Below are 57,671 nucleotides of genomic sequence, written 5' to 3'. Positions count from 1 at the left end.
TTTTCGGTCGCTTCACCACGCATATAGCTGCCTTGAAGTCCGACGTACAGCAGTCGGCCACCGAAAGCGCTTTTACACTCCTCAATCACATTTCGCAAATAATCATCAATGTTAAACATGAGAATCAGTTTCCTCCGCAATTACTTCAACGTACACGGTACATCACCTCCGCAAATCCCGATTTTGCCACTTGAACACTCCTGCGACAGTCTTTTTTCTATTCCGCTCTCACAGGCTATCCGGATAGCAAGAGCCCCGAAATCAAATCGGAGCTCTTGGTAAAAATGTGCGATTTTCGGTCATCTGCAGCGGTTTATAGCCGCTTTGGTGTACTTATGGTGTATTTGCGTACATTTCAGCTAAAATCCGACAATGAAGTACGTCACGGTTTTTTGGCAAAAGAGTACATGCCATGGTGTACTTTATCAGTACAGCTTCGCGCCTGCCGGGATGTGCGGGTCTACCATAAGAAGATTGAGCTTCTCTTCCTCGCCTTCCTTGTGTACGGCGGATATCAGCATGCCGCAGGACTCAAGGCCCATCATCTTTCTGGGCGGAAGGTTCACTATAGCGATGCACGTCTTGCCCACGAGCGTCTCGGGCTCGTAGTACGCGCGTATGCCGGAAAGTATGGTGCGCGGTTCGCCGCTTCCGTCGTCGAGCGTGAACTTTAATAGCTTCTTCGACTTCGGCACGGCTTCGCACTCAAGCACCTTTACGGCGCGGAAATCGCTCTTTGAGAATGTCTCAAAATCTACCGTATCGGCAAAGAGCGGCTCTATAACTACGTTTGAAAAGTCTATCTTTTCTTCTGTAACGGGAGCTTCCTCTGCGGCTTCTTCGGACTGCGCGGGCGCTTCTTCGGCTTCAAAAGCGGGCTGCGCCTCGGCTGCGGTCTGTCCCACAGGCTTCATTGTCGGGAATAAAAGCACGTCGCGTATAGACGCGCTGTCGGTAAGAAGCATAACGAGCCTGTCTATGCCCATGCCCATGCCGCCCGTCGGAGGCATACCGTATTCGAGCGCGTTTAGAAAGTCCTCGTCCATCATATTTGCCTCAAGGTCGCCCGACGCTCTCATAGCGGCCTGGCGAACGAGACGCTCGCGCTGGTCAATGGGGTCGTTAAGTTCGGAATATGCGTTTGCAAGCTCGCGCCCCGTTACGAACAGCTCGAAACGCTCCGTTATGCGGCCGTTCGTGCCCGGCTTCTTTTTCGTGAGCGGCGAGACCTCTATCGGATAATCCATTATGAACGTAGGCTGCACGAGCTTGTCCTCTACGCGCTCCTCGAACGCAAGGTTCATAAGATCGCCCCACGAGGGATCGCCCTCGACTTCGACGCCCAAAGACTGCACTGCGGCCTTTGCCTCCGCGTCGGTCGTTATTGAGTAAAAGTCAACGCCCGTGTACTTCTTTATCGCGTCGTTCATGGTGATGCGCTCAAAGCCTCCGCTCAGCTCGACCGTTTCGCCCTGATAATTTATCGTCGTTGTGCCGAGCACCGTTTTCGCGCAGTGTACTATCATGGCTTCGGTAAGGTCCATCATATCGTGATAATCGCTGTACGCCTCGTAAAGCTCTATAGTCGTAAATTCGGGATTATGCTTTATATCCATGCCTTCGTTTCTAAAGATGCGGCCTATTTCGTACACCTTTTCAAGACCGCCAACGATGAGGCGCTTTAAGTGGAGCTCCGTCGCGATGCGAAGATACATCGTTATGCCGAGCGTATTATGATACGTGATGAACGGACGCGCCGCCGCGCCGCCTGCTATCGGCGAAAGCACGGGCGTTTCTACTTCGATATAGCCGCGCTCCTCCAAAAACGAGCGTATCGCGGTGATTATGCGGCTGCGCTTTTCAAATGCTTCCTTTACTTCGGGATTTACAATAAGATCGACGTAGCGCTGACGGTAGCGAAGGTCGGTGTCTCTTAAGCCGTGGAACTTTTCGGGAAGCGGCAGAAGCGACTTCGTAAGCAGCGTAAACGACGAAAGCTTTACCGATATCTCGCCGCGTCTCGTGCGGAACACTTCTCCCTCAATGCCGATGATATCGCCTATATCAAGCTTTTTGAATTCGGAGTAAACGTCCTCTCCCAGCTCGTTTACACGCACGTAAAGCTGAATTTTTCCGAATCTGTCGGACAGATCGGCAAACGACGCCTTGCCCATATCGCGCTTTGACATTATACGGCCCGCTATCCTTACGGTGCTGCCCTCCATCGCGTCAAAATTCTTTAAAATTGCGTCCGTGTACGTAGTTCTTTCAAATTTTACTTCTTCAAACGGGTCCTTTCCCTTGGAAACGAGCTCCTTTAATTTTTCTCTGCGCACTCTCACGAGGTCGCTGTACTGCTGCTCGCCGTCCGCTGCCGGCTCGATTGAGTTCTTTATTACGTCAGCCATGATTTATAAACTCCTCTCAATAATCTGCATTTGTATAAAAAGAAGGGACGCGCCCGCCCGCGCGCCCGAATATCCCGCCTTGGCGGGACGCTTATTTCGTTCTTCTTATGTCGGTTATTTCATAGTATAATACGCCGACGGGCGCGTGTACTTCGCATATATCGCCAACGTGACGTCCCATAAGTGCGTGACCGAGCGGCGATTCGTCGGAGATCTTATACTCCAGCGGGTCGGCTTCGGTAGAGCCGACTATGGAATACTCTATTTCTTCGTTAAATTCCTTGTCTATAACCTTTACGGTGCAGCCGATGTTCACTTTATTCGAGTCTATTTCATCCTCGTCAAGAACCTCGGCGTTCTTTAACATCGCCGTAAGCTCTACGATGCGGCTCTCGTTCATGGCCTGCTCGTTTTTTGCTTCGTCGTACTCGGAATTCTCGGAAAGGTCGCCGAAGGAAAGCGCAACTTTAAGCTTTTCGGCGATTTCGGCGCGCTTTACGGATACTCTTTCGTTAAGCTCCTCTTCAAGCTTTGCAAGTCCCTCCGAGGTAAGGACTATCTTCTTATGACTGCTCATCTTCTACTCCTTAAATCTAAAAATCTGATACCGAACGTGTATGCGTTCGGTATCAAAAATTCTATTACTCCATTTGAACATATGTAGTATTATATATGCCGCCGCGCGCGTTGTCAATAGAAAAAAGTCGGCGCGGGTGTATTATTTTGAAAGCATGCCCTCTCGATCGCCCAAAGGAGCAAAGCAATGCGGCGATCCGTATTCTCCAAAGCAGGATGCGTATCTCTATGTCGGCAGTCGCCATCCTCAATGGCGACCGCGGTTTGTTATACAAAAACCGCTATGAAAAAAGCAGCCGCTCCACCTCGAAATCCGCTATATTCTCCATGGCGAAAAGCTTCATTAAGTCCTCGCCCTTTATCCCCGCGTCAGCGCATTCGCTTGCGGGAACGAAGCCGTATGCCGCGCGGCATGAAAGGCGCGGCGGTCTTTCGCCTGTTAGGTCTATACTAAGCGCGCGGCGCGGCACGTCTTTGAGCGAAAGACGCGAAATGCCGTCGAAAGATATGATGAGCGCGCTATTTTTAAGTATTTCTCCCCCGCCGGATATTACAGGTATCCCGGTGCGCTCAAAATGATCGCGGCAGAAAGCTTCCGCCGTCTTCTCGTCTTTACTTACGACGCAAATATTGCGGCACACGGCGGAGATCATATCGACGAGCCCATGCGAAATACGACGCCCCGAATCGTCGCATATCACTGCGGCGTCCTCTTTCGCGAATTGTGTCTGCATTAACGCGAAGCGTATTATTTTTTCGGCGTGCGAAAAAATATATGCGGCCATATCTGCCTGCGTATCGATCCCCAAATCACAAAGAAGCTTTGTAAATCGCTCATCGGACGAAAGCGCCGCGTCCATGCCCATTTCGAAAGCATCGTCGGCCGCCTTTTTTATTCGCTGCCCGACGGTGCGCGCAGATTCGTTCTTATACGTTAAAATGCGCGTATAAAGCAGCTCTCTTTCGCGCGTCAGCCTAAGCACCTCGATCTCGGGCTTTTTTCTTAAAAACGAAAGCCTTTTGTAAAAAGACGGCGCGCTTACAACTTCAATATTAAAGTAACACGTCAACTTATCCACCTCCGAGCATATCAGTTTACGCTTCATATTCCCCTTTTTATGCAATATTTTTATTAAGTTTGCCTTTAATACTTTACTTTACCGTGATAGTGCGCTATAATAACAGCGCGTCAAAATATAATTTGATGCAATAACTAATTTTAGGAAGGTATGAGAAAATGAAAGGTAAAAAATTACTGGCACTTCTTTTGGCGATCCTTATGATGGCTACAGTATTCGTATTTGCCGGCTGCTCGAACACCAATAAGGAAGATACTTCCGATGCACAGCAGACGGAGGAAGAAGCAGGCGACGCTCAGGGCGAAGAGGCTCAGGACACGGCGGACGACACTTCCCTTGCAGACGTTCAGGCTAAGGGCGAGATCATCTTAGGTCTTGACGACAGTTTCCCGCCGATGGGCTTCAGAAACGACGATAACGAGATCGTAGGCTTTGATATCGACCTTGCAAAGGCAGTTGCCGACAAGCTCGGCGTTACGCTTGCAGTTCAGCCCATCTCCTGGGACGCAAAGGAAATGGAGCTTAACAGCGGCAACATCGACATGATCTGGAACGGTATGTCTTACAGCGAAGAGCGCGACGAGGCTATGAATCTTTCCGATCCCTATCTTAACAACGACATGGTATTCGTTGTTGCTAACGGTTCTCCCATCGCAAGCATCGAAGATGTTAAGGGCAAGACCGTTGCAGTACAGAACGGCTCCACCGCTCAGGATATCTTAGAGGCTTCCGATCTGGCGGCTGACATCACCATAGTCGGCTTCAAGGACAACATGACCGCGCTTCTTGACATGGAAGCACAGGGATGCGACGCCGTATTCATGGACAAGGTAGTTGCAAATTACACAATTTCCGCAAACGCCAAGGATTATCAGGTGCTTGAAGAAGGTCTTTCCCCCGAAGTTTACGTTATAGGCTTCAGAAAGGGCGACCAGGCTCTCCGCGACGCCGTACAGCAGGCTCTCCACGAGCTCAAGGAAGACGGCACAGTTGCCGAGATCTCCACGAAGTGGTTCGGCTCCGACGTTACTATAATCGAGTAATAAACTGCGTTGACATACGGTAAGTAAAAGGCACGCTTAGCGCGTGCCTTTTACGGGTATTTTTGAAGGACCAAAGGGGGTGCTCTCATGGAATCGCTTTTTGCAACGATAGACGCCGAGTATATGGGCAAGCTGCTCATTATTTTGCTTCAGGGCGTTCTTACTTCGCTTAAGATTTTCGGCATAACTTTAGTTATAGCGGTGCCGCTCGGCTTTCTCGTTTCGTTTGCAAAAAAATCAAAGTATAAGATCGTTTCCGTTCCGATAAATATTTACATACTTATCATGAGAGGAACGCCTTTGCTTCTGCAGATTTTGATCGTGTATTTCGGCCCTTATTACGTGTTCAAGCTCTCTTACGACAGATTTGCGGCTATAATCATAGCGTTTGTTCTGAATTACGCGGCTTACTTTGCGGAGATATTCCGCGGCGGCATAGAATCAATGCCGGTGGGACAGTACGAAGCGGCGGGCGCGTTGGGATTTACCAAAGCGCAGACCTTCTTTAGGATCATACTGCCGCAGGTCGTAAAGCGCATACTTCCTGCCAGCGCCAACGAAGTTATCACGCTCGTAAAGGATACGGCTCTCGCCCAAACGATAGGCGTGGCGGAGCTGTTTGCACTGTCGTCGAAGCAGGCAAGCTTTAAAACGTCGGTCATACCGCTTTTCGTAGCCGGTATATTCTATTTCGTTCTGAACTGGATAGTTACCGCGGCGTTCGCTTACTTTGAGAAGAAGCTCGACTATTACAAATAAGGGGTGAGGAAAGTGGCTGTATTAAGCGTAAAAAACATAAAAAAAGCGTTCGGTGACAACGTAGTGCTTTCCGACATCTCGTTTGACGTTGACGAGGGCGAGGTAGTTGCGATAATAGGCCCGTCCGGCTCAGGCAAATCTACGATACTCCGCTGTATAAACCAGCTTGAAACCATAGACGACGGTCAGATAACGCTGCTTAACGACAATATGATAGCAGGCATGTCTCCTGACGGAAAGCTCATATATTCCCCGCCTCAGGTGCTTAGAAAAATGCGGCTGAATATCGGTCTCGTCTTTCAGAATTTCAACCTGTTCCCCCACTTTTCAGTTATGCGAAACGTTACGGAGGCGCCTATACACGTTTTGAAAATGCCGAAGGAAAAGGCCGTGGAGGAAGCGAAGGATCTGCTTGCAAAGATGGGACTTTCCGATAAGCACGACTCGTATCCTTATCAGCTTTCGGGCGGACAGCAGCAGCGCGTATCGATAGCGCGCGCGCTCGCGCTTCATCCCGAGGTGCTCTTTTTCGACGAGCCTACGAGCGCGCTCGACCCTGAACTTACGGGAGAGATACTTAAGGTAATACGCGCGCTGGCGCAGGAAAAGCGCACGATGGTCATAGTAACGCACGAGATGGCCTTCGCGCGCGACGTGGCCGACCGCGTCATATTCATGGATCAGGGCGTTATCGTTGAGCAGGGCGACCCGCGTCAGGTAATAAACCACCCGCGCGAGGAAAGAACGAAGCTGTTCTTAAAGAGATACTCGGAGGACAATTGAATAAAAAATTGCCGGTCTTTGCGCCGGAAACGTAAAAAAGATGCAGGCTGTTTCGTCTGCATCTTTTTTAGTCTTTTAATTCAGCGCCGCTTTTTTGATACGTCCGTCGGCTCGCAGAGAAGATATTTCTCTCTCCCACCCTTTACGGCCTCGCCGAAAACGACGGCAAAACCGCTGCCTAGAATAAGTACGGCGTCAAAGCAGACGGCCGCCCGCGTTACGGCGTCAGCCAAAGGCAGGAACTGTTCGTCTAAATAAGGATCGGGAGACAAAACGTAGCATGATTCGTCATGAGTATTAACAAAATGCCAAAAGTCAGACGACCAATCCATATTCCCGCCCGATATTGCGATCTTCGCAGGCTCGATAAGCTCGCCTGCATGGTGACAGAACCTGCTTACGCCGTCGTATCGCTTTTCGGGCGTCGTAAGCTCATATAAAAGGCGCTCGCGGCGTTTTTTTCGTATAAACGAACGCACGAAGCGTTCTTCTGCCGAATGATCCATGGCTTTCACTCTGCTTTGCGTTAGATCAGAGGCGTTTACAGCGCCTTTTAAACCTCGCTCGTTATAAGAGCGACTGCGTGTGCGCTTATCCCCTCGCCTTTACCTTCAAAGCCCATTCCCTCGGTAGTCTTACCCTTTATGTTCACATCGTCGGGAGGGCATTCTAAAACGCGCGCCAGGTTTTCGCACATAGCCGATATATGCGGCGCGAGACGCGGCTTTTGAGCGACTACGGTTGCGTCTACGTTTCCGATTTTATAGCCGCGCTCACGCATTATTTCAAATGTTCTTCTAAGCAGTACCAGGCTGTCGGCATCTTTATATGCCATATCGCTGTCCGGAAAATGCTTGCCTATATCCCCGGCGCCAAGAGCGCCGATTATCGCGTCGATAACTGCATGGGTAAGCACATCAGCGTCAGAGTGACCCAATAGTCCCTTCTCATACGGTATATCCACACCGCCTATAATAAGCTTTCTTCCCTCAACGAGCCTGTGCGCGTCATATCCGTATCCTATTTTAACCATAAATCCACTCTTTCTTATCTGTTTTAGCTTTAAGTATATGCTCCGCCGCTGCGATATCTCCGGCAGATGTTACCTTTATGTTGTCGCGGTCGCCATCTGTAATATATACCTTGTGCCCAAGCGCCTCTACTGCCGACGCATCGTCGGTGATCTTCAAATTCTTCTCTTTTACGTTAAGCAAAGCCTTTTTTAAAAGCTCGTATTCAAATACCTGCGGCGTCTGTATCAGACGAAGCTTGTCGCGGTCAAGCGTTTTTATTACAGCTCCGTCGGCGCCAATTTCTTTGACAGTATCGAACGGCGCAAAACCGGGAACTGCCGCACCGTAAGTTTTTGCGGCACTGCATGTTTCGTGTATTATTTTTTGAGTTACAAACGGACGCGCGCCGTCATGAACGGCAATATATTCGCATCTGCCGGAGAGCTCAAGCACACCGTGCAGAGACGAATCGGAGCGCGTAGAACCGCCCGCCACAATATTTTTAAGCTTTGATATAGATAATTCCTTTGCAATATGCCGTATTACGGAAAAGTCTTCGCTTCTTGCAACTACAACTATTTCGGAAATGTCAGGCGAGCGCTCAAATGCCAGAAGAGTAATCCCGAGCATCGGCTTGTCGCCTATCATAAGGAACTGCTTGCTCTGACCTGCGGCAAGTCCCATCCGCGAACTTGCTCCCGCCGCCAGAATAAGCGCGGCGCATCTTTTCGCTTTATTTGAAGATATATCCTTTTTAAAAATCATATCTTTGAAACTCATAGGAAAAACCACCCTATTCAAAATAAACGCGGCATGAGCGCCGCGTTTGTTAAATTGCCTTTTAAATCTATTTTTTCACTTTCTGCCAACAATGGTATATATAATATCCTCAAGCTCTCCCTGGGAAAGCCCTAAGGAAATTATCAACTCTGAAAACATTATCTGCTTTGCAAGACTAAGTATCTTCTTTTCTCCTGTAGAAAGCGGCTTAATACATTCGCGCATAAGGAGCCCCTTTACAACGCTTATTATCTCATAAAGATCGCCCGAACGTATTTTGTCCATATTGTCACGTGAGCGTTTTGTCCAGTTAGGTTCGTCGTCTACGGAGACGCTTGAAAAGATTTCTTTAAAATCATCAACACTGATATTATCCGTTACATATCTAAGCCCGCTGAGACAATCCGCATTGGTGGGGATCATTATTTTCAGATCGCCTATAGGCATTTTAAGAATATAGTAAGATTGTGTTTTACCGAAAGCTTCGCGTTCTTCTATCGTTTCGACAATACCTGCTCCGTGCATTGGATATACTATTTTGTCACCAACATTATACATGGTATTCTCCTTAATATATTATAGCAGGACGCTGTTGTCAACACTTTTATTATATAACATGAAAAAAGCTTTGTCAAATGCGCTGCATATAACAAAATCAAAGAGAATTTTTGTATAAAATATAAAACGGGGCTCTTTTAAAAGCCCCGTTTTAATGTTTGATCAAAATATATCAGATACCAAGCTTTGCTTTCATAGCGGCAAGCTCATCGTCAACGGAAGTATCTACCGACGAGTCGGTATATTTTGCCGCAAGCGCGTCAACATCGCTTACTGCGTCAAGCTCTGCCTTTGCGTTAGCCGTATCGAGCATCTGCTCAGCCTTGCGCTCCATGCGCTCAAAGTCGCTCAGCGCGCCCTTTACGCCTTCTGCGGAAGAACCGATCTTGTTGATGGTCTCCTGCGTCTTTGCAACGGCAACGTTTGCCTTAACGGTATCGCGGCGAGCCTGTAAAGCTGCAATATCGGAATTGAGCTTGTTATAAAGCTGGCGCATTTTGTCTGCGTTCTCTTTTGCAACGGCATAAGACTTCTGAAGCGAAGTAGCGTTGCTTTCAAGCTGCTGCTTCTTGGAAATGAAAGCCTTTGCGTCAGCCTCGTTGCCCGACTTTAACGCCTTCTCTGCCAGATCGAGATACTTTGCGATATTCTTGTCGTTTTCATCGATAAGTCTTCTCGTGCGCGTTTCTTCCGCAATAACGGTAGCAGTCTCGTTCTTTACCTGCTCTAAGTTCTCAGTAGCTTCTCTTAAGTACTGATCTATCATCTTTGCAGGGTCTTCCGCCTTGTCCAAAAGCGCGTTAACGTTTGCCGAAAGAATGTCGCCGAATCTTGATAAGATGCCCATAATTAGTCCTCCTTATGTTTTTGTTGATCATATTATACCACGTATTTAAAAAAGCTTCAACAGCTTTAAAAAAATGACGGCATAACCCTGCCGTCATTTTTTATTTAACACATCTCGTATATGCCTGCAGCACCCATACCGCCGCCTATGCACATCGTTACAAGCGCATATTTGCCGTTGGTTCTTTTCAGCTCGGAAAGAGCCTTGCAGGTAAGGATCGCGCCGGTCGCGCCCAGAGGATGACCCATAGCCATAGCGCCGCCGTTCGGGTTTACCTTTTCGCGGGGCATCGAGAGTTCGTCCATAACGGGGATAGCCTGTGCCGCGAACGCCTCGTTGAGCTCTATAACGTCAATGTCCTTCATGGAAAGACCTGTGATCTTGAATACCTTCGGTACGGCTGCTATAGGACCAAGACCCATAACATGAGGCTCAACGCCGCCCGTTGCAAAGCCCAAAAACTTAGCTATGGGCGAAAGCCCAAGTTCGTCTGCCTTCTCTTTTGACATAAGCACAACGAAGCCTGCGCCGTCGGACGTCTGCGAAGAGGTGCCTGCCGTTACTTTACCGTCTGCTTTGAACGGCGAAGTTAGCGCCGCGAGCTTTTCAACGGTGGAATTGGGGCGTATGCCTTCATCCTTCGTAACGGTTATCGGTTTGCCCTCATCGTCTATTGCTTCTATCGGGATTATCTGCTCATCAAATTTTCCAGATTCCTGTGCTGCCGCTGCCTTTTTGTGGCTTGCTACGGCAAGCTCGTCCATAGCTTCGCGCGATACGTTGTACTGTGCAGCAACATTCTCTGCAGTTATGCCCATCGGCATATATACGCCGGGGATATTCTCCGCAAGCCACTCGTTAAAAACGGTCTTGCTTGTGGAGCCCGCCTTCATGGAAGGCATATACGACATCATCTCAACGCCGCCTGCAACGACAACGTCGGCCTGACCTGCGGCGATCGCGTTCGCTGCAGTAGCTATCGCCTGAAGACCCGACGAACAGAAGCGGTTTATAGTCTGCGCCGAAACGGATACGGGTAAGCCTGCGCGCAGCGTAACAAGACGCGCGATATTATTGCCCTGGAAATCCTGCGGACGAGCGCATCCTACGATGATATCGTCAATATCTTTAGGATCGAGCTTAGGCACTTTTGCCAAAACGCCCTTTAAGACCTGAGCGCCTAAATCTACCGGATGAAGATTTTTTAACGATCCCTTATACGCCCTTCCGACAGGGGAACGCCCGTATGCAACAACAACAACGTTGCCCAATGCTTTACTCATTTAATATACCTCCCAAATTATTTATGCTTTATGATTTTATTATAAGTCAAACTTTTTTATTTTGCAATATTAACAAACATATCAAACATATTTTTGAAAATAATTCTTATTAAAAAAGACATCTTTCCGCGTCAAATACGGCGCGGAAAGACGTCTCGATCTAAAAAACACAATATTTATGAGAGAAATAAATGCATTTGGAGTGGTTAGATCAGATCTCGCGGGTCCACAGCGATGCGAGAGCCGGACCGCCGCCTACGCAGAGGGATGCGCAGCCGATCTTATAATCCTGTCTCTTCATCTCGTAAAGCATGGTAACGATTATACGAAGAGCGGAGCAGCCTACCGGGTGACCTAAAGAGATACCGGAGCCGTTTGCGTTTACCTTCGCACGATCGAGCTTGTAGCCATAGTCAGCTTCGAGCTTTCTTTCAACGCCTATGAACTGTGCTGCGAAAGCTTCGTTGATCTCCCAGTAATCAACATCGTCAAACTTAAGACCTGCCTTTTCGAGGCACTTCGGGATAGCAACTGCGGGACCGAGGCCCATAACGTCTGCCGGAACGCCCTCTGCTGCGATGTAGATCATCTTTGCCATGGGAGTTATGCCGAGCTCCTTAGCCTTATCGAGCGACATAACGATAACTGCCGCTGCTGCGTCGTTTATACCGGATGCGTTTGCCGCAGTTGTAACGCCGTCCTTTATGAAAACGGGCTTTAACTTCGAGATGGACTCCATGGTGCAGCCCTTTATCATATGCTCGTCGTCCTTTAATATCTTATCGCCTTTTCTGGACGTCTTTATGATCGGTATCATCTCTTCGTCAAATTTACCCTCTTCGGTAGCTTTGCATGCGCGCGAATGGCTCAGTACTGCAAGCTCGTCGCACTCTTCGCGGGTAATGTTGTACATCTTTGCAACATTCTCTGCCGTAACGCCCATATGGCCGCCGGAAAGCTCATCGTAAAGACCGTCGTGAAGCATTGCGTCATAAAGCTCTGCGCCGCCGCCCGTAGGAATGCCGCCCATGCGGTAGCCCAAACGCGCCTTCGGAAGAAGGAACGGAGTGCGGGTCATGTTTTCAACGCCTACTACTAGACCTATATCGGTCTTGCCGAGTTGTATATCATTGCAGGCAATTTCCAGAGCGCGCATACCCGAAGCGCAGTTCTGGTTTACGCTCAATGCGTTGCTTTTGGGGGTCATGCCTATGCGCTGTGAAACCTGACGTGCGGGAAGCGAGCCCTGCATAGAGGTATATACCTGACCCATTACGATCTCGTCTACATCTTCCGGCTTTATTCCTGCGCGGTTTATTGCCTCTTTACCTACTGCTATTGCAAGATCTCTTGCCGGAATGTCGGAAAACTCGCCGCAGAATTTACCTATTGCCGTACGGCATGCGCTTACTATTACAACTTCTTTCGTCTGCATAATGATCCTCCTCAATAGTATTTTAATAATATTTGTCTGAAAATTTAGTTTGTTATTTTAACTACAATCTTATTATAGCGGATACTTTTCAATATTGCAATAGTGATATTGCATAAATTTAATAAATAATCTTGAATAATTTCATGCTTCTGTGTACATTTTATATAATTTAATGCAAATTAAAAGAGATTTGCGGTCTTAACCGCGCATCTCTTTTAAAGCTGTATCCGAAATGATAAAAATTACTTTATCATTTCCCGTTAAACTGCGGCTTTCTCTTTTCCCTGAAGGCTGCAGTGCCCTCCTTCGTGTCCTCCGTAGTCATAAGAAGCGAAAATCCCATTGCCTCAAGATACAGGCCTGCGTCAAGATTTGCCGACATCGAATGAAGTATCAGCTTCTTCGCAACTGCAAGCGCAAGCGGCGCGCGCGTCATAAGCTTTCTTGCCACAGCCATAGCCTCATCCATAAGATCGTCCAAGGGTACGCACTTCATTACGAGTCCTATCTCTGCCGCTTCTTTTCCCGTATATTCGCGCCCTGCCAAAACTACCTCTTTTGTTCTTCCTACGCCTATTATCTTTGCAAGTCTCTGAGTGCCGCCAAGTCCGGGTATAAGACCGAGCTTGGGCTCGGGCAGACCGAAGCGCGCATTTTCCGACGCTATGCGTATATCGCATGCAAGAGACAGTTCAAATCCTCCGCCGAAAGCGTATCCGTTTACTGCGGCGATAACGGGCTTTGCGCACGTTTCCAGCTTATTTGCCGCGCGGTCGGCCCATCTCGTTTTAAGCGCCGTCGGCGTGCCTGCGGATGAAAAGCCGGAAATATCGGCTCCGGAGATAAACGACTTGCGCCCCGCGCCTGTGAATATTATTACTTTTATTTCGGGGTCCTCCTCGGCTTCGCATAAGAATTCATAAAGCTCTCTGAAGCAAGATTCGCTCACCGCGTTCAGTACCTTTTCCCTGTTGATAGTAAATATCGCTACATTTTCCTTTACTTCAAGAAGGTAATTCTCGTATTTTTTATTTGTCACAGTATGTCCATCTCCGTTCTTTTAAAAAATTATATATAATATTATAAATATATGTACGCCTTTTTTCAATATAAAACATTTCGTTACAGGAAAAAATATCTAAAAATGCTGTTTTAAAAGGCTTATTTTTATCAAAGATGTTGATAAATCCTTATGAATATGTTAGTATCAGAATATATAGAGGCAAATATTTATTGAAATTACTAAAATTTACGGAGGTATTTTTTATGGCTTGGAAAAGATTTATCATTGAATTCGGTACCGGCGTAGACGTACACGGCATCGATGTAACCAAAGCGGCTCAGAAAGCCGTTAAGGACGCCGTATCGCATTGCTGTCTCACAGGATTGGGCGAAACCCTTGAGATAGAAAACTTTTTGGAGAATGTAAAGGTGGAAGTAAAGATCTGTTCCCCGTTTGCGGACAAGGTGGATCGCGACAAGGTACTGGCGCAGCTTCCTCCCTATAAATACGTTGACCTTGAGATCGTAGAAGGCGGACTTACGGTAAGGGGCACCAACGCTCCCCAGTTCGGAGTTGGCGAAACGATAGTTATGGTAAATGCAGCCATAACCGTATATGTCAACAGATAAAACATTTTCCGTTAAACAGACTTGTCGCCAATGCGGCAGGTCTGTTTTTACATTTTATCATCTTCGTGCATATGATACCACGGAGGTGGCTTCTTTGAAAGTAACAGAATATGACCGTGCTGCCGCCGCAGAGTATGCCATGACATGGGCATATCTTAGGAATCCCCGATACTTTGCATTTGACGATCTCGGCGGCGACTGCACTAATTTTGCATCACAAAGCGTATATGCCGGATGCAAAACAATGAATTTTACTCCCGTATACGGCTGGTATTATATATCATCAGACGACCGCACGGCTTCCTGGAGCGGAGTAGAATATTTTTATAATTTTATAACGACAAACAACGGACCGGGCCCCTTCGCAATCACGACTGAGGCGCATCGGGCGATGACAGGCGATATAGTTCAGCTGGGCGATGAATACGGCCGGTTTTATCACAGCCTTGTTATAGCCCATATCACAGGCGTTTCGAAATTTGATACTATACGTGTCTGCGCGCACAGCAGCGATGTAAATCTTAGGCGCCTGTCCTCATACTCGTTCGCTGCTGCACGTTTTATTCATATATTAGGAGTAAGATCCTGACAAGAAACATCTTCCTGCTCTCCAAGATACAGAATAAGCAGCGCAAGCGCGCCAAGCGCCTTTATAAAGTCTGCATCCTCGTCATTGTCTTTCGCTTCAGACGAAGGCAGCGGCTTTTTTGAGGTGTTCACCGCCGCGTCGCCGTTTTCTTCTGACGCTATATGAAAAGTTATTGAGCTGCTGTCGCTGTAGCTTTTTGCCGCCTTTTGGGCAGATATGTCGGCCTCTTCATTATCACTTAATAACTCATCACGACTTTCCTGCGTTCTTTTGGCAAATTGATTTACGACATAATTCTGTTCATACGCATCATTTAAAAATGCCGATGCGCATATCCGCTCTTGTCCGTTATTTTTCTCGGTTATGCATATCCCGTCAAAAACCAACTTTGTTTCATAGATAAGCTCCCCGTTTTCTGACAGAACGCCCGCATATTCATGTGCTCCGCCGATTTTTGTAAGATAAGCCCTCAGAACATTTTCCACTTCCGATGTAATTCTTATATGAATATTCGTGCCTTTGTTGTCGGCTTCATATTTCACCGTTCCCGTTTTCTCTCCCAAAAGCTGCAGATACTTTTTTATATACATAAACATCGTCCTTCCGCAAAAAAAATAAAAGCCTCATAAATACTTATGAGACTTTTGATACACTTATTCGCAAATGCGTCAGTTTACGACTTTATAACTGCCCTTTATCATTATATATCCGTCCGAAGTCATTCTTATGCCGCGTCCGTCCTCTCTTGGGATTATGTAAACATGATTGGGAGAAATGCTTATATTGCCGGGCAGGTCTATTCCTCCCGTTGTATCTGCGAGACCGTTTTCTCCGGGACATACGGAGACGGCGGTGCCGCTTCTTAAGATCACCTGTGATCCCTCACCTCCCAAGATCGTCTGTCCGCGCGAAACCTTTATTGCTTTGTATGCGTCGGAGGCAGAAGCGCCTTGAGACGATCCCGATGCAGCAACGGCATCTGCCACTTTTGCGTCAATGCGTTTATCTACGTCGGACAGCACATCCTGCTTAAATACGCCTGTAAGATAGCTTAGGCTCACAAGCGGGTCATCGCTGCTTCCGGCGTCGGCCAGAACTATGTATCCGGCTGCCAGCGATGCAAAGATCACGGCTGCGATGACAAGTGCGGCTATTCTTTTTCTTTTTTTCATGGGCTTATACCTCCTGACATTTATACTACGGCTCGTCGTTTAAACCGAAGCTTATACTTATCGCCGTATTTATTTTCTTCATAAGCTCCAAGTCCAGCTTACCTATCCTTTCCTTGAGCCTGCGTTTGTCTATTGTCCTTATCTGTTCAAGCAATATGACAGAATCCTTTTGAAGCCCGAACTCTTCCTTTGATATCTCTATATGAGTGGGCAGCTTTGCTTTGTTTATCTGTGAAGTTATTGCCGCGGCAATGACAGTAGGACTGTATTTATTGCCGATATTGTTCTGCACGATGACGACAGGTCTTACGCCGCCCTGTTCACTTCCTACAACGGGACTTAGGTCCGCGTAATATATTTCTCCTCTTCTGACTATCACAATATTCACACTCCGGATAAATACTCCTCCGATGCGCTCAACGCTTCATTGTCGAAGGCGATGGCCTCGTCTGCCATCTGTGTATTTATTGTACCCATATATATATACCCTTTAATCATGTTTTTCTCATTTGCGGATAATTTTTTTTCGAAGAGCGAGCGCTCTATAAGAAGCTCCATAACTTCCTCCGTTGTAAGCCCCAGCTCAAAAGCGAGTTCTTTTGCAGCCGACGCTGTTTTCTTGGATAAACCCAGATAAATCCTTACTTTTTCATCCATCAGGGAGCGCCTCCGATATATTATATTACGGCACCGTAATATATGTGCCTTCGAGATCAAGTATACATAATATCTATACGCGCGTCAATGTCAGTTAATTCCGCTCACACATGTCTTTATATATCTTTTTCTATCTTTACGGTGTTTTGTCGTAAATATGTCGTAAAAATCGTCGTAAATCAAATGGCTTCTGCTTTAACAAAATCATTGTATTTTTCAAGTGTTTTTTGCTTCGTATCGTCTTGAGCCTCGGCATAAATCGTCATCGTAAGTCGTAGATCGCTGTGCCCCATAAGCTCTTGTATGGAAATGTCAGTTGATCCCGCCCTCTATGTAATTCAAATATCCGGCTTCGCGGCCGTTTAAGATATATACGCGCGGAACTCGCTTCCCTATCTGGCATATCACCTCGTATCCTATCGTGCCGAGGTATTCCGCTATCTTGCAGGCGGAAATGAAATGTTCGCCGTCGTGACCGAATATCGTTACTATGCTCGATGTGCTCACGTCTTCGATATTCGAAACATCTACCATACATTGATCCATGCATACGCGCCCTACAACGCTTGCCGCTCGTCCGTTTATAAGCACGTCGGCTCCGTTTGAAAATATTCGTGAAAATCCGTCGGCATAGCCTATGGGCAGAGTAGCAAGGCGCACTTTTTTAGGCGCGGTATATATGCGTCCGTAGCTTACGGGCGTGTTTTCTTCAATATACTTTATATACGATATCGCCGTTTTAAGCTCCATAGCCGGACGAAAGCCGTACTCTTCTATCGACTCGAGCTTATTGTCGGGCGGAAGGCCGTAAAGGATTATTCCAGGACGCACGATATCGAGGTGCATATCGGGATAGCTCAAAACTCCCGCGCTGTTGCAGCAGTGGCGAAGCCCCACGTTTATGCCTCGGCTCTCAAGTGTGTCGCAGAAATACATGAACAGCTCGAACTGACGGCGCGTGAACGCAGGGTCGTAATCGGCTCCGGAAAAATGCGTAAATATCCCGTTGAACAAAAGCCCCGGCAGTGAGTATATCTTTTCGGCCTCGTCTATCGCGCCGGCATCTCTCGATTTGTTCTGATACATCATTCCGAGCCTGCTCATGCCAGTATCTATCTTCAGGTGTACCGTAAGCTTCTTCCCCAGCCATTCGGCAGCGTCTGAAAACTTCTTTGCCGCATCATATGTATAGACCGTCTGCATTATGTCATATTCGATAAGCTCCGCGGCACATTCGTAAGGCGTATAGCCCAAAATAAGTATCGGCGCAGTAATTCCGCCGTGGCGAAGCTGGCGCGCCTCGTCAAGATTTGATACGCCGAACATATCGGCCCCCATGTCCGAAAGCACGCGCGAGGTCTGTACCGCGCCGTGTCCGTATCCGTCAGCCTTGACTATCGCCATTATCTTCGTCTTAGGCGACGTTATTTTTCGTATAACGCCGTAATTATGCTTAATATCGTCAAGACTTACATCCGCCCAGACGCGCTTTAAAAATGAATTTTTATGCTTCATAAAAAAATGTACCTTCTAAAACTTAAATTATCGATCGCAAGAACGTTTATTTGTCATACCTTATAAGCGCTCTCGGCAGATTGTTTATAATATCGGAAGCCGTCAGCGCATACTCGCCCAAAAACGACGACGCGATATCGCCGGCGCGTCCGTGGATAAACACGCCCGCAACCGCCGCTGCGAGCGGCCTTATCCCCTGCGCGCAGAACGACGCGATAATTCCCGCAAGAACGTCGCCGCTTCCCGCAGTCGCCATACCGGGGTTGCCCGTTGAATTTATATATATCATTCCGTCGGGCGAAGCCGTCACGCTTCTTGCACCTTTTAATACGACTGTGACGTTATGTTCAACCGCAAACCTAAGAGCATTTCCGGCTCTGTCGGCCTCCACCTGTTCGACCGTCATGCCCGAAAGGCGGGCAAACTCCTTCGGATGAGGCGTGAGGATAACGTCAGATGATTTGTTCTGAAGTATGGATATCTCATCGGCAAGCGCATTTAGGCCGTCGGCATCGATAATTACGGGTTTTCCCGAATTTCTTACAGCGATCCTTACAAGCTCGCGCGTGTCCTCACAGTTGCCCATTCCGCATCCTATAAGCACGGCAGACTGCGTTTTAAATTTTTCAACGAGTCTGTCTGTGTTGTTTTTTGAAATATGACCGTCTGCATTTTCAGTCATAGGCATTGCTATCGCTTCAATTATATTCGAGGCCGCGATGGGATATACCGATTCCGGTATAGCCGCAGTGACAAGTCCCACGCCGCTTCTTAAAGAAGCGCGCAAAGCAAGTATCGCCGCACCTGTCATGCCTTTTGAGCCTGAGATGACCAAAAGCCTGCCGTAATCGCCCTTATTTGTATTTTTACTTCGCGGGCGAATGATCTTATCTATCAGATTATCGTCCGTTTCGTATATTTTCATCGAAGCGGCGTCAACGTCGGAGCGCTTTATGCCTATATCGCATATCACAAGCTTTCCCATATTGTCAATGCAAGGATACGTAACGTGGCAGACCTTTTTAAAAGCGAACGTAACGGTAAGGTCGGCGCGCACGCAGCCGCCCATTATCTGTCCCGTATCTGCGTTTATGCCGCTTGGCAGATCAACGGCCACAGTGTATGCGTCCGAGGAGTTTATCAATTCAACAGCCGCAAGATGATCTCCCGTAAGCGGCTTATTAAGTCCCGTGCCGAATATCGCGTCAACGATGCATACGCAGTTTTTGGGCAGCTTCCCCTTCATTTCGGAAACGGTGTAGGTCCCCATTCCGGTAAGGCAGTAAAGCTCATATGCGCGCTTTGCATCGCCCGAAAGACGCGCAGGATCGGACACGCTTACTACGGTTATTTTTGCGCCGCGTTCCCAAAGCATATGGGCGATAACGTATCCGTCTCCCGCATTGTTGCCGCTGCCGCAAAAGACCGCTATCTGCTTTGTGCGCACATCCGAGTTAAAATGCTCCATTATTTGATTTAAAACTCCCGTGGCAGCGTTCTGCATAAGATCGAACCCGGACAGTCTGCCGCCGAGTATCACGTCGCCCTCGATCTTTCTCATTTGCGTCCGACTTACAATATACATATAAACGCCTCCCTTTGACCATCAGTCTTTCTTTTCTGCAATTACTACGGCCCCGGCCGTAGTATCGGTATGAGTTATGCTTAAAAAAAATTTTGCTCCAAGCATCTTTGCCGCTTCGGCGGCCTTGCCGGAAAGCACGAGATACGGCGCGCCGCGCTCGTTATGCTCAACCGACACAGAGTCAAGGCTCATTCCTAAAAAGCCCGTGCCCAAAGCCTTTGAAAAGGCCTCCTTTGCCGCGAACATTCCTGCCGCGCTCTGAGCTGCCGCCTTTCCCTGCGATTTTATATAATCGCGTTCCGTTTCGGAATACACCTTAGATAGAAAGCGCGGATCTGCGATGAGCCTTTCTATCCTTGCTATTTCAACGAGATCGATGCCTACGCCGATAATCATACGTTTCCTCCGGCTTGCAGACCGCAAAAGGCGGCGCGTGTATTTCAAAATATTCTATCATAATTATTCATGTTCGTCAAATTTACGCGGCGCAGTAAAAATCAGATGCTTTTTTGTTGACAAGCAAAAGAAAGAATAGTATTATATTGTAGATAAATATATCGACTGTGACGGCACATATAAGCAAAAGCATTTCGCGATAAAGAGATGAAACGCCGCGGCTGAAAGCGTTTTTTCGCCGCTTTTGTGAAATTTCATGCCCGAGTCGCCCTTCTGAACGCTGCTTTGCAAGTAGGTCGGGCCGTATGCGCTGCGTTAAAGCGGAGTCGTTTTATGACGTCAAAAGTTTCGACCGAAGCGAAAAATCAGGGTGGTACCGCGCATTTTATGCGCCCCTATGTGCAAAGCGCATAGGGATTTTTTATTTTTATATAAAGCAAATAAATATTTAAGTATTTTTGAGGTGAAAGCAATATGAAAGAAAAGCTTCTTAGCATGCATGAGAAGGTAAAAAGCGATCTTGAAAAAGTCAAGACCGCGTCCGAGCTTGAGAACATACGTATAAACTATCTCGGAAAAAAAGGAGAGCTTACGGCAATACTTCGCCAGATGGGACAGCTTTCCGCAGAGGAGCGCCCCGTTATGGGCAAGATAGCGAACGAAGTAAGAGCAAAGATCGAGGCCGATATCGAAGAAAAGAAGGCAAAGCTTTCGGCTTTTCTTATAGAGCAGCGCCTTAAGTCGGAGACCATAGACGTTACGATGCCGGGCCGCGTTCACGCTATAGGCAAAAAGAACCCGCTTACGCAGGTACTTGACGAGCTCTACGACATATTCCTCGGCATGGGCTTCTCGATAGCTACGGGGCCGGAAGTGGAATACACCTACTACAATTTTGACGCGCTCAATATTCCGTCCGACCACCCGTCGCGCGACGTGGCCGACACCTTCTATATTACGGATAAAATAGTACTTCGCACTCAGACTTCTCCCGTGCAGATACGCACGATGGAGAATATGAAGCCTCCTATAAAGATAATCGCTCCCGGACGCGTTTACCGCTCCGACGCGGTCGACGCCACGCATTCCCCCGTTTTCCATCAGATAGAAGGTCTCGTAGTTGACAAGGGAGTTACGATGGCCGACTTAAAGGGTACGCTCGAAGTTTTTGCAAAGTCGCTTTACGGCGACGATACGGCGGTGAGGTTCAGACCGCACAACTTCCCGTTCACCGAGCCTTCGGCCGAAATGGATATACGCTGCTTTGCCTGCGGCGGCAAGGGCTGCTCGCTTTGCAAGAACGAAGGCTGGATAGAGATCTTGGGCAGCGGCATGGTGCATCCCAATGTGCTTCGCAACTGCGGCCTTGACCCCGAAGAATACTCGGGATTCGCATTCGGCATAGGCCTTGAACGCATCGTTATGAGAAAATACAACATAAACGATCTGAGGCTTTTCTATGAGAACGATCTGAGATTCTTAAATCAGTTTTAATTTTGGAGGTAGTGCAGTATGAAAACACCGTTAAGCTGGATAAACGATTACGTACAGGTTACAGATATAGAGGCGCGCGAGTTCTGCGAGGCAATGACTATGTCGGGATCAAAGGTCGAATCCTTTGAATCGACGGGCGACGCAATACAGAACGTAGTTATCGCAAAGATATTAAAGATAGAAAAGCATCCGAACGCCGACAAGCTCGTAGTATGCAGCATGGACGTAGGCAAGGGCGAACCCGTTCAGATAATCACGGGCGCAACTAATGTGCGCGAGGGCGACATAGTTCCGGCGGCTCTCGACGGAGCGAAGCTGCCCGGCGGAAAGTCTATAAAAAAGAGTAAGATGCGCGGCGTCGAATCATTTGGAATGCTCTGCTCCGTCGGCGAGCTCGAGCTGAGCGTCGAGGACTTCCCCGGCGCTATAGAGGACGGCATACTTATTCTTAACGACAGCTACACCGTAGGCGAGGACGTTAAGACCGCGCTTGGTCTTAACGAGGTCATCGTTGAATTTGAGATAACGCCGAACCGCCCCGACTGCCTCTGCATGACGGGCATAGGACGCGAGGCCGCCGCTACGTTCAAAAGACCGTTTAAGCTTCCAAGCCTTAAATACACGCCCGACGAAAACGACAATATAGATAATTACATATCGGCGGAAGTTAAAAATTTTGACCTATGTCCCAGATATATGCTAAAGGTCGTAAAGGACGTCCGCATAGCTCCCTCCCCCGCTTATATTCAAAAGCGTCTCACGATGGCGGGAGTACGTCCGATAAACAATATAGTTGACATAACAAATTACGTAATGCTTGAAATGGGCATTCCGATGCACGCCTTTGACCACAAGCTTATAGGCGGCAGACACATAATAGTAAGAAACGCCGAGGCAGGCGAAAAGCTCGTTACGCTCGACGAGATAGAACGCACGCTTACGCCCGATATGCTCGTTATCTGCGATGCGGATAAGCCCGTCGCGGTAGCAGGCGTCATGGGCGGAGAGCACAGCGTAATAAACGACGATACTACGACTATAGTATTTGAAGCTGCAAACTTCAACGGCCACTCGATACGCACCACGTCAAAGACGCTGGGATTAAGAAGCGAGGCGTCGTCGCGCTTTGAAAAGGGCCTTGACCCTCATATGTGCGAGCTTGCAATAGAGCGCGCGTGCGCGCTTATTGAAGAAACGGGTTCGGGCAAGGTCGTTTCGGGCGTCATAGACGAATGCGGCGTTTTGGAAAGCGCGGCGACAGTAAAGCTTGACGCCGATAAGATAAACCGCTTTTTAGGCGCCGAAATACCGCGCGAGGACATGGTAAAAACGCTTGAGCTGCTCGACTTCAAGGTAGAGGGCGACGACATATATGTTCCCTCTTTCCGTGCTGACGTATCTCATTGGGCAGATATCGCGGAAGAAGTGGCGCGCATTTACGGCTACGATAAGATACCTTCCACACTTTATTCCGGCTCAGGCAGTCAGGCGATGCTTACGCCCGTTCAGAAGTTTGAGAAAAAGGCTGCGGACGTTCTTCTGTCGAACGGCTGCTTTGAGATATTCACATATTCATTCATAAGCCCCAAAGCGTTCGATATGCTGGGGATACCCGCAGACGATAAGCTGCGCGACACGGTAAAAATATCGAACCCCTTAGGCGAGGACACGAGCGTTATGCGTACCACCACGCTCCACTCAATGCTCGACGCGCTCGCAAGGAATTATAACTTTAAGAATACAGAAGCTTCGCTTTTTGAGATATCCAACGTATATATTAAGAACGAGGACGAAACGAAGCTTCCGGACGAACAAAAGAAAATAACTATAGGCACTCTTACGGGCGATTTCTTTGATCTTAAAGGCATAGTCGAGAGTCTTTTTGCAAACCTGCACGTCGGAGGCGCGCAGATACGCCCCATGACCGACGATCCCGTTTTCCATCCCGGACGCGCGGCAGCATACAGCGTCGGCAAGAGAGATTTTGCCGTGCTCGGAGAAATACATCCCCGCGTTGCCGCAAATTACGGTATAGATAAGCCTGTTTACTGCGCAGTAATAGATCTCGCCTCCGCATACAGGTATTCAAAGAAGAATATCTCGTATAATCCGCTTCCCCGTTTCCCCGCGATAACGCGCGACCTTGCGTTCGTTACGGAGCGCAGTATGCTTTCGGGAGATGTTGAGACCGTAATAAAGAAGTACGCCGGAAAGCTTTTGGAAAGAGTAACGCTGTTCGACGTTTACGAGGGCAAGCAGATAGGCGAAGGCAAAAAGAGCATGGCCTATTCAGTCATACTCCGCGACAGAGAAAAAACGCTTACCGATAAGAACGCCGATGAAGTCGTTGCAAAAATACTCAAGGGGCTTTCAAAGGATCTCGGCGTTGAGCTTCGTAGTTAATTTTTGTAAATTGTAATAATAATGTAACATAAATCGCTGTATTTTTGCTTGTAAGTTGCACTTAAGCGTGATATAATCACTAAAAGAGGTGACAGAGGTGATGGCAGTGATGAACGATACTATTAAATTTTCAATCAAAGAAGAGAGAGAAGACGAATTAAAGCGTATACTGACGTCGGTATACGATGCGCTGAGAGAAAAAGGTTACAACCCGATAAATCAGATTGTGGGCTATATCCTGTCAGAAGATCCGACTTACATCACAAATCACAATAACGCGCGCAGTTTGATAAGGAAGATCGACCGAGACGAGCTGCTTCATATACTTGTCCAGTCGTACCTCGACGAATAATATTTTAAAGCGCTCTGCCCCGCAAATGATAAACGCGGGGCAGTCTCGTTTTTCGTGTTTTGTTTACTAAAAGTCAAAAAAGGAGGCTTATGATGGCTCAAAAAAAGAAAGCAAAAGATGATTTTTTATATTATAAGGGCAAACCGTTTGTACGCTGTGACAATACGATATACTACGGAAACATGACCGATCCCCACGTAATCGTGATGCAGGTATTGGAATCAAAAAAAGTGGGCGATCTTGACGTTGCCTCAAAGGTATCCGTTCAGCTCGTGATGACCGATGAAAATGTAAAGCCAAAAGATAAGATAGTGAAACGCATTGAAAAGCCCGGCATATATTCTGCTATGGATATTGCAGACGTATGGCTGGAGCGCGCCAACAACGCAAAAAAATAAGTATTTTAAAACTATGAATTGCCCGCCGCTTTTAAAAGCAGCGGGCAATTGTACCTGATTTCCGGTTAAAAAATGAGAAAATGAGGCGTGCAATATGCATTATAACTACTGTCCCATATGCGGGACCAAACTGAAAGACAAAAAGGCCGGCGACGACGGAGCCGTTCCCTACTGCTATTCTTGCTCCAAGTACTGGTTCGACGGATTTTCAAGCGCGGCAATAGTCCTCGTCGCAAACGAATACGGCGAGATGGCCATGCTTCGCCAGGGGTACATCTCGCACGAGTACTGGACGTATGTCGCCGGATATATGAAGCCGGGAGAATCAGCCGAGGAAACTGCCGTAAGAGAAGTATACGAGGAGCTGGGGCTGAAAATAGAGCGTCTGGAATACGGCGGCACTCATTGGTTCCCTATGGGAGACCAGCTTATGCACGGCTTTATCGGATTTACTAAAAAGAAAGACTTTACGCTTTCTTCCGAAGTTGACGAGGCTGTGTGGGTCCCCGCCTCGGACGCTCCTAAGCTCATGTTTCCCGAAGTGCCCGGCAACACTCAGTATCCGCTTTACAGGCAGTATATGAAGATGACCCAAAAAACATGATCGATACTTCGGCTTTCCCCAAAAATGCGAATATAAAAGAAATACGCCTCATTTGCAAACGCGAACAAACGAGGCGTATTTTATTGTTTAAATATCACTGTTCTATCAAAAGCTTAAGCTCGTCGTTCTTTGCGATTATCAAAGAAAGCAGCTCCTTATACTCGACGGGCTGATGCGCTCTCAAAAGGTCGGTAAGCTCTGCTGCGGGCTCGTATATCGGAGTGAGCGCCAAATTACCCATTACGCCCTTCAGCGCGTGAGCGGCCTCAAAAGCCGCCTTAAAATCGCCCTGTTCCAGCGCATTTTTAAGATTATCAAAGCTCTTGTCGTTTACGGCAAGCTTTATTAGTCTGAAATAAAAGTCCTCCTTCTTCATGCATCTGTTCATTCCTTCGTCAACATTAGCGCCGAACGCGCGCAAAGCATCTAAAGACAGCATAATAATAACTCCTCTGTATTTATTTTTATTTAAGCTTATTTTGACGAAATGCCCAAGCCTCCGTTTCGTGCCTTGGCCGCATTCGTCCATACCCTGTTTTAACGTATGCATATCGCAAAAGCAGGTATTTATATCCGATCACGTTTGTTTACAGTATACCACAACAATATTTATCTTTCAACACAGAGCCGGCGTTTTATGATATATTATTCTTTGGTGAAGGAGGCGTTTATTTCACAGTGAATATTGAAAATTTTGAAAAATGCGTGATGCTCCGCCATACGCTTCATAAATATCCGGAGCTTTCGATGCGAGAACATAACACCGTAAAAACGCTTATGCGCTTCATTTCGGAAAATACGTCGTTTAAGACCGTAGACTGCGGCGGCTGGTTCTACGCCGTAAAAGAGGGATCTGATGCGGCTGCGGGCGCCGTCGCTTTCCGCGCCGATATGGACGCTCTGCCTATTCACGAAGGCCTCGATATCCCCTATGCATCGACCACAAAAGGCGTTTCGCATAAATGCGGACATGACGGCCACTGCGCCGCGCTGTGCGCCTTGGCGCTCGAGCTTGAGCGCGCAAAGTTAAGCCGCACGGTTTATCTTATATTTCAGCCTGCCGAGGAAACGGGGCTCGGCGCCGCGATATGCTCAAAGCTTATATCAGAAAAGAATATAACGGAAATATACGCTTTTCATAATCTTGGCGGCTATGAGGAGGGAGAGATAATATACAGAAACGGTCTTACTCAACCCGCCTCGGAGGGGCTTATCATAAAGCTTATCGGAAAGGAGTCGCACGCAAGCGACCCGGGTTTTGGCAGAAATCCGGCTTTCGCCGTTTCAAAGCTTGCGCTTTATTCACAGTCTCTTTTAAACGGGGATAACACCGGCTTCTTCACGTGTACCGTAGTGGGAATAAAAGTCGGAAGCGGCGATTTCGGCATATCTGCAGGATACGGAGAGCTTAAGCTTACGCTGAGAGCAGAATACGAAAGCGATCTTGCCCGCGCAAGAGAAACGCTTCTCGAATACGCCTCGTCTTTAGCTGAAAGCGAGGGGCTCGTTCTTAAAAGCGAACGCTCCGACTCCTTCCCCGAAACGAAAAACGACCCAAAATGCATAGAAAAAGTTATTACGGCCGCAAAAAAGCGCGGTTTTTCCGTAAAAGAGATGGATAATATGTGGATGGCGTCTGAGGATTTCGGCTGCTATACGAAAATATGTGCGGGAGCCATATTCTATATCGGAAACGGCAGGAAGTATCCCGCGCTTCACACTTCGGAATATGATTTTAACGATAATATCATTCCCGCAGCCGCCGATATGTTTTTGGAGCTTGCCTCAATGTAAAAAACGCTCCCTACTCTTTTTCAAACAGATCTCTAATTCTCAGCGGCGCGCTCTTTTTATCGCTTAAATGGCCGCGCATATCCATCATTACTCCTGCCACCTCGGCTTCAAATTGAGACGCAGGTATCCTAAGCGCGCCCTGCCCTAAAATTATAAGCTGTTCTAGTCCGTCTGACGTTGCTACTCTCACGTTATGCTCCTTTGAGAGCCTGCCCGCCGTCTTTTCGATATATTGATCGGCAGTCTGCGCCTCTTTTGTGAAAACAACGGTCACATTCCCGTGCTTCGTCATATGCTCGGCGCCGCCCTTGACCTTATACGCGTCGAAAACGAGAATGACATTTTGGCGCTTATACGCCGAGTAATTCTGCATTATGCGGATAAGCGTCTCCCTGGCGGCGTCCATGCTTCTTTCCGATACGGCGCGAAGTCCGTCCCACGCAAAGATTATATTGTAGCCGTCCACCAAAAGATAATCCGGGCCGCTTTTTTTATTCTTTGAAACGTATTTTTGAGCGTCCGACTCTTTTTTCTTCTCTGTCGGCTTCATTGCAAGATAACGGTCAGTCTTCACTGGGCCGTAAACATTTTCAAACACGGCCATAAGTTCATCGTCGGAAAAGTCGCGTTTCGTATAAGTTTTCGGCCTTACGGGTGTACTTTTTGGCTTTTTTTGAGAAAGCGCGCTCTCAAGGTGCATATATTTTTCTACCTCGTTCCACTTTACCAAAAAAGCCGTGCCGCCCTCGCAAAAGATGCTGTCGGCTGTATTATATATATCAGCTTCCGGATCGTAGGCTGCCGATGCTATGGCCTTTTTCGGCTCAACGCACGGGCGGTACGCGCAGAACGAAAGAAAAATGCGTCCGAGGCCGTGCGTAAAAGATGCAAGCTCGTCGGGATATTCCCCTATTTTCGATACGGCGGCCTGCCCCGTAACAACGGCGTGATCCGCCGAAGCGTCCGGCGCGTCCACCTTCGCGCCCATAAGCTCAAGATCGTTTAAAGCCCTGCCCAAGCTTTCGCGCGGAAGCTCTATTCTGAAATCGTACCACGGCTCCAAAAGAACGCTTTCGGCGCGCATAAGGCCCTGCCTTACGGCTCTGTACGTCGCCTCTCTGAAATCGCCGCCGTCCGTATGCTTTACGCTTGCGCGTCCCGATGCAAGCGAGATCTTCATATCCGTAATATCTGAGCCCGTAAGCACGCCTTTATGGCGTTTTTCCCTAAGATGAGTAAGTATGAGCCTCTGCCAGTTTTTGTCTAAATCATCCTCGGAGCAGACACTGTCAAATATGAGGCCGCTGCCTTCGGGCAAAGGCGAAAGTATGAGATGTACCTCGGCGTAATGCCTGAGCGGCTCGTAATGACCGACTCCCTCCGAAGGCGCGGCTATCGTCTCGCGGTAAATTATCCTGCCGGCGCCGAACGTCACGTTAATATTGAATCGTTCGTGTATTACTTCTTTAAGGATATCAAGCTGCACGCTGCCCATTATCTGTACGCGAAGCTCCTTTAGACTTTCGTCCCACACAAGACCCAGCTTCGGATCCTCCTCCGAAAGCTGCATGAGCTTTTCGACCGCATCGTGAACGTTTATGTCCGGAGGGAACAGAACGCTGTATGTCATAACGGGTTCAAGCACAGCGGCGGCGCTTTCCTCCTCGCATCCCAGCGAAAGGCCGGGATAAGTGAAATTAAGCCCCAGCACGGACGCGATCTGGCCCGCTTCAGCCTCGTCGGCAGTCGTGAATTTTGCGCCTGAGTATATTCTTATCTGCGTTATTTTCTCCTCGCGGCCGTCTAAGCTCAGCGTATCGCGTACCTTTAGCTTCCCTCCCGTTATCTTCATATGAGTTATCCTGGCTCCGCGTTCGTCGCGCGATATTTTAAATACTTTTGCGCCAAAGCCGTCTTTTTTTTGCGTTTCGGGCGCGAGATCGTATATCGCCTGCATAAGAGCATCGACGCCCGTTAGCTTTAACGCCGCGCCGAAGCAGCACGCAAATACATTTCTTGCCGCTACTTCGGCTTTTATCGCAGCTTTTGATATTTTTCCCGTTTCAAGGTACTCGTCGAGCATTTTTTCCGAGGAAACGGCAATGCTTTCAAGGTCGGGGGCCTCGCAGTCGAAAAACACGCCGCCAAGCTTATTTGAAAGCTCCGAGAGCATCTCGCTTTTCGTGCGCTCGCTTGCGTCCGTCTTATTTACGAATATAAAAGTCGGTATGGCGCGCTTTTTCAAAAGATTCCACAGTGTGAGCGTATGGCTTTGAACGCCCTCCGACGCGCTTACAAGCAGCACGGCGCAGTCAAGCACGTCGAGCGTTCTCTCCGTTTCGGCAGAGAAATCAACATGCCCCGGAGTGTCAAGCAGCGTGACGCAGAGGTCTTTTATAACAATAGAAGCCTGCTTAGAGAATATCGTTATGCCGCGCGCGCGTTCAAGCGCGAAATTGTCAAAAAACGCATTGCCGTGATCGACGCGCCCGATCTTTCGTATCGTGCCCGTAAGATAGAGCATCGCCTCGGACAGAGTCGTTTTTCCCGCGTCAACATGCGCGAGCATTCCTATCACCGTTCTTCTCATAAAAAGCCTCCTTTCGTCACCGATATACGCATTCAACTAACAGTATATCATAAAACCACACTCCCGCGTAAATATTATGAAACATATTCAAAAAACGAATTGCGCGGATATCCGCATAATGATACAATAGACTAAAATACAATAATCATCTGCGAGGTAAATAATATTATGGAGAACAACACGAGAAAGCTTGTAGACGCGATTTTGGAAAGCTACGGACAATATAAGCCCATATGCCGATTGGACGCCGAAAACATTCTCAATAAGCAGATAATAATTGAGGTGCTTGAAAAAGTGAGAAAGCTTCTCTTCCCCGGCTTTTTTGAGATAAGCAAGACGCGCTCCGACTACATTGAATATGCAGTCGGCGATCAAATAGAATTTATAGAGTATAATCTTCGCAGGCAGATAGCGCGCGCTTTGGGAAGCAGCGGCGCGCACGGCGACAAGAGCTACGCAGAGCTTTTTTCGGAAGCGGGCGGCATAGTTTATGATTTTCTGTCGCAGATACCGAAAATACGCGAATATCTTAATACCGACGTGCAGGCGGCTTTCAACGGCGACCCCGCCGCAACGAGCACCGACGAGATAATCTTTTCATATCCCGGCCTTTTTGCAATAACCGTTTACCGCATAGCGCACGAGCTCTATCTTTTAAAGGTGCCGATGATACCGCGTATAATGACCGAGTATGCGCACAGCGAGACGGGCATTGACATACACCCCGGCGCAACTATAGGAAGATACTTCTTCATCGACCACGGCACGGGCATAGTTGTCGGCGAGACCACCGAAATAGGCGACAACGTAAAGATATATCAGGGCGTAACGTTAGGCGCAAAGTCCACGAGAAAAGGACAGCTTCTTCGCGGCGTAAAGCGTCATCCAACCATCGGCGACAACGTGACCATCTATTCGGGCACTACTATTTTAGGCGGCGACACCGTAATAGGCAGCGGCGCGACGATAGGCGGCAACTCCTTTATTTTAAGCTCCGTATCCGCCGGAACGACCGTAAGCGTAAAAAATCCCCCGCTTGAATTCAGCGGAGGACTTTCACAAAACGCCGCAAACGGCGAATTTTGGGACTGGGTAATTTAACACATAGCCATAAGAGGCCCTTCCGATGAAGGATCGGAAGGGCCTCTTTTATGCTTTGCGTTATTTTAATTTTATCTCAATGCATTTTACTTTTGCGATAAAGCCCGCTTTGTTGAGCCAAATGAGCTTTGCGCTGTTTCCGCCGGTCACGTCTGCCGAAGACGGCGACGTCAGTATATCAACGGAGATCATCTTGCCGGTCTTGTCGTAAACGGCAACGTATACGGGAGCTGCTGTCGAAACAACGCCCGATACCGTTATCTTGTCGCCTTCGTAAAGATACGACATTTTCTCGCCGGTAACAGTATCCGTTACCGTGATCTTTTGAGACGGCTTCTTTACGAGCGTAATCATAAGGCTTATGGGATTGCTGCCTACGGTCACGTTCTGCGTGCTTGCGGAGAAATCGTCGTCTCCCGCAAAAGCGAGCGTGTACGTGCCTTCAGGTACGCCGATCATGCTTAATTTGCCGTTCATTACCTTGACGGTGCGGTTTATGCTTCCGCCCAACGTATCCTTGCCCGTAAACGTAAATTCAAGTCCCTCTACCGAGCCGCCGCCCGAAGATCTTACGGTCGCGCTCAGAGTGCGAATAAGCGTCTTTGGCGTAGTATACGTGCCGGATGCGACTGCGCTGTCGTTAAAGCCCGCCTTTACGGCTATCGCCTTTATCGTCATGTCGCCCTTTATCGCGATAGAACCGTCACAAACGGGGCTTTCGGTAGTGGGCGTGCTGCCATCGGTCGTATAATAAACGGTCGCACCCTCCGGCGCCGTGACCGTTACCGCGCTGCCGCGCTCAACTTCTCCCGATGCGGGAGAGAGCACGGGAGCCGCAAGCTTTTCTTTATCGGCCGCCGTACCGGTGCCCGTGTACTGTTCACCCATCGGCGTGCCTGCGTAGCTTTCTACCGTGCCCGCCACACTAAGCGTTACGTCGCCCTCAAATGCGCTGCCCGACGCGGGAGCGATGAGTACCGTCTTGGTGTACGTTCTTACTGCCTCGCCTGCTATATTTGCGGGCGTATGTCCCTGCACGGCCGCTTCAACGGTGAAGCCCGTTATGTCGCCGCCGTCATTTGAGAGAGTGTAGTTTGCGGCGTACAGTACGGAGGCTGCGCCGTTTGCCGTATCCTCCATGTACTTCGTGAACGTAACGTAAATGCCCTCGCTAGTGTATAAAACGTCCTCTACCTCGGGCGCCGTCTCGTCAACTATGGGTATGTTTACCTCAAGCTGTACGGGGAGCACCGGAAGCAGCTTAGTCACGTTAAGTCCGTTCAGGGTCACTCCCGATACGGTCACGGTCGCCGCCGTATCGCCTACGCTCGTGCCGCTCAGACCCGCGTATTCGGCGGAAACGAACCAAAGTCCCTCGGGAACGCCCCAGCCGAAGCGTCCGTCCTCGCCCGTTATCTGTACAGCCTCCTGCGGCATTAAGAATCTCACGTCGTCGGCCGCGTTAAGTCCGGTTATCGTCTTTCCGAACTCGATATTGCCCGTGCCCGTCTTTCTGCCCGTAGCGGAGTCGGTAGTCGTCGCTTCTTTAACGATGTTGCCGTATGAGTCGGCCGCGTAGTAAAGCGTTACCTGAGCGCCCGAAACGGGATTTTCTATAACGCCCTCGTAAACTACGCCGGAGGGGTCGTTATTCTGCGGGGTGGGTTTTCCGTCGGATGTGCGCGGAGTTGAGCTGCTGCTGCTTGAGCTGGACTTTTCATCCTTCTTGCAGTTCGGGTCACGCATCTGCGACGCGCGCGCGCGGCACATGCTGTCTATCATTTTATACGTCTTTACATACTCTGTTGCGACCTCTCTCATTGCGTTCGAGCAGCTCGTGTTTATAACGGTACCCGTGGCAAAGCTTCCGAGCGCAAGCTTTGCGCCTGCCTTCCAACCAAGCTTTGCAAAGCCGCCCCAAACGCTTGCGCCGACTATTGCCACGTCGGTAAGCTCGGCCGCGCCGGAGCTGAAATCAAAGCGGTTGCACGTAGTCTCGAATATGTGGAGCTGCTCCTTGAAGGTTGAAAGCTGCGTCTCGGAGAGAGCCTGATAACACGGATTATTGGGAAGCACTTCGTTTATCTCGCGCTTCATGTCCTTAACGTAGTTTCTGTAACGCTCCCTGCGCTGATTTGCCTGCGCCCACGCCGGCAGACCGAGCAGCGTGCCTATCGTGCCGCAGGGGCCCACGCCGGCCGTACCGAAGCCGGCACTGCCATATCCCAGAGCCGATTCGCTATTACTCTCCTGCTGATAATAGCTCTCCTGTTCGTCAAAATCGAATTCTCCGTGGAACTCATCGGGCGTATGCTCACCCGAACCGTATCCTTCGAGAGGATTGTTCTCGTACGTATGCTCCTGAGGCCAGCCGTATGCGGGGCCGCTCTGCCCCTCCGAATACTCGGCGTACGCAAGCGAAGCCTCGGTATCGCTCTCTCTTAACTCTGCCTTGGGTTCGTTTAAGTTTATAAGATAACCGTAGAAGTCCTTCGTAAGCTGTGCCGTCATGAATACGTAATACGACACATCAGAGGGGTCGGAGCGGTCGATCATGAACGACGCGTTTATAAAGTACGTGCAGTATGCGATCTCTCCGTCCTCCTGCCATGCGTCCGTTATGATATAGCGGTACACCGTATGGCCCGCGTCGTCGGTTATCTGATAAGGCAGTACGTTCTCGGTGCCGTGCGTGTCCTCGGCGATCTTTTGGATATTTGATTTCGCGTTATTGAAAGCCGCCTCCGATGCAAGCTGTCCGCTGAAGTTAAATATCAGGGTATCTTCGCCCTCGTCGGCCATTCTCTCGTTGTGGATCGCGTTGAGCCACGCTATCGTGCCGTTATCCGCGCCGCTCACGTCGTGCTTCATCCTTATATAGTTGAGCTTAAGTCCGCGCTGTGCCGCGACGTCGGCCGCGCGAGCGAACGCCGCAGCGTCAAGGCCGTCGTCATTGCCGCTGAAGGTGGGCACGTTGCCGTCAAACGTAACGCTCCAGTCGTCCTCTGACGTAAGCTCCTCCACGCTTCCCGTATCGGGCGCGATCTCCGACGCGTCCATCGTGCGGTCGTATGCGACCGTCTCAACGGTGTTAGCATCCCACTCTTCGGGTTCGCTCCTCGGTATATACATCAGCTCGGCGTACGTTATCGAATCCCTGAGCGCCGTATCTACCGTGCCGGTGAACGTATCGCCGCTTTGCGTCATCGGAAGGAAGCGTATCTCGCCGTCGTTTGTAAATACCTTCGTTACGGCCTTTACGTCCTCTCCCCACTCGCTCATTATTTCAAGCGCGTCGGGGTTGTCGAACACGGCGTCAAACGATACGTCGCGCATCGAGCTGCCGTAGAAGTTGTACGGCTCGCCCACGTTGATAGTCTTAGTGACATGCTCCGTCCACGTCATCGTAAAGCTTGTAAGCTGCGGGCCCTCTGGATTGTGGAATACCCAAAGCTCGTCGCTTTCTTCGCCCGATGCGGAAAGCGAGGTGAGGATATGCACCGTAGATCCAGTGTCACTTACGTCGGTAAGAGTTACTTCCGCCGTCCAGTCGCCCCATCTGTCGGCCACAGCCTTGCCCGCGCCCGCGCCGTTGTCAAATACCGTTACTTCTTCGTTTGGCAGCGCGCGTCCCGATACCATCACGGTATCGCGGTTCACGTAAGTCGAAAGCGTATCGAGATATGCGCCCGGCCGCTTTACTATGGCATTGCCTATAAGCTGATAATACTGTCTCGTACTGCCGCCGTTATAATTAACATCTGCCGAAAGCGTTACGTCCATATCGAGTTCAAGGCTTCCGGGGATGCAGTATATCGTATATTCGCACGGCAGCTCTATATCGATGCCGCTCATACGATATGAGTCGGTGTGATAAGCATACGACAGCTTGTCGGTATAATCTTCACCGTTTATTACGATCGCCTGTACGGGAGCGCTGTTATAGCAGGTCCAGCCATGATCGCGGTCGCGAACGCCGGTACGCAGCCTGAGACTCGTAAGTCTGCCGTCGTTTATGCCGCTGTCAAGACCTATCTCGCCCGAGAAGGCCACAAGCTCGCCTGCGCTCGAGAAGCTCTCCTGGCTTGCATAAAGCGTTGAGCCGGGCTTAGTAACGTAAACGGCGTTATTTGTCGCGCGCTCGTCGGCGGTCACGCCTTCAAGCTCGGTTATCGTTCCCGCCTCGAGCGTTACGCTCCACGTCTTTATGGTCTCGGGAAGGGCGTCAAAGCCCGTCTCGTCGTTAAGATAGCTTTCATACGCGCCGGGCACGAGAGCGATTTTGTAGCTGCCCGCCCCCGACGGAGCTGTAAACGCAAACGTTCTTTTGTAACTTGTCAGGGAAAAGGCCGTGCTTTTATCTATGAATGCTCCCGAAGCGTCGTACCACGCCAAAACGGCGGGAACGGTGAACGCGGCTTTAAGGTCTACCACCACGCCCGGCCTCGGCACGAGCGTAAACGACGCTTCGCCGCGCGAGGTCGATACGTCAGCCGTCACAGCCGCCGTAGGCTCGAATGCATCGGAGCTTACGGAAACAGTCACGCTGTCCTCGGCGGCCGTACGGTTCAAGGTGTCCGTTGAACTCATAAACATCGCGTCGGAGTAGACGTGCACACCCATTGAAGCTTTATCGGTATTGCCTCCTCCGCTTATCGTTATGTTTACTATGTGAGCGCCGGTGTTGAAATATTTTTTAAGTACGTCCTCATTGCCCTCTTTCGCCTGTATTTTCATATTCGTTTTAAGATTTACGGAGTTTACCTTAATGTCATATTCAGCGCCGTTCGAGGGCGAATCTATGTTGTATCCCGAATAAAGACTGAGATTGCTTTCGCCCGAATATACTTGTACGTAAGCGCTTACGCCGGGATAAAGCGAAAGCGAAAATGCGCCGTTTTCGTCCGTCACGGCCGAACATGTGCGGTACATATTCTTATAATTCTGCGACGCCACGACTTTTACGCCGGCCAAACGCTTGCCGACTCCCGCGACCGTCACCGTGCCGCTTACATTGGCAGACGGAGGAGCGATCTTCGGCACCGTGACGTTAAGCACGCCCGACGCGGCGTCAAACGAATACGTATATCCCTCTTTATTGTCCCAGTCGTATGCCGCGTAGTTTTCCGAGTCGCGGTTAGGCGTGATGGAAAGCGTAACTTTGCCGCTCTGAGAAAAATCGCTCGTTACGATGCACGGCGTATAAAGGCGCTCGCCGTCTTTCATATAGAGGCTTCCGGAGTATCCGCGGTAATCCTCGGGGCGCGTAAGCCCAACTACGTTAAAATCGTTCAATGCGGCAAGCGAAAGCCCCTTTGACGTAAGCGCGATCTCGCCGGAGTCGTCGCTTACTTCGCCGTTATATTCGCCTATAATGGTGCGTTCGCCGTTTACGTAAGCGTAAAGCTCAAGCTTTGAAAATGTCCTGCCGTCGGAGAAATACCACGATGAAAGCGTTGCAACGCCTTCTGAAACAGAAACCATGTAATAGCTTCCCGAGTCTCCGAAATATGCCTGGATCCACATATATCCGGGCAGGTCTTTTAAAGAATCCGGCACAACTGCGGTTACGGCAGGCTTTTCCGACCAGCGGGCGATAAAGTTTATGCTGCCCTTTACGGTATATCTGTCGCCGGGCTGATAGATCTTGCTTCCGTAGCCCCAGCCCTCGAAGGTATATCCCCCGCGCTGCGGCGCGGCGGGAAGCTTTATCCTCGTGCCCGCCTCAACTGTTACGGGGTCGTATGCGCCGGTATAATCGGCTGCTCCGTTAAGCCTGTAAGTAACGGTATACTTAGGCGCAGGCTTTATTTCGAGCGTAAACGTCTTTGAAACGCTTTCGCCCTTGCTGTCAGTCGCAGTAACTGTAACGCTGTACGTGCCGTCCTCGGCGGGCGTTCCGCTTATCGCGCCCGAAGCGGCGTCAAGCGAAAGACCTTCGGGCAAACCGACAGCCGACCAAGAGCTTACATATGATCCGCGAAGCATTTCGTTATAAGCGACCTTGGCAAATCCCGCGGGAAGCGTCTCCGTAGTTATCGAAATCACCGTCGCTATCTCGTCCGTAATATGTACTATGCCGTCAGTGTGGTAATACTCGTCTTCATATTCGTCGGAAATATACGTCCCGTTCGAGGTGACGACTTTAAGGCGGTAGTCGCCCTTCTGGGCGTTCGGTATCGTTATGTTCTGTATCCAGATATCAACGCCCCAGTCGCCGTCGCCCTGAAATACCTGACATTCGTTCTCTCCGCCGTATGAAGGCGTCAAGAGATTATACTTGTTGGCTTTTGTCTCACTGTCCACAAGCCACACCTCTTTTATGGTGCAGTTCTGCGAAACACTGAAAAAACCGGAAACGGACAGCTTGGCCTCCCCTGCCTCATTTAAGGTGAGATTGCCGTCTACAGTTCCGTAGCCATAACTCTCCATTCGGTTGTTGTCGTAGAAGCTTGCTTCAAGCCAGTCCTGACTTCCGGCCAGCGCCACCGCAGGCAGTATCGTAAGGCACATGGCTATCGCGACTATCATCGACAGCGTGCGCATGAACTTCTTGTTTTTCATAAGCCTTCCTCCTTATATCTCCCGCGTCCCGTAAAAAAAGTCCGCGTCAAATGCGTTTTTTCGCGCCCGCCCTCCGGTTTCGGGCCGTCCGCGCGAATATATAATACTTCGATTATATAATACACCGAAAACGCGCGTTTTGTATACTGCGTAAATACGCAGTTTTGCGGGAAGCGCGAAAATTTTGCCGTGCCGCCGAAAAAAAGTCCTGCCAAAGCGAAAAAAGGGCCGCCCGCGGGCGGCCCTTTTTTGAAAGTCTTAGCTTATTTTACGTTTATCCGTACACATTTCACCTTTGCGATAAAGCCCGACCTGTCGAGCCATATCAGCTTCGCCGTATCGCCGCCGCTTACGTCGGCCGTGCCGGGCGCGGTAACGATATCGACCGAGATCATCTTCCCGGATTTATCGTATACGCCGACGTATACGGGCGCGGACGCCGAAACGTCGCCCGACAGGGTCACCGTGCCGCCCGCGTACGCGTACGACAGCGTCTCGCCCGTCCTTTCGTCGGTCACGCTGTCGGAAACGGTCTCGGACAGCGTGAACGTGCCCGACGAGACGTCGCTCAATTCGCAGCCGGGGCACACGGCAACGGCCCTTACCGTCATATTCGCGGTGACCGAAACGGGGCCGCTGTAAAGCGCGCTTTCGCGCGTCGGCGTACTGCCGTCGGTCGTGTAATAGATCTTCGCGCCTCCTGCCGCGGAAATCTCCACCGGCGAGTTCGCCGCAACGCAGCCGCCGTTCGGCGAGAGCGTCGGCGCCGCCGTCTTCGGAATCGTCGAAACGGCCGCGTCCGTCATCATGAAGCTTTCGTTCATCGTCTTGCCCGTATAGCTTGCGGCGGACTTGTCGACCGTAAGGCTCACCTTTGCGTCCGCGGGGATGTCGCGTGCGAGCATTATCTCGCTTGCGAACGCGGCGCCGCCCTCCTCTTCGGCGTCTGCGAACTCAATATCCGCATTCGTAAGAGCCGCGTTCGCGCCGTCTATGATTACCGTGAACTTATCGGCCGTAAGCGTATTTACGTCCATATACTGGCTGAACACGATATACACGCCCTCGGTCGTCGCCGTCGCGGATACGACCTCGGGACGGTCGATGCGCCGGAGGTTTATATTTACGTCGAGCTGCTCGGGAGCAACGGGCATATACCACGTTCCCGCCGCCTGTGCCGCGCCGTATCCGTCGCCGCCGGACGTCGTATAATCCTCGTAGCCGTCCTTCATGAAGGTCACGGACCACTTGCCCTCGGGCACCATCCACTGATAGAAGCCGTTCTCATCGGTCACGTAGGGGTTAATCTGGTCGTATTCCTCCGCGTACCACGGCGTGCGCTCTCCGCTGTCGGATACCGTATGGATAACGGCCGAAACGCCCGCGACGCGGTTGCTCTTTACGCCCTCGTACACAATGCCCGAGGGATCGATTACGGGCTTGCGCGTAGTCGGTACGGGCTGCGTTATAACGGGCGGGAAGAGCTCGGGTATCTCTATCGGCGGAGTTCCGGGAGTCGAGGGGGGCTGTCCGGGCGGGGTGCCGGGGCCCGAGGGGCCGCCGGGGGTGCTGGGCGTGCCGGGCGTTACGGGCGTACCGGGCGTTACGGGTGCGCCGCCGCCTCCGCCGCTTCCGGGAGCGCCGCCGCCGGGATTGGAGTTCGGATCGGCGGGCAGTCCCGTGCCGCTGCTGCCGGGGCCCGACGTGTCGGAGCTTTCGGGCGGCTTCGCCGTGTTGCCGCCTCCGCCGCCTCCCGCGGCTTCCTTGTCCTTATCCTTGTCAAGCTCGGGCGGCATCGGGTCGGGCGGCATAAGGCTTCTGTCCACCTTCCAGCCGCCTGCCTCTATCTCGTCAAGCGCCTTGTTGAGTCTGTCCCAGTCGTCCTTCATCGTCTGAAGCTCCTTCTGGCGCGTCTTCTTGTTGTCGAAGATCCAGCCCCAGTAATTCGAGTAGTACGCGCCCTCTATCTGGCCCTTTACGTACTTTTTGCAGGCCGTTTCGACGCCCGCGCCGACGAGGTCGTTTATGAACGCGCCGTTCGACGTGATGGCGTCGTCCTTCGCCTTGTTTACCTCTTTTAAGAACTCCTTGCCGCGCTTCCACAGCATATTGTTGAGCATACCGCCGCCGAGCTCGCCGCGCGCAAGCTCAAGCTTCTCCCAGCGCGGGCCGTTGAAGCCGCCCGGGTCGAGCGCGATGTTCTGCTCGATGGAGGCCACCATCATCTGATAAAAGGCCGTTTTCGCGTCGCCCGACAGATGAACGCCGCCGGGCAGCGTCTTCTGAAGCACGGCCGTCGCTTCGCCGCCTTCAAGTCCCGCCGTATGAGCCGCCGCGGGCAGGTCGGTGTCGATATATCCCGCCTCGCCGCCGCCGATGAGCGCGTCGAGCATCTCGAACGCGTTGAGCCACCGTATCAGCGCGACGTAGCACCTGGTCGAGGTATTCCAGCCCTCCGATACGTCGAAGGGCTCGCTTCTTTTATAAGTAAGCTTCGCGGTATTGCCGTTCTTCGTATTCCACGACTCCTCCGTATACGTCGAGGGCGTTATCGTCGTGCGCGTCCACAGCGTATAATTCGGGCTCGTCGCGCGGCGGATTATCACCGCCGTTGGAACGCCGTCCACGGACGAGAGCCGCGTATACTGGTAGTCGTCTATATACGGATACGTTATGTTCTCGCCGTCGTCGTCGGCAAAGCAGGAAAGATTCTTAAGCTCGCTTTCGCTCTTTCCCGTGAATTTGTCAAAAAGCGTGCCGAACTCGCGGTTCGCGCGGTTCACGTCGTCTATCATGCCGGGCGTCGATTCGTTCGTCACGGTGAACGTCGCCTCGTCCGCCTTCATCTGCATCTCGCGGGCGTGCTCGCCGTTCTTTCCGGTAAGCGTTATGCCCTGCGCGCCGAGCTTGCTCTTTACGTCGTCGTAGGTGATAACGCCCTCGGCGCCGCAGTCTATGCCCTCGCTCATAAAGTCGGCCCAGTAGCCGTAGTTCTCGGCCTCCGCCTTTTCCTGCTTTTCAAAGTCATGGTTCGTAAGGAGATGAACGGGCGCCTTCGGCGTATAGTCAAGCTCTATCGAAGATGCGCCGGGGTCGGCCGCCTGAGTTACGGGCTTTGGCGTATATTCCACCCAAACGCCCGAGGGCGGATTGTTCCCGCAGTAATAATCGGGCGTTACCCACGCGCCGAGTCCGCTGTCGTACTTTGCCGTAAGCAAAGCGTCGCCGTCGCTTCGCGGCAGATGGACAATAACGTCCTCCACGGCGCCGCTTTCGGTCACGGTGCTTCCGCCGCTTTCAAAGGTGAGATAGTATCTTACAGGTTTCTGCGGCAGATAGTACCAGTATCCGCTTTCCGTATACCATCCGTTGTCCCAGAGCGTCTCAAGGTAGCCCGCGTAATTCGACACCTGTATCTTATCGAGGGCGGGAAGGGACGGCGTGTACGTTACGGTCTGCGGAGCCGCGGTGTACGTTATCCCGTCCACCGTAACGGTCGCGCCGATCTGATGCTCCTCCCAGCTAAATGGGTCGCCTAAATCGAGTATGGCGGTATACTTGTTGCCCGAGCCCGTATAGGCCTCGGCCGCCGCCGCTCCGTCGACCGTTACGATCACCTTCGAGCGCCTCGGCGCGGTGCCGTATACGGATACCGCGGTACCCGATACGGTCTCGGGCGCGTAGACGCTCACGGCGGGCGTATTTACCGCGCCCTCGCCTACGTAATCCTCTCCGCCGCCGTCAAGGCGCACAAGCGCCACGGCGGTCACCTTCTCGTAGTTCGAGCGGTAGCTCTGCCACTTCACCGTAAGGGGCCAGCCGCCGTATACGTTTACGTCGGGGACGTCTATTTCGTAAATACCTTTGAACGAGCTTTGATCGGCTCCGCCCGTGGTCCACTTGACCTCGCTTCCAGCGCGTATGCCGTTAATGTACACGCTGCCGTTCAATATAAGCGCCGACGAGGAGTCCGTGCCGCTCATCTGGTTCGTGACAAGCCTTACCGTGCACCGCCTGTACGGCGCGGGATCCTTCGGCTGCACCGTTACGCGCACCGACGCGATCGCGTCGTCGGCCTGAAGCGTAAGCCCGGACGCGGACGCCTCAAGGAGTCTCGCTCTCGGGTACGTGTTCGGAAGCTCGCCCAGGTCCACCTCGCGGGTCTCGTAAGTCTCCGTGCTGTCGACGAGCGTTAAGGGCTCCGACTGAATGTAAAGCCCCGTGCCCGCCGCGTCGAGCGAGTTCTTCGCCTCGGTCAGCGTCTCCGCGGCCGCGGCGTAGGGGTACGCCTCATAGCTCGTTAAAAGCACGGTATAATTACCCGTCATCAGAATATTCGTCGAGCAGGAAAAGAGATTGCTGTCGCCGCTTACGTGATAAGGCGAAATGCGCTCCCAGCGGCTCGCGGGCTCTTCTCCCTTGAATATGCGGTAATAGTACGCGCGCTGTACGGGCAGGGAGCCCCTGAGGCGAAGAAACGTGCCGTAATACCACGTCGCGTCCGAAAGCACCGCGTTCTTGTCCGCGTCGAGCGTTACCTTTTCGTTCGCGTAGCTTGAGCCGGTGCTAAGCGAAACGTTCAGCGTTTCGCCCGCGCTCAAAGAATCGATATCCTCAAAATAAATCCTGTAATCCCTGTTCGCGGTGTCCCAAACGGCGGCCGCGGACGCGGGGACAACGGCGCCGTCGCTCTTTGTGATACGGCAGCTTGAGTTGTAAAGGGTGCTGCCGTCCAGCGTAATATATCCCTGCCTCAACCGAAGCGCCGTGTTTCCGAGCGCGAGCGTATCGCCCGACCCGGGAGCCGAGAGCGTCATGCTCCTCGAAAGATACCGCGTGCTGTTCGATGAAAGCACGGCGGTCACGTTAAGGTCGTCCCCCATGGGAACGCCTCCGATGCTTATCTCTCCCGTGGTGGTCGAGGTGTACCCGGGAGTGCTGCCCGTAAAGGTCCGGCTCTTTCCGTTTTCCGCCGTAACGGTCACCGTCATGCGTCCGCCTAAGGGTACGCCCCTTTCGTCGCAGAGCTTCGCGGTCACGGTATACGTCGGTCTCTCGGGCATCGTAAGATCGGGATGCTCGGTGTCGGTCGCGGCCATACCGGACGGGAGATAAAAGACGGCTTTATCGCCGCAGGGCACTGCGCGCACGAAAAGGTCCGTGCCGCACACGAGACTGTTGCCCTCGCTTACGAGATTTGCGGTATCGGGGTCGGGCCCGTCGTACCACTCAAAGACGCCGTTCCACACGTTCGTAACGGGCGATACGCAGCGCATTTCCGCGGGCGAAACGGTAAGGGAAACGGTCTTACTCTCCCCGTCGTTTGCCGTGAACGCCGCTTCGGCGTATGTATAAGTCTTCGTCCCCTGCGAAGTATAATACGAGCCGGTCACGGTCGCGGTATAATCGCCCGCGCCGGGACTTGCCATCGTAAAGGCGCCGCCCGCTTCGGGCACGGGCCATAAATAGTATTCTGCCACCGCGGCGCCGTTCTTCTTTACGGTAAGCATATTCGTAAGGTCGGCGTTAAGGCCCTTGTCGAACGTGAACGTAAGCTTCGGGTCGACCACCGTTATCGTGCGCGATAAGGTCTCGCTTAAAACGGTCACGTCGCCGACTCTCTCGGCCGCGCTCACGCTTACGGCATAAACGCCCGCTTTTTTGGGCACGCCGCTTATCATGCCGGTATTATTATCGAGCTTAAGCCACGAGGGGCCGTCCATCGAATACGTGATCGTGCCGCCGCTCTGCGCGACCGCCGTCGCCGTTCCCGCATAGCTTTCGCCCACGCGGCCGCTCTCGGGCAGGCCGCTTAAGGTGAGCACGGGGCGCGGCGGCGCGGGCACGCCGTCAACGACCTCGACCGTGCCGACGGCGGTATGCCATTCGTCGGTAAAGTCGGTCGTAAAGAAGCTGCCCTTGTTCGTGACGAACTCCGTCTGATATAAGCCGGGCTCAATGCCCGAGAGCGTTATATCCTCTATCCACAGGCCGTTATACATGATATCGCCCGGCACGCCCTCGTATCCGCCGGTCGCACCGGCGGGGATTTGGCCGTTCTCGAATACCGTACCCGTCCTTATGTGGGCGCCGTTCGTAACGAGATAAACGGAGTTTATCTTATACCCCTCCCCGAGGCCGCCGGAGAAGCTGAATTTAATGTCTCCGTTCGAGTCCCTGTAAAGGGTGCCGCTGTACGAATAATCGCTATGGCTCACAAGGTCGTAATAGAACGCCTCGGGCTCTGTGTACCCCGCGAACGCCGTCATCGGCAAGAGCACAAGGCACATCGCCGCCGCGATCGCCGTCGCCAGCGTCCGTTTAAGCTTTCCGTTCTTCATTTCCCTTCCTCCTCTTCGTTTTTTCGTGAATTTATGAAAAGTATATAGTTATTCGAGTATATATTACCTTGGAAACATACAATTTGTATACTGCGGAAATACGCAGTTCCGCAAAAAAAGCGCAAAAAAGCCCCCTCTTTCGCAAAAAGAGGAGGCAGATTTTACCGATTTTTAAGAACGCGCCGTCAACGGCCGCTCATCGTCTCGTGGTAAATGTCGGTAAGTCCCGCGCGCGTCGACGCGCCCGTTTTTTGATAAAGCGCGGTAACGTAAAGCTGCACCGTTCGCGGACGAATAGAAAGCCGCTCACCTATGACCGTCTGCTTGTCCTCGGTAAGCACGAGCTCGCGAAAAACGTCCGTTTCGCGCTGTGTCAAGGTATATCGCTCTTTTATCAAATCAAAAACGTCTTGGGGCATATTATTTAAAGCCACGGCGCCGCTGCTTGACAATGAAGGCTCCGTGAGAGCTTCCGCCGACATTCGTTTTCCGCCGCCGAAGGCCATTAGGATTATTATCAACGCAAGCATGGCAATGTCTACGCTCAGCACGGCAAAATCGGGCAGCGAAGAAAGATGGACTGCGCCGCCTATAAGCACTATCGCACTGTCGATCACACGTCCCATAGACGCCCACAGCGCCGGATGCTTCGTTCTCTGGGCAAGCCGCCAGAATGTCAAGTTATAATACGATACAGCTCCGGCTATCCCGCAGTAAAACAGACACATGTTAAGGCGATAAGCGTCGGCATTGGAAGTAAGCACGCTGTTAAGCAGAGCCGCAAGCGCTATGCAGAGCGCGGCCACCTGCACTATTCTTCCGTTTCCCCTGTCGCCTATAAGCGCGAAGAAAAGATAGCACGGTATAAGGATGAGACGCGGCCATGTGTAAACATTGAAATCAGTATATCCCGAAACTATTTGCAGATGGTGGATATATCCGTTATAGAAGTTTGCGAATAACAATAACGCCGCAGCAATAATACACGAAAACAGGATATGCTTTTTCGAGATCTTTTGCACACCTGTATTTTGGGATGATATTTTGGCGTTCTTCGGCGTTTTAAGAAGCATTAAAGCCGTAAAAACAAATGCTAAAAGCATAACGGGCGTCAAAAAAGGCGTTGTACCCCATTGAAGCTGCAGCAGGAACTGGAGAGCTACGGCTGCGCCGTATCCTATGCCCATGATCTTTGCGACCTCTGCTTTCGAGGCCGCAAGAACGCTCATTCGCTCATACAGCGCACCGCACCAAAATCCCAGACAAAGCATAGTTGCATACGTTACGATAATATAAGATCCCGAGCTTTCCGAAAAAAGCATTACGGCGGCGCCTGCAAAAAAGACGCACAAAACAAAAGCCGTTATGCCCTTTCCCGCACGCTCATCTTTTACTGCCGCGCGCATAGCGGCATATGCAAAGAAGCCGAAGAGCACGAATATCTGGAGAGCATAATATACATATTCGCGCTGATCGACGGGAAGATAACCCTCGCCCGCATGATTAGCCGTACTGAGTATGCATAACTGCAAAAAGATCGCAGAGGAGAACATTACCGAAAGAGATATGTTCTGTTTTGTTTTCTCTGACACGGCTTTCTCCCCCTTTTCGCATTTGAAATCACGTTCATATTATACTTTTTGACATATAAAATTTCAAGAGCGAAACAAAGCTTAATAAATTTCCAAAAAACAAGGAAGCGCGGGAGCCGCCGTCCCGCGCTTGATTCTTTATGTTATATGCATATTTATCTTTTTTGAACGAGAAACTATCGTCCACACAGTCGAGGATGCGACGGCGAAGCAAAGCATCGTAATGCTCAGTCCCAAAACATAATTGCTCCAGGGAAGCGAGCCTATGAACATGCCGATGCTGCCGAACAGCACGTTTGAAAAGTTTAGAAGCGCCGACGCCGAGCCCGTGTCGCCCTTTTGCTGGTCGAGCAGTATATTCGTCGAAAGCGGGCGAAGGAAGCTGTTTGACATAGAAAACGGTATCATGCAGCATAGAAAAGCTATCGGCGACTTATTGCCCACAAAGAACAAAAGTATCGATATGACGATGCCGACGCTCACGGCAATACGCATAAGCAGCCTTTGCGAGACCTTCCCGTTCAGACGCAAAAATATCATCGGCCCGAGCACTCCGAGACCCGCGTTCGCGGCAAAGAATACGCTGAACATCGTTTCGCTGAGTCCGAAGTAATCAATATACGTGTACGACGCTATCGCAAGGTACGCCATGAAGGGCGCGAAATAAAGCGATACCGACAGAAGATACGGCGTGAAGTTTATGTTCTTCGCGACGACGAAGATCCTTCCGAGCGACTTTAAAACGCCGCCCTCGTTTCGTTCATCATCGTGTATTGATTCCTGGAAAAGCAGCGTGGTTATTATTCCTACCGAGGCTATGCCCGCAAGCACTACGAAGACTACGCGCCATATTGCGAATTTTACTATCATTGCGCCGATCACGGGCGCGATTATGGGCGCGAGTACGGTCATGCTCTGAACTACTGCCAGCGCCATCGCGCGGCGCTCGGCCTCGAACGAGTCTTTTATTATAGCAACGGACATCGACGCCATTCCCCCGCCGCCAAGCCCCTGCGTTGCGCGCACGAGTATCAGAAAATACGCGTTCATCGCACAGGCGCACAGTATACTGCTCGCAACGTATATGCAAAGCGCCGTGAGCAGTATCTTCTTTCGGCCGTGTCTATCGCTTAACGGGCCGAAAAAGAGCATACCCACCGACATAAAGAGAAAAAATACCACGAGAGTCAAATTTACGATTATCGCCGTAGTGTCGAACTGATGCGCCATATTCGGAAGCGACGGCATATACATGTCCGTTGAAAGCGGGCCTGTCATTCCGAGCAGTGTAACGAGAAAAATAAGACCGCCGTTTTTTAAATATTTCTGCTTTACATACATAAAATTCTCCCATATATGTTTTTTTGATCCTACCCGATCATGCTTTTGATGCATTGTCAGATCTCAAGACGGGCGACATCCTGCATATGCCGAACGTCTGTATTTTTGCTGATTTATAAAAATCTGCGTAAAAAAGCTTATCTTTTTTATATCCTACAGTTTTAGAACCGTTCTCAGCGTATCGATCATTTTATCCGTATCCAGAGGCTTTGCTATATGCCCCTGCATACCGGCTTCCTCGGCCGCCTTTTGATCCTCCTTAAAAGCGTCGGCTGTCATTGCGATGATCGGTATGTTTGCCCGCGCCGGATCGTCGAGCGCCCGAATGGCACGGGCGGCGGCATAGCCGTCCATTATTGGCATTTGAATGTCCATAAGCACTGCGGCATATGTACCCGGGCTTGCCTGCGTCACTGTGTCAACGGCGGCCTTTCCGTCGCTTACGCAGTCGATAACGAAACCTTCATGCGATAGAAGCATTTGCGCGATCTCCTGATTTACGGGGTTATCCTCGGCCAAAAGCAGGCGTATCCCCGAAAAATCGGGGCGCGTTCCCTCTGGCTTAGTTGCGTCGTTCTCGGGCGCAGCGGCAAGCGGAAACATAAGCCGCATCGTGATCATGGTCCCCTCGCCCTGCTTTGTTTTTACATCTATGACGCCGCCCATTTTATCAACAAAGCTCTTTGTGATCGCCATACCGAGACCTGTGCCCTGTGTTTTGCTTACTGTGCTTGTGCGTTCACGCTCAAAGGGTTTAAATATGTTTTTTACAAATTCCGGGCTCATTCCTATGCCGGTATCGGAAACAATAAACTCGCAAACTACGGTGTCGTCCTTCTTTTCGACCTGCCGCATGGAAAGAGTGACGCTGCCGCCCTTTGGAGTAAACTTGCAGGCATTGCTCAGAAGATTCATAAGCGACCTGCTAAGCTGACTTTTGTCGCACATGACCCATGTCTTTTTATGCTCCCAAAGCCTTATAAAGTTTATGTTTTTGTTCTCCATCTGCGGGGCGAACAATCCCTCAAGCTGCGAAAGCGTTTCTTCCAGACATATCCGCTCAGGCTCGAGCTCCAGCTTACCGCTTTCAATGCGGCTCATTTCAAGAACATCGTTTATCGTATCAAGCAGCTGAATACCTGCCGTCTCAATTTTCTTAAGATAGCCCTTTGTTTCCGAAAGCGATGTCTCTTCACGATTCGCGATAGCAGTGTATCCGATGATAGCGTTGAGAGGCGTGCGAAGGTCATGGCTCATATTCGACAGAAAGCGTGTCTTTGCTTCACTTGCCTTTTTTGCCGCTTCCATCTCAGCCTTAAGCTTTCCGTGCTGCTGTATCCTGTCCGAAATACGCTGTATAAGGATAAGAATTACAAACACGAATACGCTTCCGCCCAATAAAATGCCCGCTACGACAAAATCAGGTTGTCCGAACAGCCCAACGGCCAGATATCCACACAAAAACAGGACGAGCAGAATGATGGGAAGCCTTAAAATGTTCGCCTCTTTCTTCCAGTCGCCGCGTTTGCTCACACTCTTGGAAAAACGAACGTACTGAAAAATATTCCACGCCATCAATGCCGCGCCCAGGTATATCATTGTATGTATCAAAACATATTCCATAGCTTGAAACCTTTCTGCTTATCGGCTTCTTTTTTCTTCGTCTGCGATCAAAATCGATTCTTGCATTTGATAGCCTAAACAAGCATATCCCGTCAAGTTTTATCTGTCCGCTTTGTTCGTTCGTACTTATACCTTTGATCTCCGTTTTCTTATAAGCAGCCCCGCTTTATGGCAGCGCTTTAAAAAAACTTCTTCTCGACCGACCTTGCGCCATTTGCGATTTTGTTTACATAGGCCGAGCTTATGACATTATTTTAATAATTATATCATTTTCAATAATGGATTTCCACCCTTTTGTAACAAAAAGGCGTCCTATAAGCGAACATCTTAAACTGCGCCGAGTTTTCTCTTTGCGCGCTGAATCCTATAAAGTAAAAATACTACTCTTGCCGGCTGTGCTTGACACAAAATACCATATGCGATATAATTATTTTATAAAGGAATAATGAGGTCCATACTTTTTCAAATATGACAGGAGGATAATAAAATGGCTTGCTTTATTGTACCGGCAGCAGAAGCTGTTATAACCACGATCGCATCGCGCGCCATAAAGAAAAAGGAATTGAAAAATGAAAATCATTCTTCTCTTGAAAAAGCCGCTTCAAAAATCCCCTTCTCAAGAAAGCTCGGCTGGCTTTCTAAGATGCTTTGGGGAGGCAGTGCGCTTTTGGCATTTGAACATATTTGGCACGGAGAGGTCACGCCGTGGTTTCCTTTCCTTACGGCTGTAGGCAATCCTCAGGATACTGCCGATATGCTTAAAGAAATGGCTACGGCAGGCGTTCTTATGGCTGTATTTGTAACCGTCGTATGGCTGGGCATGGTAGCTGTTTCCTCTGCAATAGAAAAGAAAGCCGCGTTTGACGATTCAGCGAAAGGTTGAGTGAGCGCATGACTTTACTTGTTACTGTTTTTGCCGCCGTTATTTCAACGGTGATATGGTATAAAAACGCGCCGGAAGACAAAATGAAGGTAAATATACTCTGCTTTATTTACTGGGGCGCTTCGATAATGTGGCTAGTTGACGCTTTATTTGAATACGCCGAGCTTCGCGCGGATTATTTTACTCCCGCCGCAGGCGATATGCTCAACGATTTCTACTTGGGTCTTTGCGTTACTGCGCTCGGCCTCGTTATATGGCTCGCAGTTCTGCTTATTAAAGATCCGAAAGGCGTTCTTAAGGCCGCACTTTTAAAAAGCAAAAATTAACTATAAAGCGGGTCCGCTCTTTGCGGAGCCGCTTTATTAAAAATCATTCTCTTTTGGAGGAAACATGAAAAACGATACGAAAAACATTTTAGAGGCTGTTAAAAGCGGTAAAATGTCCGTAGAAGAAGCGCTGCTTTTATTAAAAACCGAGCCTTATGCCGACATAGGCTTCGCAAAGGTTGATCTTCACCGGAAGGTTCGCCAAGGAGCGTCTGAAGTGATATACGGGGCCGGAAAAACTCCCGAACAGATCATAGGCATAATTGATACGATGAAGAAAAACGGACAGGCGCGCATTATAATAACGCGCCTCTCAAAAGACGCTGCAGCCGAAGTAGGCAAGGCTCATGCGATGGATTACAGCGAAGACTCAAAAGTCGGACTTATCGGCGGAAAGCCAAAGCCCGACGGCGTCGGCACTATTGTAGTTGCCACCGGCGGCACGAGCGACATTCCCGCAGCCGAGGAAGCCGCGATCACTGCCGAAGCGCTCGGCAACAAGGTAACGCGCCTTTACGACGTGGGCGTTTCCGGCCTTCACAGGCTTTTGTCGCATAACAAGGATATTATGCAGGCGACCGTGATAATCGCCGTGGCCGGCATGGAGGGCGCGCTTGCAAGCGTTATAGGCGGTCTTGCCGACTGCCCCGTTATAGCCGTACCCACGAGCGTGGGATACGGCGCGTCGTTTGGAGGTATCTCCGCGCTTCTTTCGATGCTCAACTCCTGCTCGAGCGGCGTATCCGTAGTTAATATCGACAACGGCTTCGGCGCGGGATACATTGCAAGCATGATAAATCACGTGGAGGCGAAAATATGAAGACATTATATCTCGAATGCTCCATGGGCGCGGCTGGCGATATGCTTACTGCGGCGCTTATCGAACTTCTCCCCGACCCCGACGCCTTTGTTGAAAGGCTCAATTCTCTCGCCGTTGCGGGCGTTAAGTTCATAAAATCGCCTTCCGTAAAATGCGGCGTGCAGGGCACGCATATTAAGGTCACGATAAACGGCGAAAGCGAAGGCTTGGCCGACGCGCTTAACGCGCACGAGCATACACATGTTCGCGTCCGCGCTCGAAGAACTGAACATACGCACGCTCACGGCCATTCTCACGCCCACAGCCATTCGCACAGCGGCATTGAAGACATAAAGCAAATTATCGGCGGCCTCGATATTCCCGATAAAGTAAAAAGCGACGCTTTGGCAGTTTATTCGCTTATCGCAGAGGCCGAAAGCCACGTCCACGGCGTCCCCGTAAGCGATATCCATTTCCACGAGGTAGGAACGATGGACGCAGTTGCCGACGTAACGGCAGTATGCCTTCTTATGAACGAGCTTTCTCCGGATGAAGTGATCGTCTCTCCAATCCACGTCGGAAGCGGTCATGTAAGATGCGCTCACGGCATTCTGCCCGTACCCGCGCCGGCGACGGCTTATATTTTAAAAGACACGCCTATCTACGGCGGCAGTATCAAGGGTGAGCTTTGTACTCCCACGGGCGCCGCGTTACTCAGGCATTTTGCCGCGCGCTTCGGAGATATGCCCGTAATGAAGATGCTCAAGACCGGATACGGCATGGGTACAAAGGATTTTGAAGCCGCAAACTGCGTAAGAGCGTTCTTTGGCGAAAGCGAGGATAGGCGCAAAGAGGTTATCGAGCTTTCCTGCAACCTTGACGACATGACGCCGGAGGATATAGGCTTTGCCTTTGAGCGCCTGTTTGAGGGCGGCGCGCTCGACGTTTACGCCGTGCCCGCAGTTATGAAAAAGTCTCGCCCCGCAACGGTGCTTTCCGTTCTCTGCCGCGAATGCGACAGAGACGCGATAGTAAAGCTTATTTTTAAGTACACCTCGACCATAGGCGTAAGAGAAACGTCCGTGCGCCGCTTCGTTTTGGAGCGAACCTTTGAAACACTTGACACGCCGTTCGGTGAAGTGCGCTTTAAGCTCTCCCAAGGCTATGGCGTCGAAAGGCGCAAATACGAATACGACGACCTTGCGCGAATTGCAAAAGAGAAAAATATGAGCATTTCCGACCTAAGAGCGGCGCTTGAAAAATTATAGGAGCTTTTATGGACAGACTGCACCGAAAATACGATATCCTTAAAGAGGATCTTATAAGCATGAAAAGCGCCGCCGTCGCTTTTTCGGGCGGCGTAGACTCGACCTTTCTTTTAAAGGCCGCGCACGACGTTCTCGGTGAAAACGTGACTGCGATTACAGTGCGTTCGCCGCTTTTCCCTGCGCGCGAGACCGGCGGGTCCGCGTCTTTCTGTTCGCGCGAAGGCATAAAGCAGATAATAATAGACGTAGACTCGCTTAAAATACCGGGATTTAAAGACAATCCTCCCGACAGATGCTATATATGCAAGCGCGAGCTTTTTATAAGAATGAAGGACGAAGCGGCAAAGCTTGGTACGACAAATGTTCTGGAAGGCTCAAACACGGACGATGAGGGCGACTACCGCCCCGGCCGCGCCGCTGTAAAAGAGCTTGGCGTAAAGAGTCCGCTCCTTGACGCCGGTCTATCAAAGGGCGAAATACGCGCCCTTTCAAAAGAGCTTGGGCTTGAAACGTGGCGAAAGCCTTCGTTTGCCTGCCTTGCGTCGCGTTTTGTTTACGGCGAAACGATAACGAGGGAAAAGCTTTTGAAAATTGAAGAGGCCGAAACCTTTTTATTCGAGCGCGGCTTTACGCAGGTGCGCGTCCGTATGCATAACGACACGGCGCGGATCGAGATAGACCCTTCTGAATTTGATAAAATATTATCCCGCGATACGGCGAAAAATATAGACGCCTTCTTTAAATCGCTCGGATTTATCTACGTAACGCTTGACTTGGGCGGATATAAGACCGGCAGCATGAATAAAACGATAGGCATATAAAAATAGAAACGCCCGGGTTTCGGGCGTTTCTATTCTTATGTTCTATAATTGGAGGTGGAGATCCATTCTATTTTACGGCGTTAAATGCGTCTTCAAGCGCGTCGATAAGATCGAGCACGTGCTCCGTGCCAATAGAAAGGCGTATCGTGTTGGGCTTTATGCCCTGGTCTAAAAGCTCCTCCGGCGAAAGCTGAGAATGCGTCGTAGACGCCGGATGTATTACAAGCGATTTTACGTCGGCCACGTTCGCGAGAAGCGAGAATATAGCAAGGTTGTCGATAAAGGTCTTCGCTTCCTCTTCCCCGCCCTTTATCTCGAACGTGAATATCGACCCGCCGCCGTTCGGGAAGTATTTTTTGTAAACTTCGTGGCTCGGCTCGCTTTCAAGCGACGGATGATGCACGGCCGCGACCTTCGGATGTGCGTTTAAGTACTCGACTATCTTCAGCGCGTTTTCAACGTGGCGCTCGATTCTCAAGGACAGCGTTTCAAGCCCCTGCAGGAATATGAACGAGTGGAACGGCGACTGCGTTGCGCCCGTGTCTCTTAAAAGGATCGCTCGTATGTACGTTACGAAAGCCGCAGGGCCTACCGCATCGGCAAAGCTCAGTCCGTGATACGACGGGTTCGCTTCGGATATCCACGGATATTTGCCCGACTCTTTCCAGTCGAATTTTCCCGAATCAACGATAACGCCGCCTATCGCTGTGCCGTGGCCGCCGATGAACTTCGTCGCACTGTGTACGACTACGTCCGCGCCGTACTCTATCGGTCTTAATAAATACGGCGTTGCGAAGGTGCTGTCAATAACAAGCGGAATCTTATGAGCGTGCGCAGTCTTCGCAAGCTCCTCTATGTCTATGACGTTGGAATTGGGATTGCCGAGCGACTCTATAAATATCGCCTTCGTCTTATCGTTTATTGCCGCTTCAAACGAGCCTTTGACGTCAGGATCAACGAACGTGGTCGTAATATTCGATGTGAGCGGCAGGGTGTGTGCAAGCAGATTATACGTGCCGCCGTATATCGTTTTCGACGCTACGATATTTTCGCCCGAACGCGCGAGCGCCTGCAGCGCATACGATACGGCCGCAGCGCCGGACGCCGTTGCAAGAGCGGCCACACCGCCCTCAAGAGCGGCTATTCTCTCTTCAAATATGCCCTGCGTCGGATTTGTAAGTCTCGAATATATATTGCCGGGGTCTCTAAGCCCAAATCTGTCGGCCGCGTGCTGCGAATTATGGAATACGTAAGACGAGCTTGCATATATCGGTACGGCGCGCGCGTCTGTCACTGCGTCGGCCTTTTCCTGTCCAACGTGAAGCTGTAAAGTTTCAAATCTGTATTTTTTATTTGACATTTTATTTACCTCCCGAAAAGTATTTATATTAAACGATCATGATGCTGCTTTTGTCCGTGCAGTCAACACATTCGGTCGGTACCTGTTATTACGCGGCGGGGTATTTCCCCTGCCCTTTCGTTTATGTTCATGTCACGCCTCCATAGTCTATATTGCCTATATGTTTTATATGTTTTGTATTTTATCACTGAGATTTTACGTTGTCAATACTTTTCGAGAAAAAAATTTCACTTGATATGCGGCGGTAAGCCGTTAATATAAAAAGCGCCGAAGAGCAAAGTGTATTTACTCTCCGACGCTTAAAACGAGTCGTTCTGTCAATATATCGTGACCGTAGTTCCAGGCGTTACCGTTCTTAAGACCGTGACCATATTTTCCTCGGATATTGCAACGCAGCCGCCCGTGGGGCTGTCCTCGCCGCGCCAGCAGTGAAGGAATATCGCGTTTCCGGCGAAAGGCGCGCCCGCCGCGTTATAGCCCAAATCGAGCAGGTATTCATAGACCACGGGGTAGTCTATAAGATGCTCGTCCTCCGAATAGTCGGCGTCGGGATTCTCGCTCTTATATACGAGCGTGTTGTACCTTTTGCCGTTGAGTCCGCTTGAGCACCAGTACATGTCGTCCGTCACCTTCGTGTACGGCACGAGGCTGCCCGGGTCGTCCTTTATGCCGTAGGCCTCGCCAATCACCCACGTTCCGAGCGGCGTTTTCACGTCGCCCTCGGCCTGCTTTCCGGGGCCGTTCTTACCGATAACGGCGGGGCATGTGAAAACGGGCTCATACTTGCCGCTTTTCGCCTGATATATCGTAAGCACCGCGTGAAAATCACCGTCATCGGAACATTTTATGCCTATTCTGTACTCGCCCTCCCGCTCGGTGGAGACGGGCTGTCCGAACAGTATCTGTTCGACCTCGTCCTGCGAAATTATATTCTTATATTTTTTGTAATGCGACGCATCTATCTGTTGATAGATCAAAAGTGCTGCCAAAAGAACTGCGACGCACGATACGATTATTACTGCCTTTTTCATTGGCGATCACTCCCGTCTTTATATTATAAGCATATTGTACCATATACGGCTGCAAAGCACAATACGACCGTTCAATGAAGCGCCCGTGCGGGGCAGGACTTTACGCATTCCTGGCAGAGTATGCAGTCGGTCGCGTTCTTTCGATTGCGCGAGTCTATATTCATCTCTACGTCCATAGGGCAGACCTTCAGGCATTTGCCGCATTTTATGCATTTTTCTTCATCGCACCGTATGCGTATCACGGAAAAATAGCTCATAGGCTTTAAGAAAACGGCAACGGGACATATATATTTACAAAACGCGCGGTTGTCTTTAAACGCAAAAGCAAGAATTATGCCGACTGCATAATATGCGGCGTTTCCTGCGATGAACAGATAAAACATTATATCTTCGATATCGGCCGCATGTGATAAAAACAGGCCGCCAACGAATAAAAGAGAGAGCGCGAATACGACATATTTTATAAATCCAAGCTTTTTTCGCGGCCCGGCAGGCGCTTTATACGGCATAAGATCGAGTATCATGGCAGTCCAGCAGGCGTAGCCGCACCAGCCGCGCCCGAAGAGGAGCGGTCCGAAAATTTTTGCCACGGCGTAATGTATTGTCGCCGCCTCGAATACGCCCAAAAAGAGATAGTACCAAAAGCCCTCTATCTGCATATTCTCGCGGCAGATGAATCCGAGATAAACGAGCATATACAGCCCCACCGCGAACTGAACGAAGCGGCGCGCGTGCGGTTTCTTCTTTGCAAACATGGCAATTCCCGCCGCGATGCAGCCGCCTATGTATGTAAAATTAAAAAGATAGAATATATTGTCCCTTGCAAGCCAAAGTATTACGGCAACGGCTTCAAATATACAAAGAACGATTATCGAAGGCAGATACTTTTTCATTTTGCTGTCATTCTCCCGTGGTCGTTATATTTTGATGATACCATGCCCCGCTTTCCTTGTCCATATAAATGGCCTCGCAGGCATAAACGCGCCGAATGCAAAGAAAAAAGCGCCGCAGGCTTTTTGGTGGCCTGCGGCGCTGCCGCTTGTTTTATTCCGTTTTTTGTTTTGCCACCTGGCCGCGTAAAAGGTCTGCCGGCTGCATTCTGTCAACTATCGCCGTACCCTTGTTGGCAAGCAGCGCGTCGTATCTTTCATCGAGAAGAATATAAAACTCTTCTTTTTCTATTGCGTTCCACACGCGCTTCGTCGCCTCGCTTACCTCCATACCTGCGTCAAGGAAGGATTTATTTATCTTAAGCTCCTCAAGGTACCAGTCCTGCTTATAATACGGGTCGTCGCCCATTGCGAATCGTTCGGGGCGGTGTCTGTTCGTATTGTACATTTCCGTGGAAATAAATCCGGGACAGAATACGGATACGCCGATATTTGCATTAAGCGCCTTCATGCGCTTATAGAGGTATTCGGCAAGACCTACGGCCGCATATTTCGTCGTATGATACAGCGCGCCCGACGCGGTGGACAAAAGGCCCGCGATTGACGCCACGTTCACGATATAGCTTTCGGTCTTCTTTTCAAGCATATGCGGTACTACGGCTCTCAGCATATATATATGAGCCTCGACGTTCGTCTCCATGATCCATTTTACGTCGCGCACCGGAAGCTGCCATGCGTCGCCCGATACGGTGACGCCTGCGTCGTTTATAAGCAGATCTACGCATCCGAATGCATCTATCGCCGCTTTGAACGCTTTTTCGCAATCTTCGGGAAGCGTTACGTCAGCCTGTACGCATACGGCCTCGGCGCCCGTCGCCTTCAATTCATCGCAGACCTTTTTCGCATCGTCGCCGTGGATATCGACTACGACTACTTTCATTCCGCGAGCCGCCGCATCGCGCGCGAGCTGCGCGCCTATTCCGTTGCCCGAACCGGTTATCAATGCCACTTTTCCTTTAAAATCTTTCATTAGTTTACGCCTCCTTGTTTTTTGAAATAATTGTATATTAGAATTATATAATATGTCATTGAATGCGTCAATTACTATTAAATACAATTATTAGCTTTAAGCTTGATTTTTGCGAAAACATTTTGCGATCTTTTATTATAAGATAACGAGACGGAGGTAAGTTTTTTAGTTCCCGCGCCTCTGCCGTTTTCGCCTTATATTTGTCTTTCAGCTTTGAAACGGCGGCCTCGCGCCTTTTGCGCTCCTTGGCTACCAGCTTATTTACGCGCTCTTTTGCGCGTTCACGCTCTTTTGCAACTGCCGCTGCTTTCTCTGCCGCCTTCTTATCCGCAAACGTCGGATCCTCGCGCACGTCTGCTATGCGCCCTATTATGTCTTGCGCTATCGCTTCATAAAAGTCATCGTATCGGCTTCCCCCGTCCTCGCCTGCCGTCTTGCGCGCAACAGATTTAAGGTCGTCGAGCACGTCGGATATTTTTATCAACATATCTTCGCTGTTCGTTTTGTCAGACGGGAAAAATCCCTCGCCGAAACGCTCTGTAAGCTCTCTGTATACCACGCCTAAATCCGTAACGTCGGAAGGGTCGCTCGTAAGCGTCAATGTGCCGAATAGCTTCTTTCGGTAATAGTCGCGCAATTCCTTGTTCCGCTTTGTCGCCTTTTCGTTGTTCGGGTCTATAGCCCACGGATTGAGCACGCGCGTACCCTTTAAAAAGCCGCGCATCTCGTGATACGTCTCACGCATATACTCCGCATCTTCCGAAGGGACAAGCGCATTCTCGCCCACGTCCCGCGCAACTGCGCGCGCATATTCGCGTATTCTCTCCCACTGCGCGTCTGTGCCGTCTTTGCTCAAGGCCGCAGCCTCGGCAAGCGGCTTCAGCCTTTCGTAAAGCTGCTCCTTGTCGTAATCTGTGATATCGTAATCTTTGATTATCCCTCGCGCGATCTTTCGT

General features: G+C 50.4%; 48 protein-coding genes (1 of these 48 running past the window's edge). 17 read left to right on the top strand and 31 right to left on the bottom strand.

What is annotated here, in order from left to right:
* The 4 genes from IJG50_08030 to IJG50_08015 all read right to left on the bottom strand — a co-directional run.
* Positions 1–119: the beginning of a nucleotidyltransferase domain-containing protein gene (locus IJG50_08030; protein MBQ3379792.1), read on the bottom strand. The gene continues 547 nt to the left of window position 1, outside the view; 119 of the gene's 666 nt are visible here — the first part of the coding sequence; its start codon is at positions 117–119; its stop codon lies beyond the left edge, outside the window.
* 306 nt (positions 120–425) lie between these two features.
* Entirely contained in the window at positions 426–2,408 is a 1,983-nt protein-coding gene (gene lysS / locus IJG50_08025; protein MBQ3379791.1) for a lysine--tRNA ligase, read from the bottom strand.
* Positions 2,409–2,499: 91 nt separating this feature from the next.
* Positions 2,500–2,985: a transcription elongation factor GreA gene (gene greA / locus IJG50_08020; protein ID MBQ3379790.1), complete on the bottom strand. Its 486-nt coding sequence runs from the start codon at positions 2,983–2,985 to the stop codon at positions 2,500–2,502.
* A 280-nt stretch (positions 2,986–3,265) separates the two neighbouring features.
* Positions 3,266–4,054: a hypothetical protein gene (locus IJG50_08015; GenBank protein ID MBQ3379789.1), complete on the bottom strand. Its 789-nt coding sequence runs from the start codon at positions 4,052–4,054 to the stop codon at positions 3,266–3,268.
* A 167-nt stretch (positions 4,055–4,221) separates the two neighbouring features.
* Here IJG50_08015 and IJG50_08010 point away from each other — a divergent pair, with 167 nt between their 5' ends.
* The 3 genes from IJG50_08010 to IJG50_08000 all read left to right on the top strand — a co-directional run bounded on the left by IJG50_08010 (position 4,222) and on the right by IJG50_08000 (position 6,648).
* The gene (locus IJG50_08010) at positions 4,222–5,106 is read left to right on the top strand and encodes an amino acid ABC transporter substrate-binding protein (GenBank protein MBQ3379788.1); all 885 of its coding nucleotides are present in this window, start codon (positions 4,222–4,224) and stop codon (positions 5,104–5,106) included.
* Positions 5,107–5,229: 123 nt separating this feature from the next.
* A complete protein-coding gene (locus tag IJG50_08005; GenBank protein ID MBQ3379787.1) occupies positions 5,230–5,865 on the top strand; it encodes an amino acid ABC transporter permease in 636 nt (211 codons plus the stop codon).
* 12 nt (positions 5,866–5,877) lie between these two features.
* Complete coding sequence (locus IJG50_08000) at positions 5,878–6,648, top strand: amino acid ABC transporter ATP-binding protein (protein MBQ3379786.1); 771 nt, start codon at positions 5,878–5,880, stop codon at positions 6,646–6,648.
* 80 nt (positions 6,649–6,728) lie between these two features.
* Here IJG50_08000 and IJG50_07995 read toward each other — a convergent pair whose 3' ends face one another.
* The 8 genes from IJG50_07995 to IJG50_07960 all read right to left on the bottom strand — a co-directional run bounded on the left by IJG50_07995 (position 6,729) and on the right by IJG50_07960 (position 13,603).
* A complete protein-coding gene (locus IJG50_07995; GenBank protein ID MBQ3379785.1) occupies positions 6,729–7,154 on the bottom strand; it encodes a hypothetical protein in 426 nt (141 codons plus the stop codon).
* 47 nt (positions 7,155–7,201) lie between these two features.
* On the bottom strand, positions 7,202–7,681 hold the full coding sequence (locus IJG50_07990) for a 2-C-methyl-D-erythritol 2,4-cyclodiphosphate synthase (GenBank protein MBQ3379784.1): 480 nt from the start codon (positions 7,679–7,681) through the stop codon (positions 7,202–7,204).
* Positions 7,674–8,441 (bottom strand): 2-C-methyl-D-erythritol 4-phosphate cytidylyltransferase, encoded by a 768-nt coding sequence (ispD, locus tag IJG50_07985; protein MBQ3379783.1) that lies wholly within the window; start codon positions 8,439–8,441, stop codon positions 7,674–7,676. Before ispD ends, IJG50_07990 begins: the two co-directional genes overlap by 8 nt.
* A gap of 75 nt (positions 8,442–8,516) precedes the next feature.
* Positions 8,517–8,999, bottom strand: coding sequence for a CarD family transcriptional regulator (locus IJG50_07980; protein MBQ3379782.1), 483 nt, complete (start codon positions 8,997–8,999; stop codon positions 8,517–8,519).
* Between the two features lie 172 nt (positions 9,000–9,171).
* Positions 9,172–9,846, bottom strand: coding sequence for a PspA/IM30 family protein (locus tag IJG50_07975; GenBank protein ID MBQ3379781.1), 675 nt, complete (start codon positions 9,844–9,846; stop codon positions 9,172–9,174).
* Between the two features lie 104 nt (positions 9,847–9,950).
* Complete coding sequence (locus IJG50_07970; GenBank protein ID MBQ3379780.1) at positions 9,951–11,129, bottom strand: thiolase family protein; 1,179 nt, start codon at positions 11,127–11,129, stop codon at positions 9,951–9,953.
* A 211-nt stretch (positions 11,130–11,340) separates the two neighbouring features.
* Positions 11,341–12,564: a thiolase family protein gene (locus tag IJG50_07965; protein ID MBQ3379779.1), complete on the bottom strand. Its 1,224-nt coding sequence runs from the start codon at positions 12,562–12,564 to the stop codon at positions 11,341–11,343.
* A 250-nt stretch (positions 12,565–12,814) separates the two neighbouring features.
* The gene (locus IJG50_07960) at positions 12,815–13,603 is read right to left on the bottom strand and encodes an enoyl-CoA hydratase/isomerase family protein (GenBank protein ID MBQ3379778.1); all 789 of its coding nucleotides are present in this window, start codon (positions 13,601–13,603) and stop codon (positions 12,815–12,817) included.
* Positions 13,604–13,830: 227 nt separating this feature from the next.
* Between IJG50_07960 and IJG50_07955 the strand changes: the two genes are divergently transcribed.
* Positions 13,831–14,196, top strand: coding sequence for a Lin0512 family protein (locus IJG50_07955; GenBank protein ID MBQ3379777.1), 366 nt, complete (start codon positions 13,831–13,833; stop codon positions 14,194–14,196).
* Positions 14,183–14,785 carry an amidase domain-containing protein gene (locus IJG50_07950; protein MBQ3379776.1) on the top strand — a complete coding sequence of 201 codons (603 nt, stop codon included), beginning with the start codon at positions 14,183–14,185 and terminating at the stop codon, positions 14,783–14,785. The genes IJG50_07955 and IJG50_07950 overlap by 14 nt, the downstream gene beginning before the upstream one ends.
* Here the strand turns inward: IJG50_07950 and IJG50_07945 are convergent.
* The 7 genes from IJG50_07945 to acpS all read right to left on the bottom strand — a co-directional run bounded on the left by IJG50_07945 (position 14,761) and on the right by acpS (position 20,110).
* Positions 14,761–15,375 carry a hypothetical protein gene (locus IJG50_07945; protein MBQ3379775.1) on the bottom strand — a complete coding sequence of 205 codons (615 nt, stop codon included), beginning with the start codon at positions 15,373–15,375 and terminating at the stop codon, positions 14,761–14,763. The genes IJG50_07950 and IJG50_07945 overlap by 25 nt on opposite strands.
* Before the next feature lie 78 nt (positions 15,376–15,453).
* Positions 15,454–15,957 (bottom strand): hypothetical protein, encoded by a 504-nt coding sequence (locus tag IJG50_07940; protein ID MBQ3379774.1) that lies wholly within the window; start codon positions 15,955–15,957, stop codon positions 15,454–15,456.
* A gap of 25 nt (positions 15,958–15,982) precedes the next feature.
* Positions 15,983–16,336, bottom strand: a complete 354-nt coding sequence (locus IJG50_07935) for a type II toxin-antitoxin system PemK/MazF family toxin (protein ID MBQ3379773.1) — start codon at positions 16,334–16,336, stop codon at positions 15,983–15,985.
* Positions 16,337–16,341: 5 nt separating this feature from the next.
* Positions 16,342–16,614, bottom strand: coding sequence for a hypothetical protein (locus IJG50_07930; GenBank protein ID MBQ3379772.1), 273 nt, complete (start codon positions 16,612–16,614; stop codon positions 16,342–16,344).
* A gap of 312 nt (positions 16,615–16,926) precedes the next feature.
* On the bottom strand, positions 16,927–18,129 hold the full coding sequence (alr, locus tag IJG50_07925) for an alanine racemase (protein ID MBQ3379771.1): 1,203 nt from the start codon (positions 18,127–18,129) through the stop codon (positions 16,927–16,929).
* 46 nt (positions 18,130–18,175) lie between these two features.
* Entirely contained in the window at positions 18,176–19,714 is a 1,539-nt protein-coding gene (locus IJG50_07920) for an NAD(P)H-hydrate dehydratase (protein ID MBQ3379770.1), read from the bottom strand.
* Positions 19,715–19,735: 21 nt separating this feature from the next.
* On the bottom strand, positions 19,736–20,110 hold the full coding sequence (gene acpS / locus IJG50_07915) for a holo-ACP synthase (protein MBQ3379769.1): 375 nt from the start codon (positions 20,108–20,110) through the stop codon (positions 19,736–19,738).
* Between the two features lie 474 nt (positions 20,111–20,584).
* Here acpS and pheS point away from each other — a divergent pair, with 474 nt between their 5' ends.
* The 5 genes from pheS to IJG50_07890 all read left to right on the top strand — a co-directional run bounded on the left by pheS (position 20,585) and on the right by IJG50_07890 (position 25,361).
* Positions 20,585–21,604 (top strand): phenylalanine--tRNA ligase subunit alpha, encoded by a 1,020-nt coding sequence (gene pheS, locus IJG50_07910; GenBank protein ID MBQ3379768.1) that lies wholly within the window; start codon positions 20,585–20,587, stop codon positions 21,602–21,604.
* A gap of 18 nt (positions 21,605–21,622) precedes the next feature.
* A complete protein-coding gene (locus IJG50_07905; protein MBQ3379767.1) occupies positions 21,623–24,007 on the top strand; it encodes a phenylalanine--tRNA ligase subunit beta in 2,385 nt (794 codons plus the stop codon).
* Positions 24,008–24,113: 106 nt separating this feature from the next.
* Positions 24,114–24,359 (top strand): IreB family regulatory phosphoprotein, encoded by a 246-nt coding sequence (locus IJG50_07900; GenBank protein ID MBQ3379766.1) that lies wholly within the window; start codon positions 24,114–24,116, stop codon positions 24,357–24,359.
* A gap of 92 nt (positions 24,360–24,451) precedes the next feature.
* On the top strand, positions 24,452–24,757 hold the full coding sequence (locus IJG50_07895) for a hypothetical protein (GenBank protein MBQ3379765.1): 306 nt from the start codon (positions 24,452–24,454) through the stop codon (positions 24,755–24,757).
* A gap of 94 nt (positions 24,758–24,851) precedes the next feature.
* A complete protein-coding gene (locus tag IJG50_07890; GenBank protein MBQ3379764.1) occupies positions 24,852–25,361 on the top strand; it encodes an NUDIX domain-containing protein in 510 nt (169 codons plus the stop codon).
* 94 nt (positions 25,362–25,455) lie between these two features.
* Here IJG50_07890 and IJG50_07885 read toward each other — a convergent pair whose 3' ends face one another.
* Positions 25,456–25,800: an Hpt domain-containing protein gene (locus IJG50_07885; protein MBQ3379763.1), complete on the bottom strand. Its 345-nt coding sequence runs from the start codon at positions 25,798–25,800 to the stop codon at positions 25,456–25,458.
* Between the two features lie 269 nt (positions 25,801–26,069).
* Here IJG50_07885 and IJG50_07880 point away from each other — a divergent pair, with 269 nt between their 5' ends.
* On the top strand, positions 26,070–27,155 hold the full coding sequence (locus IJG50_07880; GenBank protein ID MBQ3379762.1) for an amidohydrolase: 1,086 nt from the start codon (positions 26,070–26,072) through the stop codon (positions 27,153–27,155).
* Positions 27,156–27,165: 10 nt separating this feature from the next.
* On the opposite strand, the gene IJG50_07875 is transcribed toward IJG50_07880, so the two are convergent.
* Positions 27,166–29,745 carry a TetM/TetW/TetO/TetS family tetracycline resistance ribosomal protection protein gene (locus IJG50_07875; protein ID MBQ3379761.1) on the bottom strand — a complete coding sequence of 860 codons (2,580 nt, stop codon included), beginning with the start codon at positions 29,743–29,745 and terminating at the stop codon, positions 27,166–27,168.
* A 168-nt stretch (positions 29,746–29,913) separates the two neighbouring features.
* On the opposite strand from IJG50_07875, the gene IJG50_07870 reads away from it, so the two are divergent.
* On the top strand, positions 29,914–30,846 hold the full coding sequence (locus IJG50_07870) for a serine acetyltransferase (GenBank protein MBQ3379760.1): 933 nt from the start codon (positions 29,914–29,916) through the stop codon (positions 30,844–30,846).
* A 60-nt stretch (positions 30,847–30,906) separates the two neighbouring features.
* On the opposite strand, the gene IJG50_07865 is transcribed toward IJG50_07870, so the two are convergent.
* The 5 genes from IJG50_07865 to IJG50_07845 all read right to left on the bottom strand — a co-directional run bounded on the left by IJG50_07865 (position 30,907) and on the right by IJG50_07845 (position 48,259).
* Positions 30,907–37,410 (bottom strand): chitobiase/beta-hexosaminidase C-terminal domain-containing protein, encoded by a 6,504-nt coding sequence (locus IJG50_07865; GenBank protein MBQ3379759.1) that lies wholly within the window; start codon positions 37,408–37,410, stop codon positions 30,907–30,909.
* Positions 37,411–37,673: 263 nt separating this feature from the next.
* The gene (locus tag IJG50_07860; GenBank protein ID MBQ3379758.1) at positions 37,674–43,751 is read right to left on the bottom strand and encodes a chitobiase/beta-hexosaminidase C-terminal domain-containing protein; all 6,078 of its coding nucleotides are present in this window, start codon (positions 43,749–43,751) and stop codon (positions 37,674–37,676) included.
* Positions 43,752–43,936: 185 nt separating this feature from the next.
* The gene (locus IJG50_07855; protein ID MBQ3379757.1) at positions 43,937–45,343 is read right to left on the bottom strand and encodes a response regulator transcription factor; all 1,407 of its coding nucleotides are present in this window, start codon (positions 45,341–45,343) and stop codon (positions 43,937–43,939) included.
* 138 nt (positions 45,344–45,481) lie between these two features.
* Positions 45,482–46,684 carry a multidrug effflux MFS transporter gene (locus IJG50_07850; protein MBQ3379756.1) on the bottom strand — a complete coding sequence of 401 codons (1,203 nt, stop codon included), beginning with the start codon at positions 46,682–46,684 and terminating at the stop codon, positions 45,482–45,484.
* 153 nt (positions 46,685–46,837) lie between these two features.
* Positions 46,838–48,259 (bottom strand): response regulator, encoded by a 1,422-nt coding sequence (locus IJG50_07845; protein MBQ3379755.1) that lies wholly within the window; start codon positions 48,257–48,259, stop codon positions 46,838–46,840.
* Positions 48,260–48,794: 535 nt separating this feature from the next.
* Here IJG50_07845 and IJG50_07840 point away from each other — a divergent pair.
* From IJG50_07840 to larE, 5 genes are all read left to right on the top strand, one after another.
* Positions 48,795–49,190 (top strand): hypothetical protein, encoded by a 396-nt coding sequence (locus IJG50_07840; protein ID MBQ3379754.1) that lies wholly within the window; start codon positions 48,795–48,797, stop codon positions 49,188–49,190.
* Positions 49,191–49,198: 8 nt separating this feature from the next.
* Positions 49,199–49,516: a hypothetical protein gene (locus tag IJG50_07835; GenBank protein ID MBQ3379753.1), complete on the top strand. Its 318-nt coding sequence runs from the start codon at positions 49,199–49,201 to the stop codon at positions 49,514–49,516.
* A gap of 64 nt (positions 49,517–49,580) precedes the next feature.
* Complete coding sequence (gene larB / locus IJG50_07830; GenBank protein MBQ3379752.1) at positions 49,581–50,336, top strand: nickel pincer cofactor biosynthesis protein LarB; 756 nt, start codon at positions 49,581–49,583, stop codon at positions 50,334–50,336.
* On the top strand, positions 50,333–51,583 hold the full coding sequence (gene larC, locus IJG50_07825; protein ID MBQ3379751.1) for a nickel pincer cofactor biosynthesis protein LarC: 1,251 nt from the start codon (positions 50,333–50,335) through the stop codon (positions 51,581–51,583). Before larB ends, larC begins: the two co-directional genes overlap by 4 nt.
* Before the next feature lie 8 nt (positions 51,584–51,591).
* Positions 51,592–52,404: an ATP-dependent sacrificial sulfur transferase LarE gene (gene larE / locus IJG50_07820; protein ID MBQ3379750.1), complete on the top strand. Its 813-nt coding sequence runs from the start codon at positions 51,592–51,594 to the stop codon at positions 52,402–52,404.
* Positions 52,405–52,471: 67 nt separating this feature from the next.
* On the opposite strand, the gene IJG50_07815 is transcribed toward larE, so the two are convergent.
* The 5 genes from IJG50_07815 to IJG50_07795 all read right to left on the bottom strand — a co-directional run.
* The gene (locus IJG50_07815) at positions 52,472–53,764 is read right to left on the bottom strand and encodes an O-acetylhomoserine aminocarboxypropyltransferase/cysteine synthase (protein MBQ3379749.1); all 1,293 of its coding nucleotides are present in this window, start codon (positions 53,762–53,764) and stop codon (positions 52,472–52,474) included.
* Between the two features lie 317 nt (positions 53,765–54,081).
* Complete coding sequence (locus tag IJG50_07810) at positions 54,082–54,795, bottom strand: L,D-transpeptidase family protein (protein MBQ3379748.1); 714 nt, start codon at positions 54,793–54,795, stop codon at positions 54,082–54,084.
* A gap of 71 nt (positions 54,796–54,866) precedes the next feature.
* On the bottom strand, positions 54,867–55,688 hold the full coding sequence (locus IJG50_07805) for a 4Fe-4S binding protein (GenBank protein MBQ3379747.1): 822 nt from the start codon (positions 55,686–55,688) through the stop codon (positions 54,867–54,869).
* A 151-nt stretch (positions 55,689–55,839) separates the two neighbouring features.
* Complete coding sequence (locus IJG50_07800) at positions 55,840–56,715, bottom strand: SDR family NAD(P)-dependent oxidoreductase (protein MBQ3379746.1); 876 nt, start codon at positions 56,713–56,715, stop codon at positions 55,840–55,842.
* Between the two features lie 67 nt (positions 56,716–56,782).
* A partial coding sequence (locus IJG50_07795; protein ID MBQ3379745.1) for a hypothetical protein occupies positions 56,783–57,671 on the bottom strand: 889 nt, incomplete at its 5' end.

Source organism: Clostridia bacterium, from assembly GCA_017405765.1.
Taxonomy (GTDB): Bacteria; Bacillota; Clostridia; order Oscillospirales; family RGIG577; genus RGIG577.
Note: the sequence above shows the minus strand (reverse complement) of the source record. Positions and strands in the feature narration are given on the sequence as shown.

Bases quoted from the DNA above. Each gene is read 5' to 3' on its own strand.
- lysS (MBQ3379791.1), bottom strand. From the start codon at position 2,408: ATGGCTGACGTAATAAAGAACTCAATCGAGCCGGCAGCGGACGGCGAG.
- greA (MBQ3379790.1), bottom strand. From the start codon at position 2,985: ATGAGCAGTCATAAGAAGATAGTCCTTACCTCGGAGGGACTTGCAAAG.
- IJG50_08010 (MBQ3379788.1), top strand. From the start codon at position 4,222: ATGAAAGGTAAAAAATTACTGGCACTTCTTTTGGCGATCCTTATGATG.
- IJG50_08005 (MBQ3379787.1), top strand. From the start codon at position 5,230: ATGGGCAAGCTGCTCATTATTTTGCTTCAGGGCGTTCTTACTTCGCTT.
- IJG50_07995 (MBQ3379785.1), bottom strand. From the start codon at position 7,154: ATGGATCATTCGGCAGAAGAACGCTTCGTGCGTTCGTTTATACGAAAA.
- IJG50_07990 (MBQ3379784.1), bottom strand. From the start codon at position 7,681: ATGGTTAAAATAGGATACGGATATGACGCGCACAGGCTCGTTGAGGGA.
- ispD (MBQ3379783.1), bottom strand. From the start codon at position 8,441: ATGAGTTTCAAAGATATGATTTTTAAAAAGGATATATCTTCAAATAAA.
- IJG50_07980 (MBQ3379782.1), bottom strand. From the start codon at position 8,999: ATGTATAATGTTGGTGACAAAATAGTATATCCAATGCACGGAGCAGGT.
- IJG50_07975 (MBQ3379781.1), bottom strand. From the start codon at position 9,846: ATGGGCATCTTATCAAGATTCGGCGACATTCTTTCGGCAAACGTTAAC.
- IJG50_07970 (MBQ3379780.1), bottom strand. From the start codon at position 11,129: ATGAGTAAAGCATTGGGCAACGTTGTTGTTGTTGCATACGGGCGTTCC.
- IJG50_07965 (MBQ3379779.1), bottom strand. From the start codon at position 12,564: ATGCAGACGAAAGAAGTTGTAATAGTAAGCGCATGCCGTACGGCAATA.
- IJG50_07955 (MBQ3379777.1), top strand. From the start codon at position 13,831: ATGGCTTGGAAAAGATTTATCATTGAATTCGGTACCGGCGTAGACGTA.
- IJG50_07950 (MBQ3379776.1), top strand. From the start codon at position 14,183: ATGTCAACAGATAAAACATTTTCCGTTAAACAGACTTGTCGCCAATGC.
- IJG50_07945 (MBQ3379775.1), bottom strand. From the start codon at position 15,375: ATGTATATAAAAAAGTATCTGCAGCTTTTGGGAGAGAAAACGGGAACG.
- IJG50_07940 (MBQ3379774.1), bottom strand. From the start codon at position 15,957: ATGAAAAAAAGAAAAAGAATAGCCGCACTTGTCATCGCAGCCGTGATC.
- IJG50_07930 (MBQ3379772.1), bottom strand. From the start codon at position 16,614: ATGGATGAAAAAGTAAGGATTTATCTGGGTTTATCCAAGAAAACAGCG.
- alr (MBQ3379771.1), bottom strand. From the start codon at position 18,129: ATGAAGCATAAAAATTCATTTTTAAAGCGCGTCTGGGCGGATGTAAGT.
- IJG50_07920 (MBQ3379770.1), bottom strand. From the start codon at position 19,714: ATGTATATTGTAAGTCGGACGCAAATGAGAAAGATCGAGGGCGACGTG.
- acpS (MBQ3379769.1), bottom strand. From the start codon at position 20,110: ATGATTATCGGCGTAGGCATCGATCTCGTTGAAATAGCAAGGATAGAA.
- pheS (MBQ3379768.1), top strand. From the start codon at position 20,585: ATGAAAGAAAAGCTTCTTAGCATGCATGAGAAGGTAAAAAGCGATCTT.
- IJG50_07905 (MBQ3379767.1), top strand. From the start codon at position 21,623: ATGAAAACACCGTTAAGCTGGATAAACGATTACGTACAGGTTACAGAT.
- IJG50_07895 (MBQ3379765.1), top strand. From the start codon at position 24,452: ATGGCTCAAAAAAAGAAAGCAAAAGATGATTTTTTATATTATAAGGGC.
- IJG50_07890 (MBQ3379764.1), top strand. From the start codon at position 24,852: ATGCATTATAACTACTGTCCCATATGCGGGACCAAACTGAAAGACAAA.
- IJG50_07885 (MBQ3379763.1), bottom strand. From the start codon at position 25,800: ATGCTGTCTTTAGATGCTTTGCGCGCGTTCGGCGCTAATGTTGACGAA.
- IJG50_07880 (MBQ3379762.1), top strand. From the start codon at position 26,070: ATGCTCCGCCATACGCTTCATAAATATCCGGAGCTTTCGATGCGAGAA.
- IJG50_07875 (MBQ3379761.1), bottom strand. From the start codon at position 29,745: ATGAGAAGAACGGTGATAGGAATGCTCGCGCATGTTGACGCGGGAAAA.
- IJG50_07870 (MBQ3379760.1), top strand. From the start codon at position 29,914: ATGGAGAACAACACGAGAAAGCTTGTAGACGCGATTTTGGAAAGCTAC.
- IJG50_07865 (MBQ3379759.1), bottom strand. From the start codon at position 37,410: ATGAAAAACAAGAAGTTCATGCGCACGCTGTCGATGATAGTCGCGATA.
- IJG50_07860 (MBQ3379758.1), bottom strand. From the start codon at position 43,751: ATGAAGAACGGAAAGCTTAAACGGACGCTGGCGACGGCGATCGCGGCG.
- IJG50_07850 (MBQ3379756.1), bottom strand. From the start codon at position 46,684: ATGTATGTAAAGCAGAAATATTTAAAAAACGGCGGTCTTATTTTTCTC.
- IJG50_07845 (MBQ3379755.1), bottom strand. From the start codon at position 48,259: ATGGCGTGGAATATTTTTCAGTACGTTCGTTTTTCCAAGAGTGTGAGC.
- IJG50_07840 (MBQ3379754.1), top strand. From the start codon at position 48,795: ATGGCTTGCTTTATTGTACCGGCAGCAGAAGCTGTTATAACCACGATC.
- IJG50_07835 (MBQ3379753.1), top strand. From the start codon at position 49,199: ATGACTTTACTTGTTACTGTTTTTGCCGCCGTTATTTCAACGGTGATA.
- larB (MBQ3379752.1), top strand. From the start codon at position 49,581: ATGAAAAACGATACGAAAAACATTTTAGAGGCTGTTAAAAGCGGTAAA.
- larC (MBQ3379751.1), top strand. From the start codon at position 50,333: ATGAAGACATTATATCTCGAATGCTCCATGGGCGCGGCTGGCGATATG.
- larE (MBQ3379750.1), top strand. From the start codon at position 51,592: ATGGACAGACTGCACCGAAAATACGATATCCTTAAAGAGGATCTTATA.
- IJG50_07815 (MBQ3379749.1), bottom strand. From the start codon at position 53,764: ATGTCAAATAAAAAATACAGATTTGAAACTTTACAGCTTCACGTTGGA.
- IJG50_07810 (MBQ3379748.1), bottom strand. From the start codon at position 54,795: ATGAAAAAGGCAGTAATAATCGTATCGTGCGTCGCAGTTCTTTTGGCA.
- IJG50_07805 (MBQ3379747.1), bottom strand. From the start codon at position 55,688: ATGAAAAAGTATCTGCCTTCGATAATCGTTCTTTGTATATTTGAAGCC.
- IJG50_07800 (MBQ3379746.1), bottom strand. From the start codon at position 56,715: ATGAAAGATTTTAAAGGAAAAGTGGCATTGATAACCGGTTCGGGCAAC.